Source organism: Branchiibius sp. NY16-3462-2 (genome assembly GCF_001594145.1).
Taxonomy (GTDB): domain Bacteria; phylum Actinomycetota; class Actinomycetes; order Actinomycetales; family Dermatophilaceae; genus Branchiibius.
On record NZ_LVCF01000025.1, the window covers coordinates 338,180 to 386,486 of the forward strand.

A 48,307-nucleotide genomic window follows, 5' to 3' on the forward strand; every position below is an offset into this window, starting at 1 on the left:
GGGATCGATTACGTGGTCCTGGAACGCGACCGCATCGCCGAGCGCTGGCGCACCGAGCGGTGGGACTCGTTGGTCGCCAACGGTCCTGCGTGGCACGACCGCTTCCCCGGTCTGGAGTTCGACGACGTCGGCCCTGACGGGTTCGCCGCCAAGGAGCAGGTTGCGCAGTACTTCGAGAAGTACGCCGCGATGATCGACGCGCCCATCCGCACCGGCGTCAACGTCACCAGCGTGCAGCGCCTGGACGGCAGCCCCGGGTTCCGGGTCGAGACGTCAGACGGTTCGTTCACCGCCCGGTACGTCGTGGTGGCGACCGGACCCTTCCAGACCCCCGTGTTCCCACCGATCGTCCCGCAGAGCGACGGCATCACCCAGATCCACTCCTCGTCGTACTACAACCCGCAGCAGCTGGCGCCCGGCAACGTCCTGGTGGTCGGCGCCGGCTCCTCCGGGGTGCAGATCGCCGAAGAGCTCAACACCGCGGGGCGAGAGGTCTACCTGTCCGTCGGCCCGCACGACCGGCCCCCGAGGTCGTACCGCGGCCGCGACTTCGTCTGGTGGCTGGGCGTTCTCGGCCTGTGGGATGCGGAAACCCCGCCGCAGGGAGCCGAGCACGTGACGATTGCCGTCAGCGGTGCAAACGGCGGTCACACGGTCGACTTCCGCCGACTGGCCGAGGCCGGCATCACCCTCGTCGGGCGCACCGAGGCCTACCAGGATGGCTCACTGACCTTCGCCGATGACCTGGCCACCAACATCGCCCTCGGCGACGCGAACTACCTCGCGCTGCTGGATGCCGCTGATGCGTACATCGAGCGCAACGGCCTGGACCTGCCCGAAGAGCCCGAGGCGCGCGTCATCGGACCGGACCCGGCCTGTGTCACCAGCCCGCTGCACGAGCTCGATCTCGCCGCTGCCGGGATCACCACGATCATCTGGGCCACCGGTTTCACCCAGGACTACGACTGGCTGAAGGTCGACGCCTTTGACGAGAGCGGGCGACCGATCCAGCGTCGCGGTGTCAGCGCCGAACCCGGGGTCTACTTCCTGGGCCTGCCGTGGCTGTCCCGGCGCGGCTCGAGCTTCATCTGGGGTGTCTGGCACGACGCGAAGTACGTCGCTGACCACATCCAGACCCAGCGCGGCTACCTCGCCTACGAGGACTGAGCGAAACCCGTTGAGCGCAAACCTTTTTGGCGCCGTGGCGACACGATTCTTCGAGAATCACGTCGCTACGGCGCCAAGAAGGTTGAGAGGGACCTACTGTTCGTAGGCCAGCGACCGGTCGAACTCCCACGCCGGGGCCAGCTGCGTGACCTCACGCCGGAATTGCACCGCATCGTTGGCCAACACCGGCGCGTCGAACTCCTCGGCGGCCTTGCGGCCCGACCACACGGCAGCCGCGATCGTGCCCGGCGCCCAGCAGTCGCCCACCCCGCGCACAGTGGCCAACCGGCCGTCCGCTGCCAGTGGCGACAACTCGTTCAACAGGTCTTCCCGCGGCAGGCGAGCGGTCACCATGACGACCGCATCCGCCTCGAGCGACCGCAGCCCGCCGGTGTAGACGTCTGCGACCTGGACCGATCCGGCATCGACCGACACCAACGCGGTGTCGATCACGCGAGTGACGCCCTTCTCGATCAACCGCGCCTGGATCTTGCCCACCTCGAAGGTGTGCTGGGTCCATGGCGACACCTGGGACGTCGTCGTCACGATCGACACGTCGTACCCCTCCCCGGCCAGCAACTCCGCGACCACTCCACCCAGGTAGTAGTAGTCGTCGTCCCACACCACGACCTTCTTGCCCGAGGGCCGGGTCCCGGCAAACAGGTCGTTCGGCGTAAGGACGGAGGCGCCGTCCGCGATGGGAACCGGCGTCGTGTGCCAGCGGCCGACCCCGTCGGCTCGCCAGGTCGAACCCGTCGCCACGATCACGTTCTCGAACCCGAAGTCCTCGATATCGCCTGCGGTCATAGGGCTTTCGCGATACACCTCGACGTTCGGCAGATCGTCCAGCGCCAGTTCGCGGTAGTCGCGCACCCGTCCCCACGCACTCAGACCGGGCAGCTTGGACTCGTCGGTGACGCGCCCACCAAGGTGGCGCGAACCCTCGACCAGCGTCACTTCATACTCACGTACGCCGAGCGCCCGGGCCGCTTCCAATCCGGCTGGCCCTGCACCGACTACCAGCACTTTGGCCTTGGATTCGCGCACCCGGATCTTCTCCGGGTGCCAACCGCGCCGGAACTCCTCACCCATACTCGGGTTCTGCGTGCAGCGGATCACCGACATGGTCTGGTCACCGGTGACGCACACGTTGCAGCCGATGCACTCGCGGATCTTGTCCAGCCGACCAGAGCGAATCTTGTTGGGCAGGAACGGATCTGCGATCGATGGGCGAGCTGCACCGATTAGATCAAGGATGCCCTTGCGGACCTGGCGGACCATCTCATCCGGCGAGGTGAACCGGCCCACGCCCACGACCGGCTTGCTGGTCAACTGCTTCAACCCCGCGACGTACTGCTCCTGACTGCCCTCGGCGCCGAAGCGCGACGTGAGCGAGCACTCCTCCCACGAGCCCATCGCGAAGTCCCACAGGTCCGGCACCTCACCGACCGTTTCCAGCACCGCCGAGATGTCCTCGCGACCCACGCCGCCGACCCCGAACTCGCCATCGACCGCGATCCGGCAGGCGACGGCGGCTCGACCGGCGACTTCCTCCTGGGTGTCCTCCAGGATCTCCCGCAGCAACCGCATCCGGTTCTGCACGGAGCCGCCGTACTCGTCCGTGCGCTGGTTGTAGCGCGGCGACAGGAAGTGGTGCAGCCCGCTGTACCCGTGAGCGGCGTACACATAGATCACGTCGTAACCCAGCTCGACCGATTTGCGGACGGCGGTGCGGTGCCACCGTCGCAGATCGGCGATATCGGCCTTGGTCATCGCTCGGGCCTGCACCGGCGCGATCGTGTCCGGCGCTACCGGCAGATGCGCCGGTCCCAACGGGGTTTCGCGGCTGTAGAGGTTCGGGGCGTTCATCCCGTTGTGCGCCAACTCGATACCCGCCAGCGCCCCGCCTTCGTGGATCGCGTCGGCGATCCGGGCGAGCACCGGCAGATCCTGGTCGTCCCAGATGCGCAACTCGATGAACGGGGCAATATCCGAGGTGGCGTGGATCTCGACCTGCTCGGTGCACACCACACCCCAGCCGCCCTCGGCCTTCACGCGCCGCATCGCGGCTTGTGCGCTCGGATCGCGGTAGCCCATGCCGTTGCAGTGCGGGACCTGGTAGAAGCGGTTCTTGGTGGTGCGCGGACCGATCTGGACCGGCTCGAACAGAATGTCGTACGGCGAGGGGCTGGCCTGGTCAGTCACGAGAGATCCTTGCTGGGTGAGAAATGGTCGATCGCGGTCCAGGCCAGGGCAACCGCTGCGTCGAACAGCGCTTGCTCGGCAACCGGTCCCACGCAGTGCTCGGCGAATTCCTTCTGATGGTTGACCGCCGGCAGGCTGCCCACACCGATGTAGGGGTGAATGGCCGGGACAGTCAGCGACACGTTGCCCATATCGGTCGAGGCCCGATTCATCCGGCCGCCGAGATCAGCGTCGGCAAAGGATCGGCCGAGCGCGATTGCGTTGGCCTTGTAGAGCGCGAGAACGTCCTCTGCTGTGTGGAATTCGCTATACGGAGCGGACTCGGGCTCGATGCTCAAGGTGCACCCAGTCGCCAGAGCGCCTGCCTCGAAACACCGGCGGACCCGCTCCTCGACGGCCGTGAGCTCGGCCAACGTCTCGGCGCGCACGTACCACCGGCCCTCGGTCCGGTCGGGGATAACGTTCGGCGCATCGCCACCCTTGGTGACAATGCCGTGCACCCGCACGGATGCCGGAAGTTGTTGGCGCAGTAGGGCAATCGCGAGTTGCGCGATCGTGAAGGCGTCCGCCGCGTTGACCCCCTGCTCCGGATACGCGGCGGCGTGGGCCGCCTTGCCGGTGTAGGTGATGTGCGAATGGGAGACCGCGTACGGCCGGGCTTCGGCAACGTCGACTGGTGCGGGGTGGGCCATCATCGCCAGGTCGAGACCGGCGAACGCGCCGCGTTCGAGCAGTTCGATCTTGCCACCACCGCCCTCCTCGGCCGGCGTCCCGTAGACCTCCACCGTTAGATCCAGCGCAGAAGCGACAGCAGCCAGCGCACGACCAGCGCCGACAGCGACGGCCGAAATGAGGTTGTGGCCGCAGGCGTGCCCCAGGCCCGGCAGCGCGTCGTACTCCGCCATGATGCCGACCCGGCGCGAACCCGATCCGGCCACGGCACGGAAAGCCGTCTCCAAACCGAGATAGGGCTGTTCCACGGTGAAGGCCGGCCCTAGCGCAGCCGCCACCGCCACACTCGAGCGATGCTCCTGCCAGGCCGTCTCCGGCGCAGCGTGCAACTGCTCGGACAACTCGACCAGCGACGGCCGCGAGGCGGAAACCGACTCGTAGGCCGTCGTTTTCAGGTCACTCATCGCCGGGAACCCCGTAGGCCGGTGCCGTGCTGGGGTCCAGTCCCCGGGTGACGTAATCCGCCTCCTGGGGGGCCCACAACTCCCACAACTGCTGCAGATCCGACAGCGGCGAATCCGACCAGTCGACCCGGAGATCGGTCACCGGCCAGGACACCTGATCCACGATCAACATCCCGGCCGAATGCACCGGACCAGCCTCGCCGCCCGCGTCCGCTCCCGCACGCAGCGCCGCGATCAGGCGGTCGCCCAGTGGTAACTGCGAAGTCCGCTCGAACTCGGCCAGCATCGCAGCGGGCACCCCGTCGTTCGCCAGCAGATTGCCCGCAGCCACCGCACCGTCACCGACCGCACTGCCGTGCACGCCGAGCGTGCGCGGTCCGGAATGCGCTGCCGCGCCGCCTTGTCCGTCGACGATCGTCAGCTGGCGGTAGTCGCTGAACGGTCCGGCATCGACTACCAGATCCAACGCTTCCTGGGCGGAGTGTCCGGCAGCGACCGCGTCCAGGAGAGCCGTGCCCAGTGACGGGTCGGTGATGTTCTGGCTCGCCGCGACGCCGACTCCGGCCCGGGCGTGCGCACACCGGGCGGCGACCGCCGGGCTGGAGGAGGACACGATGATGCCGAAGCGACCCGTGCGCGGGCATCGTGCCGCCAGGGAGAACGTCACGGGATCACCGCGACGACGCCGACCTCGACCAGCCATTCCGGCCGCGCCAACGCCTGGACGACCAGGCCGGTCGAGACGTAGAAAACACCGGAGAGCCGCTCGCCCATGACCCGGTAGACGGCTTCGCGATGCCGGATGTCGGTCAGGTAGATGTGGCAACTGACGATGTGCTCGGGCTTGGCACCGGCCTCGGACAGCAGCAGCAGGATGTTGTCGCAGACCTTCTGCGTCTGACCGGCAGCGTCGCCCACCGCGACGTTCTCCCGGCTGTCGAGATCCTGGGCGACCTGACCGCGCACATAGACCGTGTTACCCGCGACGACGGCCTGGCACAGGTCGTTGCCGAGGTTCTGCTCGGGGTAGGTGTCGGCGGTGTTGAACGGACGGATGCGGCGGTGGCCGCCGACGACGATCTCGTCGGTCACGGTCGGGCTCCTTCGGGAGTTGGGATGGTTTCGGTGATCAGATCGGCAGCCCGCTCGGCCACCAGCATCACCGTCACGACCGGGTTGGTCGCGGTCAGCGTGGGAAACACCGAGGCGTCGGCGATCCGCAGACCCGCGATCCCTCGGACGTTGAGGGCGGGATCGACGACGGCGGCCGGGTCGTCCGGCGCACCGATCCGGCAGGTGCCACTGACGTGATAGACGGTCTGGTGGGTGTCGCGCAGGATCGCCGACAACTCCTCTTCGTCCTCGACCTCTGCACCCGGGAAGAGCTCTCGCCCGACCCAGGACCGCATCGGTTCCTCGCGCGCGATCACCCGCGCTCGGCGTACACCCTCCACCAGCAACCTCTCGTCGCGCCCCTCGGCGTCGCTGAACGACCGGTAATCGATCGCGGGCGGCACGTCCGGGTCGGCCGACGTGATCCAGGTGCGACCCCGGCTGAGCGGCCGGGCGACGTTGGGCGCGATCGAAATGATGGTGGGCGGCAACGGCTCCTGGCCGTGGTCGGCCCGGTAGCGGTCGGCGTGCACCGCCCACGGTTCCACCGGGAAGTGCATCAGGATGTCCGGCCGGTCATCGGGGGTGGCGTCGCTGATCATCGCGCCGGCGTCCCAGCCGCTCGCGCAGGTGTCCGGCGGCGTGCGCCGCGCCTCCCAGACGATCAGGCCCTCGACGTGGTCCTGCAGGTTGGCCCCGACGCCGGGCAACTCGTGCCGCACGGGGACACCCGCTGATTCGAGTACGTCGCGTGGACCGATCCCCGACAACTGCAGCAACCGTGGGGTGTCGATAGCGCCCGCGCACAGGACGACCTCGCGGGTGGCGGACACCGTGGCGGTGGTTCCGTCGGCGGCGCGGACCCGCACACCGGTGGCACGGTGCCCGTCGTCGGACAGCACGATCTCAGTCGCTCGCAGCCCGGTCAGTACGGTCGGCAGCGGCGTGCCAGGGACCGCCTCGTGCAGGTAATGGATCGACGTGGATGCCCGCACCCCCGTTTCCGGTGTGTAGCCCACCTCGAAAAAGCCTGCCCCGCTGGGTGATTCGTCCAGTCGCCCGTCGTTCCAGGCATCCTGCACCGGTACGCCGAGTGCGGACGCCGCGCTGGCCACCACGTCCGCGACGAACGGGTTCTGGTCCTTCGGCGGCACGGGTTGGATAGGAGTCTGCAGCCGCTTGTAGAGCGGCAGCACGGCGTCCGGGCCCCAACCCGCGGCGCCAAGAGACTCCCACTCGCGCAGGTCAGAGGCCAGCGGCCGCCAGGCGATCATGGTGTTCGCGGTCGAGCAGCCGCCAAGGATCCGCAACCGCGACAGCCGGATGTGGGAGTTGCCGCGCTCGTTGGGCTCGCTTCGATAGTCCAGGTCGTACTCGCCCTCAAGCATCTCGGCCCAGCGGCGCAGGTAGCGAGCCCGCGGTTCGTCCTTGTCGGACGGACCCCATTCGATCAGGGCGACGTCGTGACCACGCTCGGCCAGCCGGGCCGCCAGCAACGACCCCGCGGTGCCGCCACCGACGACCACGAACTCGTGAGATGAGTCAGAGGCGGTCTCAGCCATAGTGCACCCAGGTCGTCTTTAGCCCGGTGAACTTGTCCATCGCGTGCAGCGACAGGTCGCGGCCGTAGCCGGACAGGCCGAAACCGCCGAACGGAGTCGAAACATCCAAAGCGTCAACGCAATTCACGGAGACCGTACCGGCCCGGAGTGCGCCAGCCACCTGGTGCGCGCGGCGCAGGTCATCGGTCCACAGGCCGGCTGCCAATGCGTACGGCGTGCCGTTGGCGACTGCGGTCGCTTCATCCACGGTGTCGACGACGTGGGTGACCAGTACCGGCCCGAAGACCTCGGTCTGGGCGATCCGCGCAGTGGGCGCAACATCGACGAGGATCGCCGGACGGACGAAACACTCTGTTGGAGAATCAGGTTCGAGGTCACCGCCGATCACGGACGCCGCCTCGTCTGCTCCTGCGGTCAGCAGGGAACGCACCTGTGACGCCTGCCCGAGGCTGACCAGCGGCCCCATGTCGGTCGCCGGGTCCAGCGGGTCGCCCACCGTGATGCTCGCGGTGCGCGCCAGCAGCCGCTCGGTCAACGCATCAGCAACCCCGCGTTGGACGACCAGACGCGAGGTGGCTGAACACACCTGGCCGGCATTGGTGAAGATGCCGCCGGTGACCCCGTCGGCGACCGCGTCCAGATCGGCGACGTCGTCCAGGACCACGACGGCGCTCTTGCCGCCGCACTCCAGCCACACCTGCTTCATGTTCGACTCGCCGGCGTAGCGCTGGAAGAGCTTGCCGACCTGCGTGGAGCCGGTGAAGGTGACGGCATCGACGTCGGTGTGCCGACCGAGCGCCTGACCGACCACCGGTCCGTCGCCCGGGACGACCGACAGCACACCATCAGGCAGCCCTGCGTCCGAAGCCAATTCGCCGAGGCGCAGCGCCGACAACGGCGTCTCCTCCGAGGGCTTGAGCACCACGCTGTTGCCCACGGCCAGGGCAGGCGCGAGCTTCCAGATCGCCATCTCCAACGGGTAGTTCCACGGCACGACCGCCGCGACGACACCCAGCGGTTCGCGGGTGACCGTGGCCAGATCGCCCGGCCCGGTCGGCGCCACCTCGCCGTACACCTTGTCCAGGGACTCGGCGTACCAGCGCAGGATGGCAGCAGAGCCGGGGATGTCGATCGCGGTCGTGTCGACGATTCGCTTGCCGCCATCACGGCTGTCCAGCAGGGCCAGCTCGTCCAGGTTCGCCAGGATCAAGTCGGCCAGTCGGCTGAGCACAGCGGCCCGCTCCCGGGGTGCCCGCCTGCTCCAGTTGCCCGAGGAGAAGGCGCGTCGTGCCGCTGCCACCGCCAGGTCCACGTCGTGCTCGTCGCACTCGGCCACCTCGGCGATGACCGCTCCGGTCGCCGGGTCCAGCGTGGGCCGGGTGCGGCCGCTGCTGCTGGCTACCGGCCGGCCGTTGATCCAGGCCAGACCGGCGGGGCGCAGCGCGGCCGCTGCGGCGGCCCATTCAGAAGCAGTCTTCACAGAGTCGATCCTCAGACGGTGGCGTCCGCGGCGAGCACGACGTGCGAGCTGCGTGCGGCCTTGGCCCAGAAGTAGTAGACGGGGCAGATGACGGCCAGGCCGACGATCCAGGAGATGTCGACGCCGTTCATGGCCTTGGCGATCGGACCGGTGTAGAGCGCATTGGACAGGAACGGCAACTGCACCAGGATGCCCAGGACATAGCAGCCGACGGCCGGGACGTTGAACTTTCCGTAGATCCCACCGTCCGGCTCGAAGAGCGAGTCGATGTCGTAGTCGCCGTGCCGCAACAGGTAGAAGTCGACCAGATTCACGGCGGTCCAGGGGATCAGCACGCACATCAGCAACAGCATGAGGTTGCTGAAGTTGCCTAGGAAGTTGTCCTTGCCCAGCAATCCGATGACGCAGCTGATGGCGAACAGCGCAATGCAGACGATCACGCGCATCGAGGCCTGCGGTCGCCACTTCGGCCACAAGGTCTGGCCGATGGTGAGCGTGGATAGCGCGCCGCAGTAGAGGTTCATGGCGTTCGTGGCCGCGATGCTCAGCGCAAAGACCGCCAGCACGAAGGCGCCGAACCCACCGGCCCCGTCACGCACCGCCGAGATGGTGTCGTCCTTCGGGAAGGCGGCACCGAGGACCGCGCCCAGCAGCATGGGCAGTAGCGAGCCGAGAACGCACCCGGCGTACGTCGCCCAGAAGGCCGCGCGCACGCCGGTGTCCTTAGGCATGTAGCGGGTGTAGTCGGACACGTAGGGGGCATAGGCGATCTGCCACAGAGCGGCCAGCGACAACGTGCTCATGAAACCGGCCCAGGTGAACGATCCGACGGAGAAGGTGCCGCTGGGCAGCTTGATGACGAAGAGCATGACCAGCGACAGCAACAACGCGAATCCGGCCAGGGCACTGAGGAATCCGGCCATCGCGTGGATGACTTTGTAGCCGAAGACCGCCCCGAGCACCCCGAGGACGCCGACCAGCAGAATGGCCGGGGTCTCACCTATCCCGGTCAGGCTCGCGAGCGCCTGGCCGCCGAGCACCATGTTGGAGGCGAAGAAGGCGGTGTACATCAGCACCACGATGGAGACGACTAGCAGGCTGCCGTAGGAACCGAACTGGGCGCGCGTCTGCAGCATCTGGGGCACCCCCATCTGCGGACCCTGGGCGGCGTGCAGTGCCATGACGACACCGCCGACCAGGTTGCCGATGATCAGGGCGATCGCGGCTGCCCACACCGGCAGACCGAAGACGAGCGTGGCCAACACACCGGTGGCGACGGTCAGCAGCATGATGTTGGAGCCGAACCAGATGGTGAAGAGTTGCGAGGCCTTGCCGTGCCGTTCGTCGACAGGGATGTGCTCGATGGTGCGAGCTTCGAGAGTCTCTGTGAGCGTGGGGGTTTCGGGTGACGATGCCATGGAGCGTCTCCTAGCAGTGCGGTTGCGCGGGGCGCGATGTCAAGGGGAATGCACCACGATGTGCGATGGGCACAGGGGCTGTGCCGGATCCCCCAACGATGTGGCGTCAGCCAGTCATTTGTCCATCACACAAAATCGGCGTTACCCATCTGTTTTGCCGATACCCACCGGCTCCAGACCGCCGATCGCCTGGCATTGCTCAATGAACGCCGTGGCCTTCCGCGTCAGCCGGGTGCCGTCAACCCACGCCGCAACCGCATCGAGCGTCGGCAATTCGTCCTTGATCTCCAGGGCGACGACGGGGCCGCCGCTGTAGCTCTCGTCGCTGGCCGGGCGCTGGTTCAGGATGGAGTAGCCGTGCCCAGCCGCCACCATGGAGCGCACCGTTTCGAACAACCGCGAGCGGTAGCCGATGGTCGGTTCGACCCCGACCTGGGCGAACAGCGAGCGGAAGTAGGTCGCTGTGTACGGCAGGTCCAGAAGGACCAACCGGTCGTCGGCCAGTTCGGTCAGCGACACGCTGCGCCGCCCAGCGAGGTGATGACCGACGGGGACCAGCACGTACGGCGGGATGGTCGCGACCGGGACCGCGCGCAGCTCCGTGCCGAGGTCGTAGCTGTACATCACCGCCACCTCGAAGGCGCCGTCCCGCAGTCCCTTCTTCAAGTCCGCGTGCTCCGCCTCGATCACGGTGAGGTCGACGCGGGGGTAGCGATCGGCGTACTCCGTGACCAGCCGGGGCAGCATGAACGGTGCGATCGTCGCGAACATGCCGACGCGCAGTTCGCCCATCAGCATCTGGCCGGCGTTACGTGCGGCGTCGGCCAACTCCTGACTGTGGGCGAGGAAGCCGCGCAACTCGGTGTAGAACTCCCGCCCGGCCGGGGTGAGCGCGAGGCCACGGGCGTGATGGCGCAGCAGCAGTTGGACGCCGAGCTCCTTCTCCAACTGGGCGACGGCCGTTGAAACCGCCGATTGCGAGACCACCAGCTCGCGGGCGGCCGCGGTCATGCTGCCGTGCTCGGCGGCAGCGGCGAAATAGCGCAACTGGACGAGCGTGAAGTTCGGCAGGCGCTTGCCTGATCGGTCCTGCGCGGCCACGAACCCCTCCGGTGCAACAAGAAATCAGATGACTTTCATCAACAGAATCAGCTGAGCTGAAACTCAAACGTAACCGCACCGCCCCTTCCGACGTGGGAGGGTCTGCGGAACTGGTGCCGAGCGTAGGAGGATTCAATGTCAGCCGACACCGTCTTCCGCGGCGCGATCCGACCCTCCGCGGCAGCCCCGCTGACCGATGTCCTCGCGGTGCGCGACGGCGTCGTCGTGGCCCTGGGCGCCGCCCGATGCGCCGACCTGACCGGCCCGGCCACTCGCGTCATCGACGTCGACGGAGTCGTGCTGCCGGGCTTCGTTGATGCGCATGTGCACCCTGCGATGGGTGGCCTGAACCGCATGCATTGCGATCTGGACGAGGTCCACGGGCGGGAGCCCTATCGTTCCCTCATCCGTGCCTACGTCACCACCTCGTCGTCCGAGTGGATCGTCGGATCAGGCTGGTACGGCGACGTATTCACCGGCGGGTTCCCGACGGCTGCCGAGTTGGACAGTCTGACCGATGGCCGACCCGCGTGTTTCATGAGCCACGACGGACACGGCGTGTGGGTCAACAGCGCCGCCTTGGAGCGGGCGGGTATCGATGACACCACCCCTGACCCGGACGGTGGCCGGATTGTCCGTGCCGAATCGGGCCGCGCCACCGGCATGTTGGTGGAATCCGCAGCCAACCTGGTCACCGACCTGCTCCCTGCGCCGAGCGAAGCAGAGATCGAGCAGGCGCTGCTGGAGGCCCAGAGCTACCTGCATTCGGTGGGGATCGTCGGCTGGCAGGACGCCGGCGTCGGCGAATGCCTCGGATTACCAGACACATTCGAGGCCTACCGGGCGCTCGACGCCTCCGGTGCGCTGACCGCCCGGGTCACCGGTGACCTGTGGTGGCAGCTGGACGGTGACCTGGGTCAGATCGACGGTTTCGTACGCCGCCGCGAGACCACCCGTGCCGCCCGCCGGTTCCGCGCGACCGGAGTCAAGGTCATGCAGGACGGCGTGTGCGAAAACCTCACGGCTGCAGTGCTGGAGCCCTACCGGGGCCACCCCCACCAGCACGGTCTGAGCTTCCTGGAACCGGCCTGGCTGCGCGAGCTGGTCGGCGCTCTCGCCGCCGCCGACTTCGACGTGCACCTACACGCGGTGGGCGATCGCGCGGTGCGCGAGGCGTTGGATGCGATCGAGTCCGCGCCGCACCGCTCGGATGCCCGCCACCAGATCGCACACATCGACCTGATCGACGCCGCCGACATCGACCGCTTCAAGCGACTGGGGGTCATTGCCAACGTCTCACCGTTGTGGGCCCGCGAGGACCGGGTACTGGTAGAGACCAAACTGCCGTACCTGACCGACGAGCAGCGCCGGCGGCATTTCGCCTTCAGCAGTCTGCACGGGTCGGGCACCGCTCTGGCCTTCGGATCGGACTGGCCCGTGTCGAGTCCGGATCCGCTCTGGGCGATCCACGTGGCCGTGAACCGGACTGCGCCACAAGCAGATCCGCATGCCGCCGACCAACACGCCCAGCGTGTCCCGCTGTTACCGGACGAAGGGCTGGACGTGGTGACAGCCGTTCACGCCGCAACGGCCGGCGCCGCCCACGCCTCCCGACTGGACCGCAACGGTTCCCTCGAGATCGGCATGGCTGCCGACCTCGTGCTGCTGGATCGCGATCCGATCACCACAGCGCCGGACGAGCTCTCCACCATCCGGGTGCACGCGACGTACGTCGATGGCGCCCCTGTCTTCACTGCCTGACCCCTCAACCGCAAGGACCCGTCATGACCACCACACCCACCGCTTTCGCCCAGGAGCAGGAGCAGAACCTGACCCGCTCCCTGGGCCGGTTCGATCTGATCTTCCTGTTGATCTCGGCCGTCGTGGGACTGGAGACACTCGGCCAGGTCTCCACCTTCGGAGCAGAGGCGTTCACCTGGACGGCAGTGCTGGCAGTGACATTCCTGGTGCCCTACGGGCTGATCTTCGCCGAGACCGGAGGCGCGTTCACTGAAGAGGGCGGCGCGTACACCTGGGTCCGGGACGCCTTCGGGCGGATGGCAGGAGCGGTAGCAGCGTTGCTGACCTGGGTGACCCAGCCGGTGTGGGTAGGTGGATCCATGGCGTTCCTGGCGACGGAGGCGTGGAACGTCAACCTCGCCCACATCTCCTCCGGGTCCTTCGCCGACTACGCGTTCAAATTGATCTTCGTGTGGATCACCGTTTTCGCCGCGATCATCAGCCTGCGCTACGGCAAGTGGATCCCGACCCTGGGCGCACTACTCAAGGTCGGTCTGCTGGTGCTTTTCATCGGCACAACCATCGCCTACGCGATCCAGCACGGCATCACCGACCTGTCGCTGTCGGACTTCTCGCCGACCTGGATCGGCTTCTTCGGTGCTGTGCCGATCCTGCTGTTCGCCTACCTGGGCTTCGAATCCGGCAACAGTGCCGCCGGTGAGGTGAAGAACCCGGCCCGCGACATCCCGTTCGGCATCCTGCGCTCCAGCGGGGTTGCCGCTGCGTGCTACCTGCTGCCGATCTTCGCGATCCTGGCGGTCGTGCCCAAGGACCAGATCAAGGGCATCAGCGGCTTCTTCGACGCGACCTCGACGGTCTTCTCGGTCTACGGTCCGGCGGCCGACCCTATGTTGAAGGCCTTGTCGGTCTGCCTGGTGCTGGTCCTGATGTCGCAGGGCGCCTCCTGGATGATCATCTCCGACCGCATGCAGGCCATCGCCGCAGCGGATGGCGCGTTCTTCGGTGGCTTCTTCGGTGTCTTCAACAAGCACCTGAGCACCCCGGTGCGGGTCAACTTCCTGTCCGGCGTCGTGGCGACCGTGTTCATGCTGGTGGCGATGCAGGTCAGCGGTGACGCGGGTGCCGTATTCGCGGTGGTGTTGACCATCTCAATCACCACCTTCCTGCTCAGCTACCTGCTGGTGATCCCCGCGGCCATCCGGTTGCGCACGTTGCTGCCGGACGTCCACCGACCGTTCCGCGTCCCGGTGTCCAACGCCGTCTTCACGGCCATGGGCACGCTGTGCTTCTTGTGGATCCTGCTCGGGTCCTGGGTGGCCATCTTCCCCGGCACGCTCGAAGCGCTGGTCGGGGCCGACTACCCCTTCTTTGACACGTGGGGCGTGCACCGTGGCACCTTCGAGCTGTTCACCATCGGCACTCTGGTCGTCCTGATGATCCTGTGCGCGGTGGGTTATGTGCGCGGTGCTCCCCTGCGGGCAAACCTCGCGGTGCCGGAGAGCGAGCCCGTTCCGGCCGTGGAGTGACGCGTCGCCCTCGGCCGACCGCCCCCGTGGTCGACTCTGGATACGTGTGGCGGGTTCCGAACGCTCGAAGCCGCCATCCTTATCCAAACCCAGGCCAAGTCCCCAAGGCTGATATCGTTTGAACTTCTGATATCGATGGGAGTTGCGATGGCTGCGATCACGATCCGCAACCTCTCCGATGAAACTCACCGGGCCCTCAAGGCCAGAGCTGCGGCCAATCACCGCAGCACCGAGGCCGAAGTCCGCGCGATCCTCGAGCAGGCTGCACACGGCGAGGCCGACGTCGGGCTCGGCACGCGTCTGCATGGCATCGCAGCGGCGGTCGGAGGCTTCGATCTCGACATCGAACGCAGCACCGTCGCCTCGGAGCCGATCGACTTCTCGTGATCGCCCTCGACACCAACGTCATCTCCGAGCTGATGCGACGCGAACCGGACGTGCGCGTCGTCAGCTGGGTAGATCAACAAGCGAGCGCAACCCTCTTCCTCACCTCGTTGACGCTCGCCGAGATCCGATTCGGGATCGCGGCACTTCCCGCGGGCCGGCGGCGCACCACACTCTCCACCACTTTCGAGGACGAGATCCGACCGCTCTTCGCTGACCGGGTGCTGGACTTCGACGAAGCAGCATCGCGCGAGTACGCCGCGTTGCAGGCGAACGCCCGCAAGAAGGGTTTGGCGATCGGCGATGCGGACGCCCTGATCGCCGCAACCGTCCGAGCCCATCGGTTCTTCATTGCGACCCCGGACGAAGCACCGTTCGAAGCCGCAGGTGTGCGGGTGATCAATCCGTTTGCGGCTGCGGAATGACCTTGGCCGACGTTACGGATCCCGGGTCTGGGAGTACTCCAGGAACCCGCGGATCGTGGCCTGCGCCCGTGGGCTGCTGCTGACGCTCAGATGCCCGCGCCGGGGGAAGATGCGCACCTGCGCGTCCGGGATCAACCGGGCCGTCTGCTCGAACTGCTGCACCGAGTAGAAGCGGTCACGTCCGCCGCCGACGATCAGCGTGGGCGCGGTGATCGCCCCGCGGCAGTGCGCCAGGTCGAATCCATCCTCGGCCCGCAGTGTCGCGATCAGGTCGGCGACATCCTGCGGGTCGCGCAGCAACCGTGGCCCCATGGTGCGCCCGAGCACCGAGGCAAGGACCTTGCCACCCGCGGGGGCCAGTCCGGTCGCGCTCATCGCCATGGCCGCCCGCACGTCGCCGGCTTCCAGCAACTGCGCGACCCGCGCCTGCAGCGCCTTGCCGTGCCCCTCAAGACGCGAGGCGGTGCTGATCAGTACCAATCGGCGTACGACGTCGGGATGGTCGGCCGCCAGTTGCTGCACGATACTGCCGCCCGTCGAGGTGCCGACCACGTCGACGGGCCCGCCCAGGCCGGCCCGGATCGCATCGGCGTACTCACCTGCCAGTTGACTCATCGTCAGGTCCGACGGCAGCCCGCGACGACGGTTCAACACCAGGAAGCGACGCCCGGTCACTGCCTTCAGGGCGGTGACGGCGCCCTGTACCAGGCTTCTACTGTCCACGCCGGTCTGCGGCCACAGGCCTGCCGCAACGACGGTCGGCGTGCCGTCCCCAATGACGGCGCAGGGCAGCGCACCCAACGCTTCTCTGGAAATCCTCACCGTTCGAGTCGACCACCCGGCGATGCCGTTCGCCCATGACAACTGTCAGCGCCTGCGGCTGCCGCCCGGACGCGGGCCGAACCCCGTGACGCCACCCGCACTCGCCGCGCATACTGTGCAGTAGGTCACATAACGCAGTGGGCCACCTAACGGCGGGAGCGGCATGAGCAACGAATCGTTCGACTACGTCATCGTGGGTGGCGGGAGTGCTGGCGCAGTCATCGCGGCCCGCCTCACCGAGGATCCAGCGGTCCGCGTCCTATTGCTGGAAGCCGGCCCGGAACCCGAGGCCGACGAGATCACCATCCCCGCGGCCTTCACGACCCTGTTCAAGACCAAGTGGGACTGGAACTACACCACCACTGCCCAGAAGCAGCTCGACGGCCGCCCGACGTACTGGCCGCGGATGAAAGCCCTCGGCGGCTGCTCGTCGATGAACGCGATGATCTACATGCGCGGCAACCATCTCGACTATGACACGTGGCGTGACGAATTCGGTTGTGCGGGTTGGGGATACGACGACATCCTGCCCTACTTCATCAAGGCCGAGAACAACCAGAGCATCCACGACAAGTACCACGGCAATGCGGGGCCGCTGTGGGTCGAGGACCGCCGCTACACCTTCCCCCTCACCGATGCGTGGGTCGAATCCGCTGTCGCCGCAGGCCTCAAGCGCAACGACGACTTCAACGGCGCCACGCAGGACGGCGCCGGGCGCTACCAGGTGACCTGCAAGAAGGGGAAGCGCTGGTCAACGTGGAAGGCCTACCTCGAACCGGTCCGCAAGCGCCCGAACCTGACGATCCGGACCGGGGCCCTCGCGACCCGTGTAGTGCTGGACGGCACCCGGGCCACCGGGGTCGGGTACCTGATCGGCAGGGACGAGCACACGGCGTACGCCGATCGCGAAGTGATCCTGTCCGGCGGCGCCGTGAATTCCCCCCAACTGCTCATGCTCTCGGGTATCGGTCCGGCAACCCACCTGCGGGAGTTGGACATTGACGTCGCGGTCGACCTTGCCGGCGTAGGCGCAAACCTGCACGATCACCCCGCCGTCCCCATCATCTGGCGCACCAAGGGCGCCGACGACCCGGCCGCCATGCAGAACATGGTCAACCTCGGCAAGGCGCTCGTCGGGGGTCGCGGTCCGCTGTCGTCGAACATCGGCGAGGGCGGCGGATTCTTCGCCAGCCGCGACGGCCTGCCCGCGCCTGACATCCAGATCCACACGGCCCCGACGTCGTTCTACAACAACGCGCTCAACGAGCCCACCATTCGCTCGGTGACGACGGCACCGACCCTGGTGAACGTCGCTAGTCGCGGGACGCTGCGGTTGCGCTCGAATGACCCGCGCTGGCACCCCACCGTGGACCCGGCCTACTACGACGACCAGACCGACCTCGACGCGATGCTCGCCGGTTGCCGACGCGCCATCGAGATTGCTCGCAGCGGGCCGTTCGCGAAGTACCTCGTCGCCCCGTCCAAGCCAGCCAGTAGCGACCCCACCGACGAAGAACTGATCGCCCACATCCGCACCTACACGCAGACGCTCTACCACCCGGTCGGCACCTGCTCCATGGGCGATGGCGAAGATGCCGTCGTCGATCCCGAACTGAAAGTCCGTGGCGTCGAAAACCTCCGTGTTGCAGACGCATCCGTGATGCCGATGGTCCCCCGCGGCAACACCAACGCACCCACCATCATGGTCGGCGAAAAGGCTGCCGACCTGATCCGCTCAGCTAAGGACGCCCGATGACCCTGACTGCCGATGCCCCCGTTCTCACCGACGACGAGCAGCCGAAGACCTTCGACAGCTACAACCCCACGACCGGTGAGGTCTACGCGACCTTCCCGATCGACGACGCGGACGCGGTGCAGGCCGCGGTGGACCGCGCCCGCAACGCCGCCGACTGGTGGGCGGGTCTGGGGTTCAAGGGCCGCGGGAAGTATCTGGACCAGTGGCGCGCGGTGCTGGCCCGGCGGCTGAACCAACTGGCCGACGTCGTCTATGCCGAGACCGGCAAGCCGCACGGCGACGCCGCCCTCGAGGTCGGGATGGCCATCGAGCATCTCGCGTGGGCGACCAAACACGCCAAGAAGGTACTGGGCAAGCATCACGTCTCCAGCGGCCTGGTGATGGTCAACCAGCGGGCCACGGTGGAGTACCTCCCGCGCGGTGTCGTCGGCGTGATCGGGCCGTGGAACTACCCGGTCTTCACCCCCATGGGCTCCATCGCCTACGCCCTGGCGGCCGGCAACACCGTGGTCTTCAAGCCCTCCGAGTTCAGTCCGGCGATCGGCACCTGGCTGGTCGACGCCTTCCACGAAGTACTGCCCGACCACGACGTGCTGCAGATCGTGCGTGGTTTCGGTGAGACCGGAAACGCGTTGTGTACCAGCGGTGTTGACAAGCTGGCCTTCACCGGCTCGACCCGGACCGGCAAGAAGGTCATGGCCGCTTGTGCCGAGACCCTGACCCCGGTGGTCATCGAGGCCGGTGGCAAGGACTCGATCATCGTCGACGCTGACGCCGATGTGGATAAGGCCGCCGAGGCCGCCGCGTGGGGTGCGTTCTGGAACGCCGGGCAGACCTGCATCGGCATCGAGCGTGCGTACGTGCACGAGAAGGTCTACGACCGCTTCGTCGACAAACTCGTCGAGGAGGCCAACGCCGTCAAGCCGGGCGTCAACTACGGGCCGATGACCATGCCCGCCCAGGTCGATGTCATCCGCAAACACATCGACGACGCGATCGCCCGTGGTGGCAAAGCACTCACCGGTGGCCAGGTCACGGACGGTTTCATCCCCGCCACGGTGCTGGTCGACGTACCCGAAGATGCTCTGGCCGTCACCGACGAGACGTTCGGTCCCACGATCACGGTCCGCAAGGTCGCTTCCGCCGATGAGGCGATCGAACTGACCAACGCCAGCGAATACGGCCTCGGCTCAGCGGTTTTCAGCAAGAAGAACGGCACCAAGATCGCCGACAAGGTGCGCTCGGGCATGACCGCCGTCAACGCCGTACTCGTCTATGCCGCCATCCCGTCGTTGCCCTTCGGCGGCGTGGGGCAGTCCGGCATCGGGCGCATCCACGGCGAGGACGGTCTGCGCGAGTTCGCCCAGCCGAAGTCGGTCGTGAAGCAACTGATGCCGGCGGCGCTCAACGTGACGTCCTTCGACCGAGGCGCCAACGAGGACAAACTCTGGGCGACGCTCATCCTCACGCTGCACGGGCGGGCCAACCAGTTCCTCAAGAAGCAGTAGCCCGCCGACCTACGGCGCCGGCCCGGCGATACCGTCGGAAGCGTGCCCATCGCCAACGTCAGCACCTCGATCCTGCGCTCGCCCCTGCACACGCCGTTCGTCACCGCGCTGCGACGGACGACCACCTCGGACTCCCTCGTCGTCACCATCACCGACGACGAGGGCAGGACGGGGTACGGCGAGGCGCCCCAGATCTGGCAGGTCACCGGGGCGTCCATCCCGGGGAGCCAGGCGTGCGTCGAGGAACTGCTGGCGCCGCTGCTGATCGGTCAGGACTCCCGGGCGTACGTCGACCTGATCCACCGCGTGCGCGGCGCCGTGGCGGGCAACGAGGCAGCGATCTGCGCTGTCGATGTCGCGCTGCATGACCTGGCCGCCCGCATCGCGGGGGTGCCGCTGGTGCAGCTGCTCGGCGGAAGTGCGCCGAGCGTCGTCGAGACCGACGTGACCCTGGCTGCGGGCACCGTCGACGAGTTGGCGTCTGCCGCGAAAAGTCGTGCAGCCGAGGGGTTCTCAGTGCTGAAAGCGAAGGTCGGCACCGGCACGGCGCAGCAGGACGTCGCCCGCGTCAAAGCCATCCGCGAAGCCGTTGGACCCGACGTCACGATCCGGCTGGACGCTAACCAGGGGTGGACACCCCGGGAAGCAGTTCGGGCGATCCGCGGGTTGGCGGACGCCGACCTGGGCATCGAGTTGGTCGAGCAGCCGGTGCACCGCCTCGACATCGAGGGGTTGGCGTGGGTCAGCGACCGCGTCGAGATCCCGATCCTGGCGGACGAGTCGGTCTTCAGCGTGCAAGATCTCGTCGCAGTGATCCGGCACCGCGCCGCCGACCTGGTCAACGTGAAGCTGGCCAAGTGCGGCGGCCTGCTCGCGGCCACCACCCTGCTGGAGCTGGCCCGGTCCGAAGGCATCGGCACCATGGTCGGTTGCATGATGGAATCCGAGATCGGGGTGGGGGCCGCGGCCAGTCTTGTCTCGGCGTACGGGACAAGCGTCGTCAGTGACCTGGACGCTCCCTGGTGGTTCGCGAGCAGCGCGATCAGCGGCGGAATGACGTTGCAGGGCAACCAGATACACCTACCCGAGGTCCCGGGCAGCGGACTGGATCTGGCCTGAGCCCGGCTACAGCTTGAAGCGCAGCAGCGCGGCCGCCGGTGTCTGCGCCGGCAGGTCGTCCGCCCGGACCGCAAGCACACCAGCATCGGCGCGCACGGCACGACGGATGACTTCGTCCACGACGCCGTAGTTCTCGGCAGTGTCGGTGTCCTCCAGGGTGATGGCGCCCAGCTCGTCGACGGTTCCGTTGACCACCGCGTCGATGTCGAAGGCGATGACCTCGATGGCTCCAGCGGTCGCCGCGCGGGCAATATCACTGAGATCGGTGAGCGCCCGGCCCTGCGATGCGTAGGTGTGGAAGCGGTCGGTGAAGTCCTGCACCTGCTCGGCGTAGATCTCATCCAGGATCGGCCGCGCGGCTTCGGCGAGCTGTTGATCGCTGAGCTCCTCCGGGTTGCCCTCGATCGAGCGCGGCGCGAGACCCGGGTAGCTGTTCACGGAGCGGTAGATGCCGTCCAGCGGCTGCGTCGTGGCCAGGATCAACGGGATGCCGGAACCGGTCAGCAGCGGGCGCAGCGCCTGGTCGACGCCGCGGGCGTACTGCCGCAGTCGCACCTTCTGACCTTCCGAACCCTGCAGGCGGCGGGACGGTGCACGGTCCTTGATCGAGGACTTCCCGACGTGCGACGCGGCGTCCGTCGGCAGGTCCGGCACCTTGATGGTCTCCGCAGCGGTGTCCGGCACGATCTCGACCAACCGGGCGGCGTTCTGCGACAGGGCCAACACGAAGGCGGTCTGCGCGAAGGTCACCGTGCGCAGCAGCGGCTTCAGCAGGAAGCGGTCGGAAACGTCGACGCGAGAGGGCAACTCGTTGGGCAACCGGAAGCTGGTGAGGTGATCGCCGTCGACGAAGACCGCGAGCGAACGGGCCTGGTAGATCCAGAAGGGCTCGTCGTCGATCAGGTCATCCAGCGCCTCGGTGATGAGCCCGAGCCGACCGCGCTCCAACTCGGTCTCCCGCAGGATCCCCAACGCTTCGTCGCGAGAGTTTCTCAACTCGATGCGCGCCTGGGCCGAGTCCGCGGCCAGCGTGCCGGTCGGGAGGTAGATCGACACGCACCCGGGTGCTTGCACCTCGGCGAGCTGGCGGATCTCGGCAACGGACGGAATATCAACGTGCAACATCACTGCTCCTCGGACAAGCGCCGCATCGGTGCGAACGCCGCTAACTCAATTTTCGCACGTGCGGCCTGGCCACACGTCTGGACCTCCTAGCGTGAGACGGGGACCATAGGCTGTGCGAAGGAGGTCGGCATGGACTACGGACACGAGCTGAAGTTCGGGTTGTTTCCCACCCCGGATGCCGCCGACGCTCAGCGCGTCCTGGACCTGGCGCTGCTCGCCGAGGACGTGGGTCTCGATCTGGTCAGCGTGCAGGACCATCCGTACTCACCGATGCTCGACGCCTGGACGCTGCTGTCGGTGATCGCCGCTCGCACCCAGCGCGTGCACGTGTCACCGAACGTCGCGAACCTGCCGTTGCGCCCGCCCGTGGTGCTGGCGCGCGCCGCGGCCACGCTGGACAACCTGTCCGGGGGCCGGGTCGAGCTGGGCCTGGGGGCAGGCGGTTTCCAGGACGCGATCAAGGCAGCGGGCGGACCCAGTCTGACGGCGAAGGAGTCGGTCGATGCCCTGGTCGAAGGCATCGAGGTCATCCGGGGTATCTGGGGTCCGGTGGGCGGTCACGCAGTCCAACATCCGGGAACGCACTACGACGTCAGAGGGATCCGACCCGGACCGGCGCCGGCCCACCGCATCGGCATCTGGATCGGTGCCTATAAACCCCGCATGTTGCGCATTACCGGCCAGTTGGCGGACGGCTGGCTGCCGAGTTCGGCGTACGCCGCGCCGGACGTTCTCGACGACCTGAACCTGGCCATCGACGAGGCTGCCGTCGCCGCCGGACGATCCCCGTCCGACATCACCCGTCTCTACAACATCATGGGCCGCTTCGGCGGCCGGGACGGCTTTCCGACGGGCGAGGCCGGCGAATGGATCGAGCAACTGGCCGAGCTCACCCTCGACAGCGGTATGTCCACCTACATCCTGGCCTCCGATGACCCCGACACGATCCGCCGTTTCGCCGGTGAAGTGGCGCCGGCTGTGCGGGAACTGGTTGCAGCAGAACGCTCTTCGTCCCGGGAGGAGCCGCTGCCGTTGGGAGCACCGGTCGACGGGCTCCCACCCGCGCCGCGCGCCAAGGTGACGATCGAGGCATCGCCGCTGACCGTCGTACCCACACCGGATCCGGGGACACGCCGGTCGGAAGAGCAGCCGTGGGACGAGACCACGCGGCCGCACGGACCAGCACCCGACCCGACCCGGCTCTACACCCCGCACGAGCAAGCCAGTGGCCAGCATCTGGTCGACGTCCACGACCAGTTGCGGCAGGAGTTGGAGCAGCTGCGCGGGATCGTCGACCAGGTGATCGCCGGACAACTCGGAGTCGCTGAAGCACGCTCTGCCATCAACGAATCCACCATGCGGCAGAACAACTGGACCGCCGGTGTCTACTGCGCGCAGTACTGCCGGGTCGTCACCACGCACCACACGATCGAGGACGTCAGCGTCTTCCCGCACCTTCGCTCGGCCCAGCCGTCGCTGGCCCCGGTGATCGACCGGCTCGAAGAGGAACACCAGGTGATCCACGGTGTGCTCGACGGAGTCGACCAGGCGCTCGTCGCGTTCGTGAGCGAGCCCGACGGCCCGGACCGGTTGCAGGCCGCGCTGGACCTACTGAGCGACACCCTGCTTTCCCATTTGTCCTATGAGGAGCAGGAACTGGTCGAGCCGTTGGCCCGACTCGGGTTCTCGTGACGGATGCGCCGACTGCTGACCGCAGCGGCAGCTCTGGCCTTCTTCGTCACCAGCCCGGGCTATCCGCCACCGGGTGCCACGCAACTCGCCGCGCTGCCTGCGGTGCAGCCCAGCAACGAATCCGACTGCAGCAACGTTGTGTTCATGACCGACGGCTATCGCGCGGCAACCACCGGCGCCTCCTTTGCGGCCGTACCAGCCCGCGCCGGCTGGCATACCGAACTCATCCGGTACGATGATTCCATCATTGGCGTGATCCAGCCACACACGCTGGACTGGACCGTCGATCACGCCGTGCCGGTCGTCGTGCAGCGGGTGCGGTCCTTCCACGCGGCGTGTCCACAGGCGCACATCACCCTGCTGGGGTACTCGTTCGGGGCGCTCATCGCTGGTGACGCCGCAGAGGAGCTCGCCCACTCCGACGACGTCCCGCACCGGCGACTCAACGTGGTGCTCTTCGGCGATCCACGACGCCCGCTGTCCCGTAAGGGGATTGAAGGCTGGGCCGGTGGCTACCTGACCGTCATGGCGTCGACGCCCGGGATCACCGCATCCGCGCCCCGCGACTTCGGCGACCTTCAGGTATCGGAGAACTGCAACCAGAACGACGTCATCTGCAACGCCGCGAACCCGTTGACCAACCCGGCAGCGTTCCGCGCCGAGGTCGACGGCTACCTGCACGGAGCGCACTACTACCCGATGGATCCATGGCGAGATGCGGCTGCGGGCGACCACTACGTTGCCGCCACCTCACCGCTGAGCTACGGCGCGCCGATCGCGGACCTGCCGACTCCGCGCGAACTGACCCAACCCGCTGGTATCGACGTCGCTGGCATTCTGGAATGGCCGCTGAGCTACGTGGTGAACCGACTGGACTGGAGCGAGGGCCTCAACCGGTTCGGGCTACCCGGCGACGCGCTCATCCATGAGTTCATCGGCTGGTCAGAGCGCGCCGGCGTGCAACTCTAGTGGGCTACGCGCAAAGCGCACCAGGTCCGCTAGACGGGCGCCGGATAGCGTCCCGCCCAGGGCGCAGCCTCCTCCAATTGCGCTGCGAGAGCGAGCAATCCGGTGTCCTCCCCGAGCCGCCCGACGAATTGCACGCCAAGCGGCACCCCCGCAGGTGTCCAGTGCAACGGCACACTGATCGCCGGGCGTCCGGTCATGTTCGCCAGCTGGGTGTACGGCACCCAACCCAGCGCCTGCTCGACCAGGTCATCAGCAATCCCGCTGAGCGCCAGCAGTTTTCCGGCCCTGGCCTTCGCGACAACCCGCGATCCGACCTGGAGTGCGGTCGGTGTGTCCGTCTCACCGACCATCAGCGGCACCTTGGCCAGGGTGGGGGTCAGCAACAGGTCGTAGCTGTCCTGGTAGTCGACCAGCGACTTCGTGAATTCGTGGATCCGCTCCATGGCCATGAAGACCGGCCCGATGCCGTTGGCGCGGCCCAGTTCCGCAACCGCAAGGGTGTCCGGTTCGAAGTCGGAATCTTTGGCCCCGAAGAGCTCCTTGATCCGGGTGACCTGGCCGTAGAGCTGCGCGAACCAGATGGTGAGGAAGTCGCGGGATAGTTGCGCATCGTCGTACGGCGGCTCGACCTCCTCGACGTGGTGGCCGAGATCGGTGAGCAGCTTTGCGGTCTCTTCGACCGCCTCGATCGCGTCGGGGTCCGGTGATGGATTGATCGCCGATTTCGTGGAGTAGCCGATGCGCAGCCCGGTGGGTGGAGTCTGGATCGCCGCACTGAACGACATTGCGGGCTGGACGATCTGGGCTCCTTCGTACTTGTTCGGTCCGACGATGGCGTCCAGGAATCCGGCGGTGTCCCGCACCGTCCGCGAGACCACGCCCTGGGTGACCCAGCCCAGCAGCGGGTCGCCCTCCACCGGACCGAACGGGGTCAGCCCGCGACTGGTTTTGAGACCGACCAATCCGCAGCAGGCAGCGGGGATGCGGATCGAGCCACCGCCGTCATTGGCACCGGCCGCCGGCACGATTCCCGCCGCAACAGCTGACGCAGAGCCACCGGATGAGCCTCCCGGCGTGCGGTCGAGATCCCACGGATTGCGGCACGGACCCCACAGCGCGGGCTCCGTGATGCCTTTGGAACCCAGCTCGGGCGTGTTGGTCTTACCGAAGATCACGACCCCTGCATCGAGGAACTTCTGCACGACCGCGGAGTGCTCGGTCGCAGTGGCGTTCCGCATGGCAGCGGTGCCATGGCTGGTGGGCAGACCACCGAACTCCTGCAGAAGGTCCTTGATCAGGAAGGGAACTCCCGCGAACGGGCCGGTGAGCGGTTCATTCACCCGACGTTCGGCGACCGCGTCCATCCGGCGCACGATGGCGTTCAGTTTCGGGTTGACCTGGTCGGCGCGTTGCTGTGCCAGGGCCAGCAGTTCGGCGGCGCTCACCTCACCATCGGCGACCTTCGCGGCCAGGCTCGTCGCGTCGTACGTCAGGTATTCGTGCAGTTCCACTCGGGCAGACTACGTGGTCATCGTGTGACGCGAGCCACATACTGGGGGCATGCCGCTCGACACCGCACCCGCGTGGACGTTCCGGAACCACTGGATGAGTCACGTGGGGCGACACGCCCAGATGCAACCGCACGGTACGGCGTTGCGTTACCAGGGCGTGGACACCACCTGGGCGGACCTGGACCAGCGGTCCCGTCGACTCGCCGCCGGGCTGCGCACACTCGGCGTGCGATCCGGGGACCGGGTGGCGCTGCTGTGCCTGAACCATCCTCAGTTCGTCGAGATCCTCCTGGCGGCGAACCATCTCGGGGCGATCGCCGTCCCGTTGAACTTCCGGCTCACCTCCCCGGAGGTCGCCTACGTCCTGCAGGACAGCGGCGCGCAGGTCATCTTCGTGGATCCGCCTCTGGCGCCGGTGCTTTCGGAAGCTGGCGACCTGACCGTGGTCGAGGTGGGCTCATCGACGTACGCCGATCTGCTGGGTGAGCCGATCGAGCCCGGCGACGTGCCGGAGTCGGCGACCGCCCTGTTGATGTACACCTCGGGCACGACCGGTCGACCCAAGGGCGCAATGCTGTCGCACGCGAATCTGGCGGTGCAGTCGATGACCTGCATCCGGGCGATGGAGACCTTCGACGAGTCGGACATCGGCTTCATGACCGCACCTTTCTTCCACATCGCGGGACTCGGGTCGCTGGCACCCAACCTGCTCCTCGGCGTACCCACAGTCATCCATCCGCTCGGCGCGTTCGATCCCGCGGCAGTCCTCGACGCCTACGAACGCGAAGGCGCCACAGTCGTTTTCAACGTTCCCCAGCAGTGGCAACTCCTGTGCGCCGAGCAGGCGGCCCGGCCGCGCACCTTGAAGCTGCGGGTGCTGACCTGGGGTGCCGCGCCGGCATCGGATGCGCTGCTACGGCAGATGGGTGCCACCTTCGACGGGCTGATCGTGGCGGTCTTCGGACAGACGGAGACCTCACCGATCACCTGCGTGCTGCGCGGCGAGGAGTCACTGCGCAAACTCGGCTCGGTCGGGCGGCCGATCCCGACCATCCAGTACCGCGTGGTCGACGCTGCGATGGCGGACGTCCCGGTGGGCACGGTCGGGGAGATCGTCTACCGCGGCCCGCAGGTGATGCAGGGCTATTGGAACAAACCTGCTGAAACCGCAGCGGCGTTCGCCGGTGGCTGGTTCCACTCCGGCGACCTGGTCAAGCAGGACGAGGAGGGTTTCGTCTGGGTGGTGGACCGCAAGAAGGACATGATCATTTCCGGCGGCGAGAACATCTATTGCGCCGAGGTCGAGAACGCGATCGCCGATCACCCGGCCGTGCTCGAGGTCGCCGTGATCGGCCGGCCGGATCCGCAGTGGGGTGAGGTGCCGGTCGCGCACGTGTCCTTGCGTCCGGAGTCGAAGTTGACGTTGAAGGAGTTGACCGGGTTCCTCGGCGACCGGTTGGCGTCGTACAAACGGCCCAAAGAGTTGGTGATACTGCCCGCACTGCCGCGCAACGCCAGCGGCAAGATCCTCAAAACGACGCTGCGCCAGCAGGATTCACCTTAAAGGTCGGTGTCCCAGCGCTGGCTGTAGCGGCGCAGCGCCTGCAACTCGGCAATGCCGGAGATCGTCTCGGAACTCAGCAGGCCACCGATGCCACGCAGCCCGGCATCGACCGCTGCTCGAGCGTCCTCGGACGGGGTCGTGGATGAACCTTCGGGTACGACATCGCGCAGATCCGGCGGGATCTCATCCAGCAATCGGTAACTATCCGAAACCGTTTGCGCGGCCTGACGTGCAGTCTCCTGGTCCAACACCGGCAGGTCTGGAACGACATCGGCGAAGACCAGCAGGTCTGCACCATCGGCTGGCCTTCCGTGTGCCGACAGGACGTCGGCGGTCGCGCGCAACAACTCCTGCACATGCCCGACAGGCGCGTCGGGACTGCGGCGGGTCGCCCGCTGCCGCTCGATCTCGCGATGAAGGTCCCGGCTCGCGCGGCAGAATTTGCCGTCCCGCAGGGCCACCAGTGCCTGTTTCGCCCATGCGGCATCCCGCGGACTGCCCAGGGCCGCGACCGCGGCGGGGATGTAGTCGGCGTCAGGGCAGATATGGAACCGGGGATTGTCACGGATCCAGTGCGACACGTGGAACGCTAATCCTGCGAGGCCGGCGACGGCGATCACAAAGATCAGGAGCATGGCGACGGGGGGCTTCGGATCGTCGCCCGCCGTGAGGCGGAAACCGCCGAACGCCAGGAACGTTCCCGCCATCGCCACGTAGTCCAGCGCGCCGTTCTGGAGCCATCCAGCGACAGCCGGCACGCGGCGTACGTCGGGACACACCACAAACTGGTGCGCGGGCCCGTCCTCCTGCTGGATCGTCAGTGCGACCCCGCGATCCACCGCCACCGCATCGAAACGGGTGATGTCACCGGATCGCCACCGGCCGGACAACGCCCGGCTGGGCTCCGGATCACGACCCGACTGCGACACCCGGGAGACCCGCTTGTCCAGCCGGCTGTCTCGCCCGTCACCCGAGGTTGGACTCATCCCAGCGCCTGCTGTAGTTGCGCAACTCCTTCAGGCCGGCGGCCCCCGCGTCCGTGTTGCGATCGACGATGTCATCGACGGCCCGCATCGCGGCGTCGACCGCGACGTGCGCATCCTCGCTCGGAGCCGATCCCCCGTCCTGGGCTACGGCACGACGATCTGGCGCAATCTCGTCGAGCAGCCGGTAACTGTCCACGATGGTCTGCGCAGCCTGTCGCGCCGTCTCTTGATCCAATACCGGCAGGCGCGGCACGACGTCCGCCAGACCGTGCAGTTCGCGCGCGTCATCGTCCTCATCGTGCTCGCGCAGCGCTGCGGCAGCGGCAGACACCAGCTCGACGATCACCTGTACTGGATCGACGGCGGCCACCGCCGACGGCGGATCGGCCATCATCTGGTGCAGCAGCGTGCTGCCGGCGCAGAAGTTGCGATCGCGAAGCGCGTTCACGGCCTGGGTCGCCCACGCCGTGTCCCGTGGATCACCGGCAACGGCGAGCGCATCGGGCAGGGCCGCCGAGTGGGAACACCGTTGGTAGCGGGTAGCGGCTCCGGACCAGAAGTAGAGCCGCGTGAACGCGAGCGCCACGACGAGGAACAGGAGAACCAGTGGTGGCCCGAGTTCTTCCGCGATGACCGGAGGCTGTTCGACGCCGTTGTCGTCAGGCAGCGGAATGGTCGCAAAGAGCGATATCGCTGCGAGCCCGAGCGATCCGAAGATGACGTATTTGCTGCTGAACGCGTAGAAGTCGCCACGGGTCACGGCCGGGCTGTGGTCGTACCGATAAAGCCAGTAGCGTGGTTCGGGTCCGCGCTCCTGGCGCACGGTGACCTCGACATCGGGCCCTACCTCCCGCGCCGCGAACTTGACCACCGCGCCGTCCATCTTGCGGCCGAGATAACTGCGCGCAGGCCACACGACGTCGTCGTCGATCGGTCCACGTCTCATGCTGCTCCCCCTCCGCAGACTCACATCGTAGGCGGGACGGCCCTCACAGGGGAGCAGATACCGTGGAGCCATGCCCGGCGAAGAGCTGACGATCGACGGACTCGACCCGCGGTACGACGCGCGCCGGCCGACCGTCGAGGACGTACCCGCCGTGATCGCCCTGCTCCAGGCGCACCAGGTCGCCGCTCACGGCTCGGCCAGCGTGGACCCGGACATGGTCGAAGCCAACCTCGTGGGGTACGGATCCTGGACCCGACGGCAGGCGCTGGTCTTCGACGCGGACACTCTGCTGGCGTGGTTGTCGGTGCACGACCGCGCGGCCGGTCGCAGCATGGTCGAGGTCACCGTGAGCCCGGACGCCCCCGCCGCGGGGGCTATCGCCGCAGCCCTCTTCGGCTGCGCCGAACGCCTCGCCCGCGAGATCGCCCACGCCCGCGAACTGCACAGCACACTGCTGGATTCCGGCGCCTACGAGACCGACAAGCGACAGCAGCAGTGGCTGGCCGACTACGGCTTCGAGAAGGTCCGGACCTGGTTGCAGATGAGCCGCCCGGTCACCGCGGCGGACGCGACCGATGTACCGCCACCGCGCGAGGGCGTGACGGTCCGCCTCGTGCGCCAGCACCCCGACGGGCTGCCCGTTGCCGAGGACCTCCAAGCGGTGCACCGCGTGTTGGAGGAGTCCTTCCAGGACCACTTCAGCTCCTACCGCGAGAGCTTCCCGGAGTTCATCATGCGGCTGCGCGAGGATCCCGGGCACCGTTGGGACCACTGGTGGTTGGCGACCGTCGAGGTCGACGGCGAGGAGTTGCCCGCCGGCGCCGTGGTCACCACCGTGCTGCCGGAGGACGCGGATGGATTCGAGGGCACGTACGTCGATTACATCGGTGTACATCGACGCGCTCGTGGCCGTGGGGTCGCCAAATCCCTTCTCAACACGGTCATTTCAGAGAGCGCGAGACGCGGCCGGAACCGGGTCGGTCTTGAGGTCGACGCCGATTCGCCGACCGGAGCCGACGGCCTCTACACCTCGATGGGCTGGGTCACCAGCTACCGCACGCAGTCCTGGCATCTGGACATCGACCTGCGCTGAGCGGCCAGCGCTACGCGGTCCGCGCCGAGCGATCAGCGCTCATCAGCGGCGGGCGCGGCGGGTCTGCTCCCGTAGCTGCTCCACCTGCTCGACCAGGGCAGCGGTCTCCTTCTTCCGCGACCCCGGCGGGTACTGCGCCGGCTGCCGGCAGATCCGGTCGAGGCGCTGCGCATCGTGGGCGAGGCTGACTTCCTGCCCAGCGGTCAGCCACTCCCGGGACCGGGTGAGCGCCGCAGCAACGTCACGATCACCGGTCCGACCCAGCGTCAGGATCACTTCACACAGCCAATCGGGTTGGTAATCGGCAAGATTCGCGGTTTCCGGTCGCTGGGTGTTCATCGTAGCGACCAACGCCTCACGCAGGCGGAACATCGCCTCCTGCACCCGGCCATCGCCCCACGACAGCTGCTGTTGCCGGCACGCCGTCATCACGTCCTGCGCCCGGTCCACGACCGCCTCCTGCTCGCTGCGAGTGGTGGCAGAGGTCCAGGCCTGCAGTTGCCTGGCGTCGAACGGTCGGCCGGTGCGGGCCAACTCACGGGCCGCCGCGATGAGCTGCGAGTGCCGGTAGCCGGTGACCACGACAGGCCCGGTCCGCACCTTCTCCTCGGGCAGCAGGTGCACCACCTCGGAGGTCTGGTGTGGATCCAGATCCAACGGATCCTGCTGCGACCAATGGGATTTCGCGTACTTCTCCAACGCGCGCAACGTGGTCGTATCAGTGACGAAGCTGGCGGCTTCGGCCTCCTGCAGCACACCCTGAGCCGCCTGCACGATGCTGGCGAACCGCTGCTCCGGAGTCACTCCGTCGTCGTCGGCGGTCCGACGTAGGTATCCGGGGATGACCCGTAGTGCCTGGTGTCCCTGCACGATCGCCGCCGCCGCAGCCTGGGTCCGCGCCTGCTGCTGGATGCCCAGGAACGACTGTCGTCGCCCCACCCGGGCGGGCAACTCCGGGTCGGTGCCATCGACTGCCGTGCTCAAGACGTCACGGGCCTCGGCGAACACATCGCCGCCGCCGGCCTCGTCAGGCCGCGATCGGCGTACGTCGGATCCACGCGCCAGCCACCAGGTCAGCGCGACCACCAACGCCGTCCACCCGACGAACAGAGCCCACATCCCGCAAACCCCCTTGAGTAGACCCATCTTCCACCGCTCACCGCCGGCAACGTCCCAAAGGGGAGGTGACCGGCGCCGCAGGCTGCCCATAGGTTGAGTGCCCTGTCGTCGCATCGAGGAGAAGCCGTGTCTGATCTGCAGGTCGTAGCCACCATTCCCGCCAAACCGGAGGCCGCCGACGCGATCCGCGGCGCTCTGAGCACGCTGGTCGAACAGACCCGGCAAGAGGACGGTTGCCTGTCCTACGAGCTGTTCGAGTCGGCCTCCGCGCCGCACACGTTCGTCACCGTCGAGCGCTGGCGCGATCAGGCTGCGCTCGATGAGCACATGCGCTCCCCGCATCTGGCCGAAGCCTTCGCCGCGGCCGACGGTGCACTCGCTGGGGACGTCGCTATCCACCCGCTGGTCCCCGTCACGGATTGACCGCGCGACGCCGCGCCACGGCGTAGGTTCGGACCATGCGCTCGGACACCCTCACCCTGACCGCCACCGACGGCACCCAGATCCACACCTACCGCTGGCTGCCGGACGGAGAGCCCACCGCGATCGTGCAGATCGCGCACGGCATGGCCGAACACGCCGGTCGTTACGAGAGATTCGCGCAAGCGCTCACCGACCACGGATATGCGGTGTACGCCGAGGATCACCGTGGTCACGGCGTCACCTCCGAGACGACCGGTGTGGGGTACCTCGCGGACGGTGATGGTTTCGACACCGTCGCCGAGGACTTCGTGACGGTGTTCGACAAGGCGAGCGATGAGTTCCCCGGCCTGCCCCGCGTGCTGTTCGGGCACAGCATGGGCTCGATGCTGTCGCGGCACTTCGCGACCAAGCACAGCGATGACATCAGCGCACTGATCGTGTCCGGCACGGCCGGTGACCCGGGTTTCATGGGCAAAGCGGGCAAGGTCGTCGCAACCGCCGAGTCCAAGATCCGCGGCAAGCGCACGCCGAGTCCGCTGATGAACAAACTGGTCTTCGGCGAATACAACAAGGCGTTCAAGCCGGCGCGCACCGACTTCGACTGGCTCTCGCGCGACGAGGCCGAGGTGGACGCCTACATCGCGGATCCGCACTGCGGCAAGGTCTTCAGCTCCGGCTTCTACGTCGACCTGCTCTCCGGGCTGGAGCGGATCAACTCCGAGGAGCACGTCTCGACCGTGCGCCCCGATCTGCCGATCCTGCTGATCGCCGGCGACAACGACCCGGTCGGTGCGAACGGCAAGGGGGTCGAGGCGGTCGGCGCGCAGTACGAGAAGGTCGGCGTCACCGACGTGACCGTCATCCTCTACCCCGGCGCCCGTCACGAACTGCTCAACGAGACCAACCGGGACGAGGTCACCGAAGGCATCCTCAGCTGGTTGGAGCAGCACCTTCCGCAGTAGCCACGTCTGACTCGTGGGCAGCGGCCCGCCGCAACTCGTCCAGTTCTTCCTCGGACTCCGGCAGGAACACGCTCAGGTGCTCCTCATCGGCCAGCAGCTTGGTGCCCAGGAAGGTCAGCGCGATACCGGCGATGGCCCAGACCAGGATCGTGAGCAGGAACGGCCACACGCCAGCGCCGTCGAAGTAGACGACGCGTCGGATCGCCTCCGTGGCAGCGCCATTGGGTAGCCAGTCGCCGATGACCCGCCAGAACGTGGGCAACACATCGGTCTGGTAGGCACCGCCCGCGCTGGGGTTGCCCAGCACTACGAAGAGCAGCACCGAGACACCGATGCCCAGCACTCCCAGGAACGATTGGAACGCGACGGTCACTGAGCTCGCGGCGTACGACACGAGCGTCCCGATCCCGACCAGAGCCCAGAAGTGCCCGGTGATCGCACCCAACCCCTGGTCGACGACCAGTGCGCCGCCCAGGCCGGACAGGAAGGCATAGGGCAGCAGGCCGAGCACTCGCGCGGTGGCGCGGGTCAGGTTGTGTGCCCGCGTGCCCTTGGCGACGCCGAGCAGCGAGGCAACCAAGTAGCCGCCAACCATCCAGCCGATCGCCAGGTAGAACCCGGACAGGCCGCGCCCGTCGCCCGATTGCAGAGGTACGACGTCCACGGACTTGACCGTGCGCTGCTGGGTCGCGGTCGCCTGGGTGAAGAGGGCTTCCATGCTGGTGACGACCGAGGTGCCACCGCCGCCGGCCACGAGCAGGGTGTCCTGCGTGCCCGAGGGGTTGATCACGAAGGCTGCACTGACGTCGACGTCCTTGATCTCCTGCCGAGCGGCAGCCTCACTGGCGACGACGTGCGCCTTGACCGGGGAGCCGTCGATGCCGTTGAGCTTGGCGACGGTCTGATCGCCGATCTGCTGGGTGGGAGCAACCACCGCCACCGGCACATTCTTCGGCTTCGGCTCGTGGAACGCGCCGACGTAGGACCAGATGAAGGCGACCTGCAACAGCAGCACGCCGATCATGAGGACGACGGTGCGGGCATCGATGGAATTACGCAGTTCCTGCCCGAAGGTGGGCGCAGCGTGTTTGGGATCGCGGGGCATACATCTTCCTACGGCCGAGAGTCAGGCGGGCGCAAGAGCACCCCTACGTGAACAAAACACTACACCTGTAGAAAGATAGCTCGCCAACCCAGCGTGCGTGCGTCTGCTCACACGGTCAGCCCGGCGATCGGCGTACCGCGCTCGCGTGGCGCGTGCGGCGGCCAGGTTCCAGGAGAGATCCAGGATCCGGGAGGCCGCCACCGCAGAAACTGTCTCCCCGATCCTGAATAGCTCCCAGATCCGCGGGCGCCGGCGTGCGGCCACTCCCAAAGAGCCCCAACGCAAGAACCCCGGTCCATGTGGACCGGGGTTCTGCTCATCTGTGCGCGAGGGGGGAGTTGAACCCCCACGCCCTTTCGGGCACACGGACCTGAACCGTGCGCGTCTGCCTATTCCGCCACTCGCGCGAGTGCCGGTCCAGTGTGCCTGTTCACCGGCCGTTTCACCAAACCGAGCCACGACCAGCCCGGTCCAGCGCGGCTCGCAGATCGCCACACCTGCCGCAGTTACCATGATCCTGCCCTGCGCCGACGTTCAGGGCAGCGCTGCGCGCCACCGCGCGGCACCGACCGGGAGGCCAGAGATGGGTGTGTTCGAGAAGCTGGAGAAGCGGCTCGATAAGAGCGTGAACTCTGCCTTCGCCCGGGCGTTCCGCTCCACGGTGCAGCCGGTCGAGATCGCCAGCGCCATCCGCGGGGCGATGGACGACACCGCTTCACGCACTAAGCGCGGCCAACAGCCCGTGGTGCCCAACGTCTTCACCGTCTACCTGTCCACCGAGGACCACGCCGAGCTGACCAAGGACGAGAAGGGCCTCGCCGACCAGCTCATCGCAGCGACTGCTGAACACGCCGACACCCAGCGGTACGCCGCGCGCGGGCCCTGGGCGGTGACCTTCGAGTTGGACGACACGCTGGAGACCGGTGTCTTCCGGCTCCGCCCGTCGATCGCCAAGGACCCCGCCGCGATGAACGAGCCAGCCCCGCAACAGCCGGACCACCACCAGGACCAGGACGTCCTGCCATCCGACGAACCCTTCAACGTCCAGCCGGCCGGGAGCGCTCAACCCGCAGGTCTGGGCGCGGCGTACGCGCAATGGCAGACCCCGCAGACGTTCGACGAGCGGATCGAGGACCAGTCCCCGTTCAACGCCCCGCAGTACGACGAGCCGGACTTCAACGCCAGCACCTGGCAGGACCAGGTTGATGAGCGCGACCCCTATGCCGCGGCGCCCCGGCAGTTCCAGGCCCGTCCCTACCTGATCATCCAGGGCGAGCGCTACGAACTCGCGGGCGCCATCACGGTCCTCGGCCGTGACGAGGAGGCCGACATCATCATCGCCGATCCGGGTATCTCCCGGCGGCACAGTGAGATCCGGGTGACCAACGACGGCCCGCACAAGGTCGCATCGGTGCGCGATCTGGGCTCGACCAACGGCACCTACGTGAACGGTGACCAGATCGACTCGGCCCGGTTGCGCAACGGCGACCGGATCACCATCGGGCGCACCAGCCTGACGTACGGCGACGGGTCCCGCCGGTGAGCGGGCAACCGCACCGCGGGGGTCACCGCAGTAGAGGTGCTGCATGAGCGAACTGACCATCACGCTGATCCGGTTCGGCGTGCTGATCGCCATCTGGGCCTTCGTTATCGCCATCGCTCTCGTCCTGCGCAACGACCTCTACGGCACCCGCGTCGTGACCCGCGGTGCGTCAGCGGCGAGCGCCGTCCCTCGTGAGCGGGCGCAACGCCGCAAGCGGGCCAGCGGGCCGACCCACCTGACGGTGACGGACGGATCCATGCGCGGCAGCCGGATCCCCTTGGGAGACACGCCCATTCTGATCGGCCGCAACCCCGAGTGCAGCTTGGTCCTCAGTGACGATTTTGCCAGCGGCCGGCACACCCGCATCTACCGCGACGGCCTGCAGTGGTACGCCGATGACCTGGGCTCCACGAACGGCACCTTCGTCGACGACCGGCGGATCAGCGAGCACGCCGCGCTCAAAGAAGGCAGTGAGATCCGGATCGGGCAGACCGTCCTCGAGGTGCGATGAGCATCGCCCTGCGGTACGCCGCCCGGTCTGATCTGGGTCTGGGCTCCAAGTCACGCAACGAGGACTCCGCCTACGCCAGCCCGGATCTGCTGATCCTCGCCGACGGGATGGGTGGCCACGCCGCTGGTGATGTGGCCAGCTCGACGGTGGTGGCGCACCTGCTGGAGCTGGACGATGACTCCCACGGCGCCGATGACGTACTGCGCGACCTCGGCGACGCCGTTGCCGGCGCCAACGCCCGGCTGACCGACTACATGACCGCCAACGCCGACCTGGACGGTATGGGCACCACGCTGATCGCGCTGGTGCGGTCCGGAGACATGCTCGCCCTGGCCAACATCGGCGACAGCCGCGCCTATCTCCTGCGAGACGGGACCTTCACCCAGATCACCAAGGACCACTCCTTCGTCCAGTCGTTGCTCGACGAGGGACGCATCACCGCCGACCAGGCCGTGCATCATCCGCAGCGCTCGTTGGTCACCCGTGTCCTCACCGGCCGCCCGGACGACGAACCAGATCTCTCGCTGCGCGAAGCCATGGTCGGCGATCGCTACCTACTGTGCTCCGACGGGTTGTCCGACTACGTCGCCGGGAGCACGATCGAGGAGATCATCCGCACCGCCGACACCGTCGAAGAGGCTGCCGAGCGCCTCATCGAGATCGCGTTGCGTGCTTCCACCCGCGACAACGTGACGGTCGTCGTCGCGGATGTCGTCGCCGGTGACGATGACTCCGCGACCCAGGACCCCACCGTGGTCGGGGCGGCCGCGACGCGCACGGCCGGCGATCCAGACGCACCCGAACCCCGCACGCCGGCCGAGAAGGCGGCGGCACTGCGCCGCTCGCTGTCCGAACCACTTCCGGAGCAGGACAACACTGCCGAAGAACTCGAGCTCGCCGAGCAGTCCCGCCGACCCCGCTGGTTGCGCTGGAGCGCGATCGGGGCGGTGGTCGCGGCCGTTATCGGGCTGGCCGCCTACTTCGGTTGGGCCTGGACGCAACAGCAGTACTACGTGGGGTCTGCGGACGGCAATGTGGCCATCTACCAGGGGGTTTCGCAGAACATCGGCCCGATCCGGCTGCACTCGGTCAAGGAGCGCACGGATATCGCGCTGACCGACCTGCCCAGCGCCTACCGCCAGCAGGTCTCGGACACGATGTTCGCCTCCTCCGCCCAGGACGCCGAGCAGATCGTCACCAATCTGCGGGTCCAGGCCGCCGCCTGTCAGTCGAACCCGCTGGGGTGCAGCTGATGAGCATCGTCACCGCCGCCGCACCACGTACCCGGCGCAACACCGAGCTGCTCCTGCTGATCTTCGCGATCGCCATCGTGCTGTTGTGCTACACCAACGTCGGGCTGGCGATCGACGGCACCGTGCCGGCCGACCTGGTCACCCTGGGGGTGGGCTTCGCCGCCCTCACCCTGGCCTTCCATCTGGTCCTGCGGTGGCGCGCGCCGTACGCCGATCCCGTCCTTCTCCCGCTTGTCACCCTGCTGAACGGGCTGGGTGTGGTGATGATCCACCGGATCGACCTGGCGATGGGGCGCAGCATCGGTGACGGCGCGGCGCTGCGGCAGTTGATGTGGAGTGCGCTGTCCATCGTGTGTGCCGCGTTGCTGGTGATCTTCCTGCGCGACCACCGGCGGTTGCAGCGGTACAAATACACCTTCGCGCTGGCCGGACTGATCCTGCTGCTCCTGCCCTTGCTCCCGGTCATCGGCCTCAACGTCAACGGCGCCCGGATCTGGATCGGCCTGGGCGGCTTCACCTTCCAACCCGGCGAACTGGCCAAGATCTGTCTGGTCATCTTCTTCGCGGCCTACCTGGTGCAGACGCGCGACGCGCTGTCCCTGGTCGGGCGGCGGGTGCTGGGCTGCCCGCTGCCGCGAGCGCGTGACCTCGGACCGATCATCGTGGCCTGGTTGGCCAGTCTGGTGGTGTTGGTCTTCGAGTCGGACCTGGGCACCTCGCTGATGCTCTTCGGCGTCTTCGTCGCGATGCTCTACGTGGCCACCGAGCGGGTCAGCTGGATCGCGATCGGCATGGTGCTGTTCGGTGCCGGTTGTTACGTGGCCTACCTGCTGTTCGCGCACTTCCGGGTCCGGGTCGATCTGTGGCTGGACCCGTTCACTCCCGGGATGTCCGACCAGTTGGCCAAGGGTCTGATGGGTATGGCGGCTGGTGGGCTGTTCGGCACCGGCCTGGGCCAGGGGCACCCGGAGATTACCTACTTCGCCAACTCCGACTTCATCATGGCCTCGTTCGGTGAGGAGCTGGGTCTGGTCGGCGTCGCGGCCCTGTTGACCTGCTACGTGATCATCGTCGAGCGGGCCCTGCGGGCCGGTGTCGCCAGCCGGGACTCGTTCGGCAAACTGCTGGCTACCGGGTTTGCCGCGATCATCGGCTTCCAGTGCTTCACCGTGCTGGGCGGGGTGATGCGGGTGATCCCGTTGACCGGTCTGACCACCCCGTTCCTGTCCGCGGGTGGCTCCTCGCTGCTGGCCAACTGGCTGATCATCGCGTTGCTGCTGCGGATCAGCGACGGCGCGCGCCGACCCGATGCCGCCGCCCGCCCGGTCTCCCTCGGTGATGAACCCACCCAGGCGGTGCCGGTCCGATGAACGCACCGATCCGTCGTCTCGGCCTGGTCCTGGCCGCTATGTTCTGCGCGCTGCTGGTCGCCGCCACCACCATCCAGTTCGTGCAGGCCCAGAGCCTCAACGAACGGCCCGGCAACCGTCGCACCCTGCTGGCGACCTACGGCAAGCAGCGCGGGTCGATCCTGGTCGACGGCAAGGCGGTCGCCCAGTCGGTCCCGGTTGACGACGACTACAAGTACCTACGCACCTATCCGCAGGGGAAGCTCTACGCCAGCGTCACCGGTTACTACTCGATCGTCTACGGCACCAGTGGTATCGAGAACTCCTACAACGACCTGCTCTCCGGTAGCTCCGACAAACTCTTCTACCGGCGCATCGTGGACATGGTGACCGGTCAGAGCCAGAAGGGCGCCAGCGTCGAACTGACGATCAACCCCAAGGCCCAGCAGGTGGCCGCTGATGCGATGGGCTCGCAGCGGGGGGCAGTGATCGCCCTTGACCCCCGCTCCGGTGCCATCCTGACGATGTACAGCTCACCGTCGTACGACCCCAATTCTCTTGCGTCGCACAACCTCTCATCGGTGATGAAGACCTGGCAGCAGCTCACCACTGCGCAGAGCAATCCGATGCTGAACCGGTCCATCAACGAGCTCTACCCGCCGGGGTCGACTTTCAAGCTGATCACCTCTGCCGCGGCACTGAGCAGCGGGAAGTACACCACCCAGTCCGAGCTGAACGGCGCCGCGCGGCTGCCGCTGCCCGGCACGTCCATCTCGCTGCCCAACGACAACGGCGAGGCGTGCGGCCCCGACGGCAAGACCACGTTGCAGCACGCCTTGACGATCAGCTGCAACACGGCGTTCGGTTCGCTGGGTATGGACCTGGGGCAGGACGCCCTGCGCAACCAGGCCAGCAAGTTCGGGTTCGCCCAACCGGTCACCGTGCCGATGAACGTCACGCCCAGCGTGTACCCGACCGGGATGGACAAGGCACAGACGGCCATGTCGGCGATCGGCCAGTTCGACGTGCGGGCAACACCCTTGCAGATGGCGATGGTGGCAGCGGGGATCGCCAACAACGGCAAGGTGATGACTCCCTACCTCGGACAGACGGTGCGCGATGCCAACCTCAACACCATTCAGAGCGCCGACCCCAAACTGTTCTCCACCGCCGTCACCCCGCAGGTCGCCAAGGACCTCACGACGATGATGATCAGCGTCGTCGACGAGGGCACCGGCCGCAAAGCCCGGATCGACGGGGTGAAGGTGGCCGGCAAAACCGGTACCGCCGAGACCGCCCCGAACAAGAACGCCGACGTCTGGTTCGTCGGTTTCGCGCCTGCCCAGAACCCGACGGTGGCGGTCGCGGTGCTGGTCGAGGACGGTGGAACCGCCGGTCAGGAAGCTCTCGGCGGAACGGTGGCAGCCCCGATCGCGAAACGAGTCATGGAAGCGGTGCTGCAGCAATGAACCCCGGGGACGTAGCCAATGGAGGTAGTCCGGTGAGCGACCAGCAACCGCCGATCGACGACGGTGACCACACCGTCGCAGATCCGCCGCCGGCGCAGGATCAGATCCCGGTCGGTGACAACACGCCGCGGATCCTCGGCGGCCGTTACGAGGTCGGAGAACTCATCGGCCGCGGCGGGATGGCCGAGGTGCACCTCGGCCACGACAACCGGCTCGGCCGCACGGTGGCGATCAAGGTGCTGCGCACCGATCTGGCGCGCGACAACGCTTTCCTGACCCGCTTCCGCCGCGAGGCGCACTCCGCCGCCGGTCTGAACCACCACGCGATCGTCTCCGTCTACGACTCCGGCGAGGACATCTTCATCGAGGCCGGTGGCGGCCGGGTGCAGATCCCCTACATCGTCATGGAGTACGTCGATGGCCGGACTCTGCGGGAGATCCTCAACGAAGAGGGGCACCTGAGCCCCGACGAGGCGGCCCGGGTCACGATGGGCATCCTGTCGGCGCTGGAGTACTCGCACGAGAAGGGCATCGTGCACCGCGACATCAAACCGGGCAACGTGATGCTCACCCGTGGTGGCAGCGTCAAGGTGATGGACTTCGGCATCGCCCGCGCCATCGCGGACTCGGGCGCGACGATGACCGGCGCCCAGGCCGTGGTCGGTACGGCGCGCTACCTGTCCCCCGAGCAGGCCCAGGGTGAGTCCGTGGACGCCCGCTCGGACCTCTACTCAGCCGGTTGTGTGCTCTACGAATTGCTTACGGGCCGTACGCCGTTCATCGGGGAACCGGTGTCGCTGGTCTACCAGCACATCACCGACAAACCCCAGCCGCCCAGCGTCTACGAGCAGAACGTGCCCGCCGCGATGGATGCGGTGACGCTGCACTCGCTGGAGAAGGGCCGCGACGCCCGCTACCAGACCGCGGAGGACTTCCGGGCCGATCTGCAGAACGCCCGCGCCGGCCGGCCGGTCAGCGAAGCGGCCCAGCAGACCCTGCAGGCCGCCGGCGTGCCCCGGGCCGTCGCCGAGCGACCCGACAGCATCGACCGTCGCGATAACACCAAGGACCTGCAGACCGCACCCCCGCGTAAGCGGCGGATGTGGCTGTGGGCTGTCGCGGTCCTCGCGGCACTGGTTGCCATCGGGGGTGTGGGTCTGTTGATCAACCAGCAGACCCGCGACAAGACGGCGATCGTCCCGCCGCTCAACGGCATGACCCAGAGCGCTGCGGAGGCAGCGCTGACGGCCAAGGGCTTCCAGCCTGCCGTGGTCGACGCGGCCGACAACGCCGCCAAGGGCATCGTGATCGGTCAGGATCCGAAGAGCGGCGCCGAAGCCAATGTCGGCTCGGTCGTCACCATCACGGTCTCCGCCGGCCCGGGTAACAAGGTCATCCCGGCCAACCTGGCGGGGATGAGCTACGCCGATGCCACGGCGGCGCTGTCGGCGGCGGGCTTCCAGAACGTGAAACAGGGCACCCAGCAGGTCGACGACACCCAATGGGCCCAGGGACTCGTGGCATCGACGAGCCCGGCCGCGGGCACGACGATCCCGGCGACCCAGACGGTGTACCTCAACCTGTCCAGCGGCCAGGTGACGGTGCCGGCCAACCTGGTGAACATGACCGCGTCGGATGCGAGCGCGGCGTTGCTCAAGGCGCACCTGTTCATGAATCTGAAGCTGACACCGGTGGGCAGTCAGAACCTCGTCGGCACCGTGCGGAAGGTCCAGGACTCCGGCGAGAAGGTAGCGGTCAATTCCAGTATCGACGTGTACGTAGGCACCTACACCCCGCCGAACTCCACGATCACGGTCAGCCCCACCTCGCCGCCGACCACACCGACCTCCCCGAGTACGTCGACGGCACCCACCACCACGACCTCGTCGGCAGCGCCGACAACAACGACGACCCCGCCGGCAACGACAACGACGACGACGTCACCGCCGGCGCCGTAACCTCCTCGGGTCAGGCGGTGTGGACCAGGGGAGCGAGTCCCTGGGAGCGTTCCACGGCGCCGGTGTCACCGCAGATCGCCAACCAGTTGGCCAGCAGGCGGTGACCACCTTGGGTCAGCACCGACTCCGGGTGGAACTGCACCCCGTGCAGCGGCAGGCTGGCGTGCTGGACCGCCATGATCACGCCGCTGTCGGTGCGTGCGGTGACCACCAGGTCGTCCGTCACGGTGTCGGACTCGATGGCCAGCGAGTGATAGCGGGTAGCGGTGAACGGTGACGGCAGACCGGCCAGAACCCCCTGGCCGTCGTGGATCACCTGGGACGTTTTGCCGTGCAGCAACTCCGGAGCCCGCGAGACGGTCGCCCCGTAGACCACCCCGAGCGCCTGGTGGCCCAGACACACACCCAGCATGGGCTGGGCGCGCTGGGCGCAGGCCTCGATCATCGCCATCGACACCCCGGCTTCCTCCGGCGTGCCCGGTCCGGGGGAGACCAACACCCCGTCGTACGCCGCGCCCTCCTGCGGGGACACCGCATCGTTGCGCACGACGTGGGTGTCCGCGCCGAGCTGCTGCAGGTAGCCGACGATGGTGAAGACGAAGCTGTCGTAGTTGTCGACGACGAGGATGCGGGTCACCGCTCTATTGTGCGCTGCCCGTCGGTGCCGCGCTGGCGGGCACCTTCGCGTACTGCAGACTCAGCCCACCCCCGAACGCCGGGAAGGTGACGTTCTTCTTGGTCTCCACGTTGTAGCCCAGACCGATCATGTCCACGTACTGCCGGTAGCTGGCCACGGCCGGGTCATCATCCAGGGCGGCCTTCAGCGCCTTCGGATCACCCATGGCGGTGATGACGAACGGCGGGGAGTAGACCCGGCCCTGCAGGAGCAGGGTGTTGCCGACGCAGCGGACCGCCGAGGTGCTGATCACCCGCTGGTCCATCAGCATCATCGCGGTCGCGCCCCCTCGCCAGAGCGCGTTGACGACGCCCTGCACGTCCTGCTGGTGCACCAGCAACCAGTCGTTGTTCGCGCCCTCGGGCAGTTGGCTGGGGTCGAGTTTGGAGTCGTTCAGGGTGACGCTGACGACCGAGCCGGTGATCGGTGCGAATCCGGCGCCGTGCGCCTCCTGATCGGCTTTGGCCTGCAGGGTGCGCAGCCGACTCGAATCAGAGCGGCTGTTCAGGGCGTTGATCTCGGCCTGCAGCGTGGCCACGGTGCGCTGCTGGGCGGCGACCCGATCGTTACCGGACTGCACCACATCGACCAGGGTGCGGGTCTCCGGGCGCAGGTCCTGACCGCCCGACGTGGCGGCACTGACCCCGAACAGCACACCGGCGAGCAGGGCGATCGCGGGCACGGCGTACGACCAGCGGCCGCGTGTTGCCAGCCGTTTCATACCATCGCCCCCGCTTGCTCTTGTGCCCGACCGTGGTGCCATCGCCTACGCTCTACGGTAATCCGCGCGAGCACCTCTTGCTCGCACCACCAGGCAACCGCGGGCCGTATGGCCGCACCCGGGAGTAGATGTGAGCAGGGCCGACAACGGCGTCGACGACGTCGACGACGAGTTCACCAAGCAGGCCAAGGACGCGGCGAACGCCGCCGCAGCCCGCGAGGACACGGCCGACGACGCGGCCACGACGACCGGCACTGACAAACCCGAGGACGCCGCCGCCACGAAGAAGCCCACCGGCAAACCGGCCAAGGCCAAGGAGACTGCGAAGAAGTCGAAGGACGCAGCCGCCGAGAAGGTCAAGGACGCCGTCGACGAGGAGGGCGAGGACAAGCCCACCACACGCAATCGTCGGGAGCCGAAGCCGGCCAAGGTCGCCAGCGGGCTGAACCCGTCCTGGTGGGTGCCGACGATGCTCGGGCTGATGGTGCTCGGCCTGATCTGGCTGGTGGTGTTCTACCTGTCCGGTGCGAAATACCCGGTGCCCAACATCGGCACGTGGAACCTCGCCATCGGTTTCGTGTTGCTTATGTCCGGCTTCGCGATGACCACGCGCTGGAAGTAGCGCGACACGTACGAACGGCCGTTCGAAGTTACACGCGTGTAGTTATCCACGGCCTGTGGATAACCCTGGGGATAACCGCGGGGTGCCTCAGAAGCCGAAGTAGCGCAGGATGAACGAGGGCACGTTGGCGGTCTGATACCGCACGACGGCCAGCGCGATCAGGACGACCAGCACGCCGGCGAGCGCCGCCCACTGCAGGGGTGGGCGCTTCTTCAGCAGGGTGTAGATGGCTGCGCACACGCCACCGGTGATCGCACCGCCCAGGTGCGCCTGCCAGGCGATACCGCCGACCACGAATCCCAGCACCGCGTTGATCACGATCAGCACGATGATCTGGCTGTAGTCGCGGCCCAGATGCCGGTTGAGGACCACGAGCGCGAGGAACAGCCCGAAGACCGCTCCCGAGGCACCGACGGTCGGGGTGAACCAGCCGGAGGACGGTGCCTCCTGCAGCGTCTTCGGCGTACTGGCCAGCAGCATGTAGCCCACCGAGCCACCGAACGCCGAGATCAGGTAGAGCGCGGCAAAACGCACCCGGCCGAGCAACGGTTCGAGGTACTGCCCGCAGATCCACAGGGCGTACATGTTGAACAGGATGTGGAAGATCGACTCCGGTGCGTGCGCAAAGGCGGCCGTGATCATCCGCCACGGCTCCGACCCGGCCTGCACCGGTGCGAACCAGATATCCGCGGTGAAGGAGGGGACGGCCTTCTGGACCAGCCAGACGACCGCGCAGATACCGATCAAGCTGAAGGTGACGACCGGTTTACCGCGGGTGACGGTGCCCCCGAAGATGCCCCCCGCCGTACGCACCGATTTCGCGCCCTCGTTGACGCAGTCGACGCACTGGATCCCCACCGGCGCGGGCCGCTGGCACTCCGGACAGGTCGGGCGCCCACAGCGCTGACAGGACACCAGCGCCACCCGGTCGGGGTGGCGCGGGCAGGTGGGCAGCGCCGGGGCGTTGCCGGAGGGGGACTGGGTCATGCTTCTCTCAACGTTCGGGTACGTCGCGGGGTTGCCCCGCGACGTACCCGATCCTTAGTCGTGGGGCCGGCTCAGCGCTCGATGTCGACGGACTCGATCACCACGGGCTCGACCGGACGGTCCTGGGCGCCGGTGCGCACCGCGGCGATCGCGTCGACGACGTCGCGGCTGGGCTGGTCGGCGACCGCGCCGAAGATGGTGTGCTTGCCCTGCAGCCAGGTGGTCGGCGCCACGGTGATGAAGAACTGCGAACCGTTGGTGCCCTTGCCACCCCGCTTGCCGGCGTTGGCCATGGCCAGGATGTACGGCGCGGTGAAGTCGCGGGCCGGGGAGATCTCGTCATCGAAGTCGTAGCCGGGACCGCCGGTGCCCTGACCCAGCGGGTCGCCGCCCTGGATCATGAAACCGGGGATGATCCGGTGGAAGACGACACCGTCGTAGAACTTCGTCGGGTTCGAGCGCCCGGCGTCGTCGGTGTACTCCTTGGTGCCCTCGGCCAGGCCGACGAAGTTGTCGACGGTCTGGGGGGCGTCGTTCTCATAGAGGTCGACGACGATGTCGCCGTGGTTGGTGTGCAACGTTGCCTTCATGGCGCCAGTCTGGCACGCCGCGCGCGGCAGCACCCCACGGTCTTGCGCCCCCAGCCACCCGGGCGGGCGGGATTACCGGCAGACTAGGGCCCGAGCACTCCGGTCGTTTCCAGCGACCGGCCGAACCACTAAGGGGCAATGACGTGGCCAAAACCCGGACCGAGGCACTGCTGGATGTCGTACAAGACGCCGGCGAGAAGCTGAGCGAGCAGTTCGCTGCGGCGAAGGAGGCGGCGGCTCCGGTGCTCGAGGAAGCCAAGGAGAAGTTCGTCGAGGGCGCCGAGCACGCCAAGGAGGTCGTCGTCGAGAAGACCGAGGAAGCTCGCGAAGCCATGGCCGACAAGGTCGAGGAGCTGGGCGACTCGGCTGCCGACAAGGCGGCTGACCTGAAGGAGTCCGCGAGCGACAAGGCAGCTGACCTCAAGGAGTCCACCGTCCACCACTTCGCCGACGCCAAGGACACCGTCGCTGAGAAGGCGGCCGACCTGAAGGACTCCGCGAGCGACAAGGCCGCTGACCTCAAGGAGTCCGCGAGCGACAAGGCCGCTGACCTCAAGGACACCGCCGCCGACAAAGCGGCGGACGCCAAAGACACCGCCGCCGACAAAGCGGCGGACGCCAAAGACACCGCTGCGGCCCGTTTCGCCGACGCGAAGGACACCGCAAGCGACAAGGCGGCTGACTTCAAGGACACCGCCTCGAATCTGTCCGCCCAGGACGTGCGCAACCTGTTCGAGAAGGAGTGGCTGCCGTATCTGAAGGACGGCGTCGCCGCGGCAACCGCCGCAGGAGTGGCCGCGGCCCAGAACAGCAAGCAGACCCTGGTCGCGGCGCCGAAGAAGAAGCGCGGCAAGTTCCTGATCTTCGTCGGGCTGACCGGCCTGGCCACCGCTGGTGCGCTGATCGTGACGGCGCGACGCAGGAAGGCGCAGCAGTCCGAGCCCAAGCAGGCGGCCGCCGACATCGCGGCGCAGGTCGAGCAGACGACCGCGAAACTGCAGAGCCAGGCGGCCGATGCCGGGGACCAGCTGACCGACAAGGCCGACGATGCCGTTGCGGGCGTGGAGAATTCGCTGGACAAGGCGATCGACGACGGCGCACAGACGCGACGCGCCCGGCGCGGTAACTGAGGCGTCAGGACTCGCTGACCGGTAGCACCGGGGTCTGGGTGCCGACGTCCTGGTCGAGCATCCGGGCCCGGGTGAGGGCTGTGGTGCCGAAGCGCTGACGTACGCCGTCCACGGCCTGTTCGAGTTCCGCCCGGGTCTGGTCTCGGCGTACGTCATCCAGTGGCAACAACAGCTGCTCGGACCCGCGAGGATCCAGGCCGGAGAGCGTCACTCCCACGAGGGTGAGCCCGCGATCCACGGCCTGCGGCCACACGTCGTACATCAAGCTGCGGGCGGCACCCAGGATCGGCGCGGTCGAATCGGTCGCGCCGGCCAGGGTGCGCGAGCGGGTGGCCCGGGAGAAGTCGGCCCAGCGCAACCGGACCGTCACGGTCCGCGCGCGCAACTCGGCGTCGCGCAGCCGGTGCGTGACGCGGTCCACCAGTCGGGTGAGGATGTCGTCGATGTCGGCCTCGCCCCGCGGTCGGGCCCCGAACGCGCTCTGGGATCCGATCGACCGGCGGCGGTGGCCGGTGTGCACCGGTCGTGGATCGCGCAGGTTGGCCACGGCGTGCAGATGACGCCCGGCGGCCGGGCCGAGGGCCTGGGTCAGGGTGCGCTCGTCCAGCGCCGCCAACTGGCCGACAGTGCGCACCCCCCGCGAGCGCAGCTTCTCCGCGGTGACTTTGCCCACTCCCCAGAGCCGTTCGATGGGCAGCGGGTGCAGGAATCCGGCCTCGTCGGCGGGCACGACCAGCAGGCCGTCGGGTTTGCAATGTGCGCTGGCGATCTTGGCCAGGAACTTCGTGCGGGCCACTCCGACCGAGATCGGCAGACCAACCTGGGTGCGCACCTGCGCCCGGATCCGCTCGGCGACCTCCCGCGGGCAGGCGTAGCTGCGGCGCAGACCGCTCACGTCCAGGAACGCCTCGTCGATGGACAGCGGCTCGACCACCGGCGTGACGTCACGAAGGACGGCGAAAACGTCCTTGCTGGCCTGCGAGTACGCCGATAACCGAGCAGGTACGACGATCGCGTCCGGGCACAGGGGCCGCCAGATCCGCTCGGGCATGGCAGCGCGCACGCCACACGCCTTGGCCTCGTAGCTGGCGGCCATCGCGATGCCGCCGCCGACGATCACCGGCCGGCCGCGCAGGGCGGGATCATCACGCTGCTCGACGGACGCGAAGAAGGCGTCGAGATCCGCGTGCAGGATGGTGCCCTGCGACAGCCAGGAACCGGACGATGACACGAACATATGTTCGCATCCGGAGCCGACATTGCGCACGCCTGGCGACTTGTTGCGCGAGAAGGGGACCTATGCAAGTTTGCTGCGCAGATCGCTCACCCGTCCCTAGGGTTCACGCCATGGGCTACGTTCCTCCCACCTACGCGCCAGTCCCGTGGCTGATGCGCGTGTGGCGGCACTGCGCGGCAAACCCTGATCTGCGGACCCAGCGCACCATCGCCCCGTTGATGCGCACTCATCCCGGCGTGGCCAAGGACCTGTCCTACACAACGCTGTCCCGCTACGAGAATGG

General features: G+C 67.6%; 42 protein-coding genes and 1 tRNA gene (1 of these 43 only partly in view). 22 read left to right on the top strand and 21 right to left on the bottom strand.

What is annotated here, in order from left to right:
- On the top strand, positions 1-1,167 hold the 3' portion of the coding sequence (locus AZH51_RS07680) for an NAD(P)/FAD-dependent oxidoreductase (protein ID WP_291522924.1). It extends 96 nt beyond the left edge of the window; the window shows 1,167 of its 1,263 coding nt (coding positions 97-1,263); its start codon lies off the left edge, out of view; the stop codon is at positions 1,165-1,167.
- Between the two features lie 93 nt (positions 1,168-1,260).
- On the opposite strand, the gene AZH51_RS07685 is transcribed toward AZH51_RS07680, so the two are convergent.
- The 8 genes from AZH51_RS07685 to AZH51_RS07720 form a co-directional block, all read right to left on the bottom strand.
- Positions 1,261-3,372, bottom strand: a complete 2,112-nt coding sequence (locus AZH51_RS07685) for an FAD-dependent oxidoreductase (protein WP_291522926.1) — start codon at positions 3,370-3,372, stop codon at positions 1,261-1,263.
- Positions 3,369-4,508 carry a M20 family metallopeptidase gene (locus tag AZH51_RS07690; protein WP_291522928.1) on the bottom strand — a complete coding sequence of 380 codons (1,140 nt, stop codon included), beginning with the start codon at positions 4,506-4,508 and terminating at the stop codon, positions 3,369-3,371. Before AZH51_RS07690 ends, AZH51_RS07685 begins: the two co-directional genes overlap by 4 nt.
- Positions 4,501-5,175 (bottom strand): DUF1028 domain-containing protein, encoded by a 675-nt coding sequence (locus tag AZH51_RS07695; RefSeq protein ID WP_291522930.1) that lies wholly within the window; start codon positions 5,173-5,175, stop codon positions 4,501-4,503. The genes AZH51_RS07690 and AZH51_RS07695 overlap by 8 nt, the downstream gene beginning before the upstream one ends.
- A complete protein-coding gene (locus tag AZH51_RS07700; protein WP_291522932.1) occupies positions 5,172-5,600 on the bottom strand; it encodes a RidA family protein in 429 nt (142 codons plus the stop codon). The genes AZH51_RS07695 and AZH51_RS07700 overlap by 4 nt, the downstream gene beginning before the upstream one ends.
- A complete protein-coding gene (locus AZH51_RS07705) occupies positions 5,597-7,183 on the bottom strand; it encodes a GMC family oxidoreductase (protein ID WP_291522934.1) in 1,587 nt (528 codons plus the stop codon). Before AZH51_RS07705 ends, AZH51_RS07700 begins: the two co-directional genes overlap by 4 nt.
- Positions 7,176-8,663, bottom strand: coding sequence for an aldehyde dehydrogenase (locus AZH51_RS07710; protein WP_291522936.1), 1,488 nt, complete (start codon positions 8,661-8,663; stop codon positions 7,176-7,178). The genes AZH51_RS07705 and AZH51_RS07710 overlap by 8 nt, the downstream gene beginning before the upstream one ends.
- Positions 8,664-8,674: 11 nt before the next feature.
- Positions 8,675-10,081 carry a cytosine permease gene (locus AZH51_RS07715; RefSeq protein ID WP_291522938.1) on the bottom strand — a complete coding sequence of 469 codons (1,407 nt, stop codon included), beginning with the start codon at positions 10,079-10,081 and terminating at the stop codon, positions 8,675-8,677.
- Between the two features lie 141 nt (positions 10,082-10,222).
- Positions 10,223-11,182 (bottom strand): LysR family transcriptional regulator, encoded by a 960-nt coding sequence (locus AZH51_RS07720; protein WP_291522940.1) that lies wholly within the window; start codon positions 11,180-11,182, stop codon positions 10,223-10,225.
- A gap of 135 nt (positions 11,183-11,317) precedes the next feature.
- On the opposite strand from AZH51_RS07720, the gene AZH51_RS07725 reads away from it, so the two are divergent.
- The 4 genes from AZH51_RS07725 (at position 11,318) to AZH51_RS07740 (ending at position 15,278) form a co-directional block, all read left to right on the top strand.
- Complete coding sequence (locus tag AZH51_RS07725; protein ID WP_291522943.1) at positions 11,318-12,943, top strand: amidohydrolase; 1,626 nt, start codon at positions 11,318-11,320, stop codon at positions 12,941-12,943.
- A 23-nt stretch (positions 12,944-12,966) separates the two neighbouring features.
- On the top strand, positions 12,967-14,469 hold the full coding sequence (locus AZH51_RS07730; RefSeq protein WP_291522945.1) for an APC family permease: 1,503 nt from the start codon (positions 12,967-12,969) through the stop codon (positions 14,467-14,469).
- A 147-nt stretch (positions 14,470-14,616) separates the two neighbouring features.
- Complete coding sequence (locus AZH51_RS07735) at positions 14,617-14,856, top strand: antitoxin (RefSeq protein ID WP_291522947.1); 240 nt, start codon at positions 14,617-14,619, stop codon at positions 14,854-14,856.
- Entirely contained in the window at positions 14,853-15,278 is a 426-nt protein-coding gene (locus AZH51_RS07740; protein WP_291522949.1) for a type II toxin-antitoxin system VapC family toxin, read from the top strand. The genes AZH51_RS07735 and AZH51_RS07740 overlap by 4 nt, the downstream gene beginning before the upstream one ends.
- Positions 15,279-15,290: 12 nt before the next feature.
- Here AZH51_RS07740 and AZH51_RS07745 read toward each other — a convergent pair whose 3' ends face one another.
- Positions 15,291-16,100: an alpha/beta fold hydrolase gene (locus tag AZH51_RS07745; protein WP_291522951.1), complete on the bottom strand. Its 810-nt coding sequence runs from the start codon at positions 16,098-16,100 to the stop codon at positions 15,291-15,293.
- A gap of 163 nt (positions 16,101-16,263) precedes the next feature.
- Between AZH51_RS07745 and AZH51_RS07750 the strand changes: the two genes are divergently transcribed.
- The 3 genes from AZH51_RS07750 to AZH51_RS07760 are packed head-to-tail and all read left to right on the top strand — an operon-like array spanning position 16,264 to position 20,483.
- Positions 16,264-17,856 (top strand): GMC family oxidoreductase, encoded by a 1,593-nt coding sequence (locus AZH51_RS07750; protein WP_291522953.1) that lies wholly within the window; start codon positions 16,264-16,266, stop codon positions 17,854-17,856.
- Positions 17,853-19,364 (top strand): aldehyde dehydrogenase family protein, encoded by a 1,512-nt coding sequence (locus AZH51_RS07755; protein ID WP_291522955.1) that lies wholly within the window; start codon positions 17,853-17,855, stop codon positions 19,362-19,364. Before AZH51_RS07750 ends, AZH51_RS07755 begins: the two co-directional genes overlap by 4 nt.
- Before the next feature lie 42 nt (positions 19,365-19,406).
- Positions 19,407-20,483, top strand: a complete 1,077-nt coding sequence (locus tag AZH51_RS07760; protein ID WP_291522957.1) for a mandelate racemase/muconate lactonizing enzyme family protein — start codon at positions 19,407-19,409, stop codon at positions 20,481-20,483.
- Positions 20,484-20,489: 6 nt separating this feature from the next.
- Here the strand turns inward: AZH51_RS07760 and AZH51_RS07765 are convergent, their stop codons facing one another.
- Complete coding sequence (locus tag AZH51_RS07765) at positions 20,490-21,608, bottom strand: hypothetical protein (protein ID WP_291522959.1); 1,119 nt, start codon at positions 21,606-21,608, stop codon at positions 20,490-20,492.
- Between the two features lie 129 nt (positions 21,609-21,737).
- On the opposite strand from AZH51_RS07765, the gene AZH51_RS07770 reads away from it, so the two are divergent.
- Both AZH51_RS07770 and AZH51_RS07775 read left to right on the top strand, forming a co-directional pair.
- The gene (locus AZH51_RS07770) at positions 21,738-23,300 is read left to right on the top strand and encodes an LLM class flavin-dependent oxidoreductase (protein WP_291522962.1); all 1,563 of its coding nucleotides are present in this window, start codon (positions 21,738-21,740) and stop codon (positions 23,298-23,300) included.
- 3 nt (positions 23,301-23,303) lie between these two features.
- The gene (locus AZH51_RS07775; protein ID WP_291522964.1) at positions 23,304-24,269 is read left to right on the top strand and encodes a cutinase family protein; all 966 of its coding nucleotides are present in this window, start codon (positions 23,304-23,306) and stop codon (positions 24,267-24,269) included.
- A 29-nt stretch (positions 24,270-24,298) separates the two neighbouring features.
- Here the strand turns inward: AZH51_RS07775 and AZH51_RS07780 are convergent, their stop codons facing one another.
- Positions 24,299-25,780, bottom strand: coding sequence for an amidase (locus tag AZH51_RS07780; RefSeq protein ID WP_291522966.1), 1,482 nt, complete (start codon positions 25,778-25,780; stop codon positions 24,299-24,301).
- A 49-nt stretch (positions 25,781-25,829) separates the two neighbouring features.
- Between AZH51_RS07780 and AZH51_RS07785 the strand changes: the two genes are divergently transcribed.
- Positions 25,830-27,344 (top strand): long-chain-fatty-acid--CoA ligase, encoded by a 1,515-nt coding sequence (locus tag AZH51_RS07785; RefSeq protein ID WP_291522968.1) that lies wholly within the window; start codon positions 25,830-25,832, stop codon positions 27,342-27,344.
- On the opposite strand, the gene AZH51_RS07790 is transcribed toward AZH51_RS07785, so the two are convergent.
- Positions 27,341-28,330: a hypothetical protein gene (locus AZH51_RS07790; RefSeq protein WP_291522970.1), complete on the bottom strand. Its 990-nt coding sequence runs from the start codon at positions 28,328-28,330 to the stop codon at positions 27,341-27,343. The two genes, AZH51_RS07785 and AZH51_RS07790, sit on opposite strands and share 4 nt — an antisense overlap.
- Positions 28,311-29,276 carry a hypothetical protein gene (locus AZH51_RS07795; protein WP_291522972.1) on the bottom strand — a complete coding sequence of 322 codons (966 nt, stop codon included), beginning with the start codon at positions 29,274-29,276 and terminating at the stop codon, positions 28,311-28,313. The genes AZH51_RS07790 and AZH51_RS07795 overlap by 20 nt, the downstream gene beginning before the upstream one ends.
- A gap of 70 nt (positions 29,277-29,346) precedes the next feature.
- On the opposite strand from AZH51_RS07795, the gene AZH51_RS07800 reads away from it, so the two are divergent.
- On the top strand, positions 29,347-30,369 hold the full coding sequence (locus AZH51_RS07800) for a GNAT family N-acetyltransferase (protein WP_291522974.1): 1,023 nt from the start codon (positions 29,347-29,349) through the stop codon (positions 30,367-30,369).
- Positions 30,370-30,411: 42 nt separating this feature from the next.
- On the opposite strand, the gene AZH51_RS07805 is transcribed toward AZH51_RS07800, so the two are convergent.
- Complete coding sequence (locus AZH51_RS07805) at positions 30,412-31,488, bottom strand: hypothetical protein (RefSeq protein ID WP_291522976.1); 1,077 nt, start codon at positions 31,486-31,488, stop codon at positions 30,412-30,414.
- Between the two features lie 126 nt (positions 31,489-31,614).
- Here AZH51_RS07805 and AZH51_RS07810 point away from each other — a divergent pair, with 126 nt between their 5' ends.
- Positions 31,615-31,911 (top strand): putative quinol monooxygenase, encoded by a 297-nt coding sequence (locus tag AZH51_RS07810; RefSeq protein WP_291522977.1) that lies wholly within the window; start codon positions 31,615-31,617, stop codon positions 31,909-31,911.
- A gap of 35 nt (positions 31,912-31,946) precedes the next feature.
- Complete coding sequence (locus AZH51_RS07815; protein ID WP_291522980.1) at positions 31,947-32,873, top strand: alpha/beta hydrolase; 927 nt, start codon at positions 31,947-31,949, stop codon at positions 32,871-32,873.
- On the opposite strand, the gene AZH51_RS07820 is transcribed toward AZH51_RS07815, so the two are convergent.
- A complete protein-coding gene (locus tag AZH51_RS07820) occupies positions 32,842-33,978 on the bottom strand; it encodes an ABC transporter permease (RefSeq protein WP_291522982.1) in 1,137 nt (378 codons plus the stop codon). The two genes, AZH51_RS07815 and AZH51_RS07820, sit on opposite strands and share 32 nt — an antisense overlap.
- A gap of 323 nt (positions 33,979-34,301) precedes the next feature.
- Positions 34,302-34,385 (bottom strand) — tRNA-Leu (locus tag AZH51_RS07825).
- A gap of 176 nt (positions 34,386-34,561) precedes the next feature.
- Between AZH51_RS07825 and AZH51_RS07830 the strand changes: the two genes are divergently transcribed.
- From AZH51_RS07830 to pknB, 6 genes are read left to right on the top strand one after another with little or no spacing between them, the layout of a single operon-like run.
- On the top strand, positions 34,562-35,521 hold the full coding sequence (locus tag AZH51_RS07830) for a DUF3662 and FHA domain-containing protein (protein WP_291522984.1): 960 nt from the start codon (positions 34,562-34,564) through the stop codon (positions 35,519-35,521).
- A 43-nt stretch (positions 35,522-35,564) separates the two neighbouring features.
- Positions 35,565-36,032 (top strand): FHA domain-containing protein, encoded by a 468-nt coding sequence (locus tag AZH51_RS07835; RefSeq protein ID WP_291522986.1) that lies wholly within the window; start codon positions 35,565-35,567, stop codon positions 36,030-36,032.
- Positions 36,029-37,285 (top strand): protein phosphatase 2C domain-containing protein, encoded by a 1,257-nt coding sequence (locus AZH51_RS07840; protein WP_291522989.1) that lies wholly within the window; start codon positions 36,029-36,031, stop codon positions 37,283-37,285. Before AZH51_RS07835 ends, AZH51_RS07840 begins: the two co-directional genes overlap by 4 nt.
- Complete coding sequence (locus AZH51_RS07845) at positions 37,285-38,655, top strand: FtsW/RodA/SpoVE family cell cycle protein (protein ID WP_291522991.1); 1,371 nt, start codon at positions 37,285-37,287, stop codon at positions 38,653-38,655. The genes AZH51_RS07840 and AZH51_RS07845 overlap by 1 nt, the downstream gene beginning before the upstream one ends.
- Complete coding sequence (locus AZH51_RS07850) at positions 38,652-40,103, top strand: penicillin-binding protein 2 (protein ID WP_291522993.1); 1,452 nt, start codon at positions 38,652-38,654, stop codon at positions 40,101-40,103. The genes AZH51_RS07845 and AZH51_RS07850 overlap by 4 nt, the downstream gene beginning before the upstream one ends.
- Positions 40,104-40,135: 32 nt before the next feature.
- On the top strand, positions 40,136-42,061 hold the full coding sequence (gene pknB, locus AZH51_RS07855; RefSeq protein ID WP_291522995.1) for a Stk1 family PASTA domain-containing Ser/Thr kinase: 1,926 nt from the start codon (positions 40,136-40,138) through the stop codon (positions 42,059-42,061).
- A gap of 10 nt (positions 42,062-42,071) precedes the next feature.
- On the opposite strand, the gene AZH51_RS07860 is transcribed toward pknB, so the two are convergent.
- On the bottom strand, positions 42,072-42,698 hold the full coding sequence (locus AZH51_RS07860; RefSeq protein ID WP_291522997.1) for an aminodeoxychorismate/anthranilate synthase component II: 627 nt from the start codon (positions 42,696-42,698) through the stop codon (positions 42,072-42,074).
- A 4-nt stretch (positions 42,699-42,702) separates the two neighbouring features.
- Positions 42,703-43,458 carry a DUF881 domain-containing protein gene (locus AZH51_RS07865; protein ID WP_291522998.1) on the bottom strand — a complete coding sequence of 252 codons (756 nt, stop codon included), beginning with the start codon at positions 43,456-43,458 and terminating at the stop codon, positions 42,703-42,705.
- A 130-nt stretch (positions 43,459-43,588) separates the two neighbouring features.
- Here AZH51_RS07865 and AZH51_RS18730 point away from each other — a divergent pair, with 130 nt between their 5' ends.
- Entirely contained in the window at positions 43,589-44,080 is a 492-nt protein-coding gene (locus AZH51_RS18730; protein WP_367188034.1) for a cell division protein CrgA, read from the top strand.
- A gap of 87 nt (positions 44,081-44,167) precedes the next feature.
- On the opposite strand, the gene AZH51_RS07875 is transcribed toward AZH51_RS18730, so the two are convergent.
- Together AZH51_RS07875 and AZH51_RS07880 are read right to left on the bottom strand one after the other, a co-directional pair.
- The gene (locus AZH51_RS07875) at positions 44,168-45,067 is read right to left on the bottom strand and encodes a rhomboid family intramembrane serine protease (protein ID WP_291522999.1); all 900 of its coding nucleotides are present in this window, start codon (positions 45,065-45,067) and stop codon (positions 44,168-44,170) included.
- A gap of 71 nt (positions 45,068-45,138) precedes the next feature.
- Positions 45,139-45,657, bottom strand: coding sequence for a peptidylprolyl isomerase (locus AZH51_RS07880; protein WP_291523001.1), 519 nt, complete (start codon positions 45,655-45,657; stop codon positions 45,139-45,141).
- A 143-nt stretch (positions 45,658-45,800) separates the two neighbouring features.
- Between AZH51_RS07880 and AZH51_RS07885 the strand changes: the two genes are divergently transcribed.
- Positions 45,801-46,787 carry a hypothetical protein gene (locus AZH51_RS07885; RefSeq protein WP_291523003.1) on the top strand — a complete coding sequence of 329 codons (987 nt, stop codon included), beginning with the start codon at positions 45,801-45,803 and terminating at the stop codon, positions 46,785-46,787.
- 4 nt (positions 46,788-46,791) lie between these two features.
- Here AZH51_RS07885 and dinB read toward each other — a convergent pair whose 3' ends face one another.
- The gene (gene dinB, locus AZH51_RS07890; RefSeq protein ID WP_291523005.1) at positions 46,792-48,018 is read right to left on the bottom strand and encodes a DNA polymerase IV; all 1,227 of its coding nucleotides are present in this window, start codon (positions 48,016-48,018) and stop codon (positions 46,792-46,794) included.
- Between the last annotated feature and the right edge of the window lie 289 nt (positions 48,019-48,307).

What these genes read in the sequence shown, in the direction of transcription:
- AZH51_RS07690 (WP_291522928.1), bottom strand. Translation starts at nt 4,508, where the DNA reads ATGAGTGACCTGAAAACGACGGCCTACGAGTCGGTTTCCGCCTCGCGG.
- AZH51_RS07705 (WP_291522934.1), bottom strand. Translation starts at nt 7,183, where the DNA reads ATGGCTGAGACCGCCTCTGACTCATCTCACGAGTTCGTGGTCGTCGGT.
- AZH51_RS07715 (WP_291522938.1), bottom strand. Translation starts at nt 10,081, where the DNA reads ATGGCATCGTCACCCGAAACCCCCACGCTCACAGAGACTCTCGAAGCT.
- AZH51_RS07725 (WP_291522943.1), top strand. Translation starts at nt 11,318, where the DNA reads ATGTCAGCCGACACCGTCTTCCGCGGCGCGATCCGACCCTCCGCGGCA.
- AZH51_RS07730 (WP_291522945.1), top strand. Translation starts at nt 12,967, where the DNA reads ATGACCACCACACCCACCGCTTTCGCCCAGGAGCAGGAGCAGAACCTG.
- AZH51_RS07735 (WP_291522947.1), top strand. Translation starts at nt 14,617, where the DNA reads ATGGCTGCGATCACGATCCGCAACCTCTCCGATGAAACTCACCGGGCC.
- AZH51_RS07750 (WP_291522953.1), top strand. Translation starts at nt 16,264, where the DNA reads ATGAGCAACGAATCGTTCGACTACGTCATCGTGGGTGGCGGGAGTGCT.
- AZH51_RS07755 (WP_291522955.1), top strand. Translation starts at nt 17,853, where the DNA reads ATGACCCTGACTGCCGATGCCCCCGTTCTCACCGACGACGAGCAGCCG.
- AZH51_RS07765 (WP_291522959.1), bottom strand. Translation starts at nt 21,608, where the DNA reads ATGTTGCACGTTGATATTCCGTCCGTTGCCGAGATCCGCCAGCTCGCC.
- AZH51_RS07770 (WP_291522962.1), top strand. Translation starts at nt 21,738, where the DNA reads ATGGACTACGGACACGAGCTGAAGTTCGGGTTGTTTCCCACCCCGGAT.
- AZH51_RS07775 (WP_291522964.1), top strand. Translation starts at nt 23,304, where the DNA reads ATGCGCCGACTGCTGACCGCAGCGGCAGCTCTGGCCTTCTTCGTCACC.
- AZH51_RS07785 (WP_291522968.1), top strand. Translation starts at nt 25,830, where the DNA reads ATGCCGCTCGACACCGCACCCGCGTGGACGTTCCGGAACCACTGGATG.
- AZH51_RS07790 (WP_291522970.1), bottom strand. Translation starts at nt 28,330, where the DNA reads ATGAGTCCAACCTCGGGTGACGGGCGAGACAGCCGGCTGGACAAGCGG.
- AZH51_RS07795 (WP_291522972.1), bottom strand. Translation starts at nt 29,276, where the DNA reads ATGAGACGTGGACCGATCGACGACGACGTCGTGTGGCCTGCGCGCAGT.
- AZH51_RS07800 (WP_291522974.1), top strand. Translation starts at nt 29,347, where the DNA reads ATGCCCGGCGAAGAGCTGACGATCGACGGACTCGACCCGCGGTACGAC.
- AZH51_RS07805 (WP_291522976.1), bottom strand. Translation starts at nt 31,488, where the DNA reads ATGTGGGCTCTGTTCGTCGGGTGGACGGCGTTGGTGGTCGCGCTGACC.
- AZH51_RS07815 (WP_291522980.1), top strand. Translation starts at nt 31,947, where the DNA reads ATGCGCTCGGACACCCTCACCCTGACCGCCACCGACGGCACCCAGATC.
- AZH51_RS07820 (WP_291522982.1), bottom strand. Translation starts at nt 33,978, where the DNA reads ATGCCCCGCGATCCCAAACACGCTGCGCCCACCTTCGGGCAGGAACTG.
- AZH51_RS07830 (WP_291522984.1), top strand. Translation starts at nt 34,562, where the DNA reads ATGGGTGTGTTCGAGAAGCTGGAGAAGCGGCTCGATAAGAGCGTGAAC.
- AZH51_RS07835 (WP_291522986.1), top strand. Translation starts at nt 35,565, where the DNA reads ATGAGCGAACTGACCATCACGCTGATCCGGTTCGGCGTGCTGATCGCC.
- AZH51_RS07840 (WP_291522989.1), top strand. Translation starts at nt 36,029, where the DNA reads ATGAGCATCGCCCTGCGGTACGCCGCCCGGTCTGATCTGGGTCTGGGC.
- AZH51_RS07845 (WP_291522991.1), top strand. Translation starts at nt 37,285, where the DNA reads ATGAGCATCGTCACCGCCGCCGCACCACGTACCCGGCGCAACACCGAG.
- AZH51_RS07850 (WP_291522993.1), top strand. Translation starts at nt 38,652, where the DNA reads ATGAACGCACCGATCCGTCGTCTCGGCCTGGTCCTGGCCGCTATGTTC.
- AZH51_RS07865 (WP_291522998.1), bottom strand. Translation starts at nt 43,458, where the DNA reads ATGAAACGGCTGGCAACACGCGGCCGCTGGTCGTACGCCGTGCCCGCG.
- AZH51_RS07875 (WP_291522999.1), bottom strand. Translation starts at nt 45,067, where the DNA reads ATGACCCAGTCCCCCTCCGGCAACGCCCCGGCGCTGCCCACCTGCCCG.
- AZH51_RS07880 (WP_291523001.1), bottom strand. Translation starts at nt 45,657, where the DNA reads ATGAAGGCAACGTTGCACACCAACCACGGCGACATCGTCGTCGACCTC.